We start from the raw sequence: 45,562 nt of genomic DNA on the forward strand, positions 1-45,562 counted from the left end.
TCGTCCGCTGCGGAGCGACCCCGTGACGGAGGGGTGGCGGGGTGCCTGCGGGCACCGCGCCTCCCGTCCGTAGTCTCCGGAGCAATCCTCGCGGTTGGCTTGTCTTCCGGCCGGAGGTCCGGCAGCATGTCCCCAGAAGAGCGGACAGCCGCCGACGGGGGACCTCACCAGCTCCCGCCGTGTCGGACCGGCCCACCACCGGCGTCCGCGTGCACGGATCAGGAGCAACGATGTCAGGACAGTCCAGCGCGCCCGCTTCGCGGCGCACCAGGGCCGCGGCGCTCGTCGCCGGCGGCGCCCTCGTCGTCGGCGGGGTCGGGTACACGCTCGCGTCGTGGACGGACACCGAGTGGGTGTTCGGCGGGAACGGGACCGGAGGGCCGGGGATCGGGACCTCCACCTTCGAGGTGGAGCAGAACGTCACCGCGGCGCTCGACTCCGGGTGGACGCAGGCCGAGGAGAACCCCGGCCAGGAGATGACCTTCGGCCTCGACGGCATCGCGCTCTCGCCGGGCGACGCGACGTACGCCGGTGTCCGACTCCGGACGGTGGCGGGCTCGATCGCGGGCGACGTGCGGATGGCGGCGGCGGAGACCGCGACCGGGGTGACGACCTCCGACCCCGGCGAGCTGCTCTGGCAAGCCCTGCAGGTCCGCGTCGCGACGACGGCCGACGGCGTCCCGTGCGGTGCGACGGCCTTCACCACCGGCACCGTCATCGCCGACGGGCCCCTTGCGTCGACCGGAGCCGCCGCGAGCCAGGCGCTCGCGGCGGACGCCGGTTCGGAGCAGGCGTACTGCTTCGAGGTGTCGCTCCCGACCACGCCGTCGCTGCCCGCCGGGGTCGCGCTCGACGCACTGCAGGGACGGACCGCGGCGCCGGCATGGGTGTTCGCAGCCACCTCGAGGTGACCGGGGTCGTTCCGGTGCAGGACAGCGCGGCAGTGGTCTCGACCGCCGCTGCACGCCGTCGCGGCGTGCTGCACCGCCTGCGAGCCGTCGTCGTCGCCGTGGCGGGGGTCGTCGGTGTCCTCTGCGTCGCGTGGTGGGTCGTCGCCACGACGACGGGGCTGTCGCTCGTGGTCGTGACCACCGGGTCGATGAGCCCGACGATCCCCGCCGGGGCGGTCGTCGTGTCCGAGCGGATCGCAGCGGCTGACGTGCGACCGGGGCAGGTCGTCACGGTCCCGCGACCGGGATCCGAGCTGCCGGTGACCCACCGCGTGGTCGCCGTCGATCGGGTGCCGGGTGACCCGGAGGCGAGGTCGCTGACGATGCGGGGCGACGCGAACGACACGATCGACCGTGATCCCTCGGTCGTCCGCGAGGCCCGGCTCACCGTCGCCAGCGCCCCCGGGCTCGGGCACGTGCTGCAGTGGTCCTCGACCCCCGTTGCCCGCGGGCTGGCGGTGGCGACGGTCGGCCTGCTCGTCGTGTGGTCGTTCTGGCCAGCACGACGGACCGCTCGGGACGACGACACCGGAGCGCGAGCATGAGTCGTACGGCGGGCGCTCGTGCGGGAGTCACCGCGGCCGGAGCGGTCATCTGCGCCGTCCTCGGGCTCGCCAGCGGCGGTGCGGCCGTCGCAGCGGGGTGGCACGTCGTTCCCGAGACCGGAGTACCGGGCGGTCTCGTGCTCGAGGCATCGCCGTACCCGCTGCGCGCACCCGAGCTGCAGCCCGGTCGACCGGTCCACTGGCAGGTGCGCACCAGTGTCGACCGACCAGGGCTGATCGCGACGGAGGTGCAACTCCGTCGGGACGGAGCGCTCGCCGAGCACCCGGACGGCCTCCGGGTCGCCGTGTCGGCGTGCGAGCGGCCCTGGCGAGGACTCGATGCCGTGCCGGTCTGCGACGGCGGGCAGCGGGTCCTGTCGGTCGGTCCGGGAGAGCCCGACACCCTCCGTGTGCCGGTCTCCGATCCCGACGGCGACGGTGCGACCTGGCTGCTCGTCGAGCTCGCCGTCGCCGACACCGCGGGAGCCTCGGCCGACGACGGGCTCATGGGACTCCGAGCGACCGTGGGGCTCGGGGTGACCGCGAGCGCGGACGACGCGGTCGCGGGGCCACCGGTGTCGCCGACGGCGTCGTCCACCTCGCTGGCCTCCACCGGTGCGGCCTTCGTGGCGCCGCTGTTCGTCGCGGCGGCGCTCGTGCTCGCCGGGGTGGTGGTCCGGGTGTGGCGGACAGCGGCGTCGAGCGACGGGTGCGCCCGGTGATCCCGCGCACGAGCCCCCGCCAGCGACCGCGCCACCGTGCCCGTCACCGCCCGGCGGTGCTCGGCATGCTGCGCCGTGGTCGTGGCGCCGTGCTGGTCGGGATCGTGGCGGTGGTCGGGGCGACCGCAGCGGTGACGGTCCCCGGACCCGCCCCGTCGACCGCGACGTGGCAGGACTCGGAGTGGGTGCACGGTGACGGTGCTCTGGGGACCTCGTCGTTCTCGTGCGGCGAGGACGTCGGCTACACGGCGAACTCCTCGAGCCGGTTCCTCGCCGGGAGCGTGGCGGGGCAGGACCTCGGGGCGGTCGCGGACCTGCGCGGGCTCGACGTGACGAAGACCGGCACGCAGGGCGTCTCGGTCAGCCCGGCGACCGCGCCCGAGATCATCCGCACGGAGACCACCGCCGCGTACGGCAACCCCCTCGACGTCGGCGTCCTGGGCAGTGTCGCCGGACTCGACCTGACCGGCCTCGGCACCGGACTGCCCGGAGGATCGGCCGGAGCGGTCAACCAGGTCGCGACGTCCGTCGCCACGGGCAGGTCGGTCGCCGCTTCCGGCCTGGTCAGTGACTCCGGGGGCGTGCTCGTCACCGACACCACGCCGACCGAGGCGCTGCCCGAGCCGGCGACGCTCGACCTCGGGCAGGCCCTGGCAGGGGTCGTCGACCTGCGGAACGTCTCGGACGTCGGGCTCGAGGTCGGGGCCGTGGGATCCTCGGCGCAGCTCGACGGCTGCGACCTGCTCGAGGACGAGGTGTGGGGGACCGCGGGTCCCACCGCGGCCGGTGCAGGTGCTGACGCGCCCACCGTCCGACCTGCGTTGCTCGCGGCGACGGGGACCACGACGGCTCCCGTTGCGGCTGCCGCTGCCGACGGGTCGCGGCGGGTGACGCGCGACTACGGGATCGCCGGGCTCGACCTGCGGATCGACAGTCCGCTCGTCTCGTCGCTCACGAGCTCGGTGGACAGCACGGTGCGGACGCTCGACGGCGCGGTGGCCCAGCTCGCCGGTCCGGGCGGGCTGCTCGCGAACGCCGTCAGGGCCGAGATCGGCGCGGAGTTGCTCGGCGGCACGCTCCGCGTCGGGACCGTGCGCGGCAGCGTGACCCTGCAGGGAGCCGACCTCGGGACCGCGATCGCCCCGATCACCCGGGAGCCGCTGACCGACGGCGTCGTCACGGTCGACCTCGCGTCCGGCAGCGTCCACGTCGACCTCGCACGGCTCGTCGGTGGTCGGTCCTCGGGGTTGAACGGCCTGCCCCCGAACACCGAGATCGTCCTCGACGCCGGTCTCGTGGACCAGCTCACGGCCAGGGTCACGGCGATGCTGGACGCCTGGACGCAACGCATCGCGGCGGTCCTGACCTCGACGCTCGAGGCGTTGCGCCTGCAGGTCGCGCTCGACGTCCAGCTGCTCGGCCTGCTCGGGACACCGGTCGTCGAACTGGACATCCGCACGGACAGCGGGCTCGGGACCGCCGCCGGCGGGAGCGGGACCGTGACCGTCGGGTCGAAGCTGCTCGGGCTCGACCTCGGACTGGGCGGTCTCGTCAGCCTGCTCGTCAGCGGCCTCACGGAGGACCTCCCGGGAGTCGTCCAGGGTGTGGCGAGGGGACTCCTGGCCCAGGTCACCACCGCGGGCAGCACCCTGGCAGCGGCGACGGGGCCGCTCGTGGCCGCGGTCACACCGGTGCTCCGGGCGCTCCCCGCGCTGCTGTCGGTGCAGGTCAACGTGCAGCGCGACCTCCCCGGTTCCCGTGACGGTCGGTACGCGAGGACGGGCGCGTACTCGGTGACGGCGATCCGCATCGGTGTCCTCGGACCGGGCGGAGGCACACCCCTCGCCCGGGTCGACCTGGCGTCGTCGACGGTCGGGCCGAACCTGGTCGACCTCGGTACCCCGCGGTCCTGAGGGCCTCCGCCGCCGCGCTGACACGGAGCGGGTCGTCCCCTAGGGCTGCCGTCGGCGTCTCGACTCCGCTACCGTCGCGGTACGCGGGCGACGAGTCCGTGAGCGACCGGAGGGGGCACCGTGACGACGGACGAGCGCGCGCAGGACAGCGACCGACCGCTGCGACGACCGACGGTGGTCACCGCTGCCGTGGCGATCTGGGCGGTCGTGCTGCTGGTACGGATCGCCACGCTCTCGGTGGCATCGGTGCAGCTGGCGCAGGACGAGTCCGGTGGTCCGCTCATCGCCGCGATCGGTGGGGTGCTCGGCCTCGGGATCTGCGCGCTGCTCGCCTGGGCGACCCTGCTCGTGTGGCGCGGTTCCGGCACCGCGCGGGTGTGGCTCGGGGTGCTGGGTGCCTTCGCCCTGGTGGACGTCGTGATCGCCGTGGCCGTCGGGAGCGCGGACCGGCCCACGCTCGAGCCGGTCGCCGTCGTCGCCGCGGCCGTGCTGCTCTACCTGCCGTCGGCACGCCCGTGGTTCCCTCGCTGGGAGCGACGCCCGCGTGCGCAGGAACCGAGGACCATCGGCTGGGACCCGCAGACCGGGGAGCGGATCACGGAGCCGCGCGAGGCCGCCGACCAGCGCTGAACACGCCGCGCCCGCGCGCGACACGCCGAACCGGGAACCGATCGCGTCGGTGCGGACACCACCTGACATGAACCAGATCACGGGGGACCGGGCCGACTGGGCCCTGAGCCTCGCGGGGGACGGGCAGGCCTTCGGCAGGGTCTTCGACCGGCACGCCGCGAGGCTCCGGCGACATGCCGTCGGCCTCGTCCCGGCAGCAGCACCGGCCGACGCGGACGACGTCGTCGCGATGACCTTCCTCGAGGCCTGGCGGCGCCGTGACCACGTCCGCTTCGTCGACGACTCGCTCCTGCCGTGGCTCCTCGTCACGGCGACGAACACCGCGCACAACGTCACCCGGTCGGCGCACCGGCACCGGGCGTTCCTCGGCCGGTTCCCGGCGCCCGAGCCGGCGCCCGACCCAGCGGAGCAGTTCGGCGACGGCGGTGCGGTCGCGGCCATGGGGCGGCTGTCGCTCGACGACCAGCGCGTCCTGACCCTCTGCGTGCTCGAGGGACTCAGCGAGCGCGAGGCGTCGGCGGTGCTCGGCGTCGCCCCCGGGACCGTCAAGTCCCGACTCCACCGGGCGAAGGCCCGGCTCCACAAGCGGTACACAGCCACAGCGGAACCCCTCGGAGGCGCACTGTGAACGACGACTTCTCCCCCCGCCTGACCGCCATGCGCGACGCGCTCGTCGCGGAGGTCGACCGGTCCGGCACCCCCGGCACCGCTCCCGTCCCTCGTCGCCGTCCGACCCGGGGCGCGGTGCTCGCTGTGCTCGCAGCCTTCGTGGTCGGCGGTGGGCTAACCGGCGGGCTGACCGCGGCCGCGCTGCCCGGAGCCGACCCGGACGCCGCCGTCGAGACCCAGCTGGCGACGTCCGCGCGGTACCAGGTGGAGGAGAGCAATCACGCGACGGTGCTCGGGACCCCGACCTTCCTCGTCACGCACGGCGACCGGACCATCACGTTGGACGACCGACCGCGCGGTGCCGACGCGATCACGGTGTCGTGGACGTGCCTGGACCGGGCGGACCTCCGGGTGGCGGTCGACGGGACGCGCGTGGACGTCGGCGACCCGTGCCTGCCCTCGACCGAGGACGTCATCCGCACGCCGTGGAGCATGACCCCGGCGGACGACGCCGGGAACCCGTCGGTGACGCTGTCGAGCTCCGGGTCGGCGCGGTACGCCGTCTGGGTGTCGTGGGTGCAGCGGGCGACGATCGCCGAGCCGTCCCCGCAGCAGGACGCCGAGACCGACGACGGGGTCGTCACGTTGCAGGAGTACACGACGGCGTTCAACCGGCTGCAGGCGTGCATGGCCCAGGCCGGCCACCCGATGGCCGTCGTCCCGCTCACGTACGCCGCGGACGGCCTGTGGAGCTCGACACCGGGCGGCGACGGGCCCTGGTACCGGTACGGCATCGCGTCGGAGAGCATCGAGGTCTACGACACCCAGTGCTACCCGCGCGAGTTCGAGGCCGTCGACACGATCTGGCAGGGCGAGCACCCGGAGCCCTGACCCGGCACCGCGGCGGACGGGAGGCACGGTGCCGGCTGGCACCGTGCCTCCCGTCCGTCAGCGGTGCGCGTTCCGCGACGTCGCGGCTGTCGAACGACAGCGGTCTCGTCGCAGGACGCGTGTCACGCGCCGCCGCCCGCGTGCCTCACACGCCCGCGGGCACCGCCACCCGTGTCAACCGCACCGGCACCGCCTTCGACACCGGCGTGTTGCTGCCCTTCGCCGCGCTGTCGAGCGGCACGAGCACGTTCGCCTCGGGGAAGTACGCCGCCGCACACCCGCGAGCACTCGGGTACGCGACGACCCGGTAGTCGCGCAGCACGCGCTCGACGTCGTCGTCCCACACCGTCGCGACGTCCACCCGGTCGCCGTCCTGCAGCCCGAGCTCGACCAGGTCGTCCGGGTTCACGAAGACGACGTGGCGGCCCTTCTTGATGCCGCGGTACCGGTCGTTCAGGCTGTAGATCGTCGTGTTGTACTGGTCGTGCGACCGCAGCGTCTGCAGCAGCAGGGTGCCCTCGGGGCGCTCCACGTGCTCGAGCTCGTTCACGGTGATCATCGCCTTGCCGGTCTTCGTGGCGAAGGTCCGGGAGTCGCGGGGACCGTTCGGCAGGACGAAGCCCTCCTTGCTCGCGGCGCGGCGGGAGTAGTCGTCGAAGCCGGGGACGACGTGGCTGATGTGGTCGCGGATCACGTCGTAGTCGTCCCGCATGCCCTGCCAGTCGACGGCCACGCGGTCACCGAGGGTGGCCTTCGCGAGCTCGCAGACGATCGCGACCTCGGACAGCAGCCCGGGGGCGACCGGCGGGACCTGCCCGTGGCTGCCGTGCACGGAGCACACGGTGTCCTCGACCGAGACGAACTGCGGGCCCGCGGCCTGCACGTCGATCTCGGTGCGGCCCATCGTCGGCAGGATCAGGGCTTCTTCGCCCACGACGGCGTGCGACCGGTTCAGCTTCGTCGACACCTGCACCGTCATCTCGGTGCCGCGGAACGCCGCCTCGGCGAGCTGGCTGTCGGAGATCGCGGCGACGAGGTTGCCGCCCATCCCCATCCAGAACTTGATCTCGCCGCGCTGCATCGCCGTGATGCCCTTCAGGGCGTCGACCCCGTGCTCGCGGGGCGGCTCGAAGTGGAACTCCTCCGCCAGGGCGTCGAGGAAGCTGTCCGGCATCTGCTCCCAGATGCCCATCGTCCGGTCGCCCTGCACGTTGCTGTGCCCGCGGATCGGCGAGGCGCCGGCGCCGGGTCGGCCGATGTTCCCGCGGAGGAGCAGGAGGTTGATGATCTCCTTGATCGTGTCGACGGCCTTGGTGTGCTGCGTGATGCCCATCGCCCAGGTGATGATCGTCCGCTCGGAGCGCATGTAGCGCTCGGCGAGCTCGTCGATCTCCTCGGTGGTCAGGCCGGTGGCGCGGAGGACCTCGTCGTCGTCGACCCGCAGGACGTGCTCGACGAACGCCTCGTACCCGCTGGTGTGCTCGGCGATGAAGGCGTGGTCGACGACCGTGCCGGGGGCGGCGAGCTCGGCCTGCACGACGCGCTTCGCGAGCGCCTGCAGCAGGGCCATGTCGCCGCCGAGCCGGATCTGCACGAACTGGTCGGCGATCTCGGTCCCGCGGCCGACGATGCCCCGGACCTTCTGCGGGTTCTTGTAGCGCTTCAGGCTCGACTCGGGGAGCGGGTTGACGGCGACGATCTCGGCGCCGTTCTCCTTGGCGTCCTCGAGCGCGGTGAGCATCCGGGGGTGGTTCGTGCCGGGGTTCTGGCCCATCACGATGATGAGCTCGGTCTCCTCGAAGTCGTCGTAGGCGATGGTCGACTTGCCGATGCCGACGACCTCCGCCATCGCGAGGCTCGTCGACTCGTGGCACATGTTCGAGCAGTCGGGCAGGTTGTTCGTGCCGAAGGCACGGACGAAGAGCTGGTAGACGAAGGCCGCCTCGTTCGAGGTGCGCCCGGAGGTGTAGAACGACGCCTGGTCGGGAGAGTCGAGCCCGTTCAGCTTGTCCGCGATGATCCCGAACGCCCGCTCCCAGCTGACCGGCTCGTAGTGGTCCTTCCCCGCGGGCTTCCACACGGGTTCGGTGATGCGGCCCTGCTGTCCGAGCCAGTACTCGGTCTTGTCGGCGAGGTCGTGGACCGAGTGCTCTGACCAGAACGTGCGCGGCACGAGCAGCGGGGTGGCCTCCCACACGACCGCCTTGGCGCCGTTCTCGCAGAACTCTGCGGTCTTCCGCTTGTCCGGGTCCGGCCAGGCGCAGCTCATGCAGTCGAACCCGCCCTTCTGGTTCAGGTTCAGCATGAGCTTGGCGGTGCGGGCCACGCCCAGCTGCTCGATCGCCGGGGCCATCGAGTGCAGGACGCCGGGGACGCCTGCGGCCCACTCCTTCGGTTCGCCGACCGTCATCTCGGCGTCGGTCACGTCGTCCTTCGGGGGCTGTTCGGTCACGGTGCGCTCACGGTCTCTCGAGGGGCTGGTGCTGGTTCGGTGATGCGTTCGGGGCGGCTGTAGACGACCATGCTCTGGCCGCGCAGGAAGCCGACGATCGTGATGCCGACCTCCTTCGCCAGGTCGACCGCGAGCGACGACGGCGCGGACACGGCGGCGAGCACCGGGATCCCGGCCATCGAGGCCTTCTGCGTCAGCTCGAAGCTCGCCCGGCCGGAGACCATGAGGACCGTGCCGCGCAGGGGCAGCCGTCCTTCCTTCACGGCCCACCCGACGACCTTGTCGACGGCGTTGTGCCGACCGACGTCCTCGCGGAGCACGAGCATCCGCCCGCTGGCGCCGTCGAACAGCGCTGCGGCGTGCAGGCCGCCGGTCTTCTCGAACACGTCCTGGGCCTCGCGCAGCCGGTAGGGGAACGTCGCGAGGAGCGCCGGGTCGAGCACGAGGTCGTCGTGCAGGACGCTGTGCTGCGAGGTCGTCCGCACGGCGTCGATGCTGGCCTTGCCGCACAGGCCGCACGAGCTCGTCGTGTAGAACGCGCGCTCCAGGCTCGGGTCCGGCGCGGGGACGCCGAGTGCGAGCGTCACGTCGAGCACGTTGTAGGTGTTGAGCCCCTCGTCAGTCGCGCCGGCGCAGTACCGGGCGGCGGCGAAGTCGTCACCCCGGGCGATCACGCCCTCGGACACCAGGAACCCCGCGGCGAGGTCGACGTCGTTGCCGGGCGTCCGCATGGTGATCGCGAGCGAGTTCCCGCCGACGCGGATCTCGAGCGGCTCCTCGACGGCCAGCAGGTCGTCGCGCACCGACCGGGACGTCGCGACGGTGATGCGGGTGACGCGCTTCCGCGCCGTGATCCGGCTCATGCTCCGGGTCTACCACCCGTGCCCGGCACCCGCCAGGGCGGTGCGGTTCCCGCACGCCGTCCTGTGGCGGTCCTCAGGCCTGCCGTCGGACCGTCCGGTGCGCCCGTCAGCACCACGGCAGCCGGACGGGAGGCACGTCCTCGCCCGCCACGCCGCCCCCGGCCGGGACGACCAGCAGTCCGTCCGCGTCGGCCAGGCCCCGCAGCATCGCCGAGGTCTGGTGCGACGCCGGGACGGCGCCCTCGGGCGTCGCGCGGTACGCGAGCACCAGCGCGCCCGGTCGGTCGTTGGGCACGTCGACCGCGAGCCGCACCCGTCCCACCGGCTCGAGCGGCCGTCCGAGCAGTCCGGCGACGAGCGGTCCACCGAGCAGCACGAGGCCGACCATCGCGGCCATCGGGTTGCCTGGCAGGCACAGGAACACCGTCGGGCCCCGGCGGGCCAGCAGCATCGGTCGACCCGGACGCACGTCGACCCGGTCGACGAGCAGCTCGGCCCCGATCCGGGCGAGCGCACCGCGGACGTGGTCGGTCGACGAACCGGCCGTGCCGCCCGTGCTCACGACGAGGCGCTCGCGGGCGGCGTCGAGCACGCGGGCGGTGGTGTCGGCGTCGTCCGGCACGCGGTCCGCGGCGACGGGGTCGGCACCGAAGGTCCCGAGCACCGCGGGAAGGGTGTGCGAGAAGACGTCGCGGACCTGTCCGGGTCGTGGGACCCCGGCACCGACGACCTCGTCGCCGAGCACCGCGACCCGGGCGGTCGGGACCGGCGCGACGCGCACGTCGTCGACCCCCGAGGCGGCTGCCAACGCTGCACGCGGAGGCGTGAGCACCGTGCCGCCGGTGAACAGCACCTGGTCCCGGGTGACCTCCTCGCCCGCCGGCCGGACGTGTCGTCGGGTGGACGGCGTGTGGCGGACCAACCGGCCGTCGTCGTCGACGGTGGCGTCCTCGGACCGCACCACGGCCGCCGTGCCGGGCGGGACGGGTGCCCCGGTCGTGATCGGTCGGGCGTGCCCGGTCGTCAGCGGCGCGTCGGACGGGACCGCTCCGGCGACGATCGGCGCGCCGAGCACCCACGGCCCCGGTCCCGCGACGGCCCACCCGTCCATGGCTGCGCCGTCGTGCCCGGGGACGTCGCCGCGGGCGGCGAGGTCGCCGGCGAGCGTCCGGCCGAGCGCCGACGCCAGGTCGAGCCGGACGGATCCGGCTCCCGGGTCGGCGGCGGTGTCGGCGGCGAGGCGGACGCCCTGCCGGTGTGCCTCGTGCCGGGCGTCGGACCAGGACGGCAGGACCAGCGTCACCGGGCGTCGGACCCGGTGGTGCCGTCGGTCCGGCCCGTCTGCTCGGGTCCGTCCGGGCCGTCGGTCGTGTCCGGGGTGTCCCCGTGCGCGAGCGCGAGCCGTGTCGCGGTCGCTGCGGCGTCGGCCAGGTCCGCCTCCGACCCGCCGCGGAGCCCCGCGGCGTACCCGACCAGGAAGGTGGTCAGCGGGGCAGCCGGACGGGCCACGCCGTGCGCGGCGTCACGGGCGAGGTCGAGCACGACGTCGCGGTCGAGCGCAGAGCCCTCGGGGAGGCCGAGCGCCTCGGCGAGCTCGGCGGTCCAGGCGGCGAGGACGTCGTCAGTGGTCATGCGGTCAGTCAAGCAGCCGGGCGTCCGCCGTGGCCCGCGTGGCGTCCTCCGGTTCGTCCACGTCCGCACAGAGTGCGGCGGGCAGCGGGACCTCGACGAGCCGGAGGCCGTCGGTCAGCCGTCGCACCGCCGCGCCGGTCGGGTCGCCGAGCGCCCGGACCGCGGCGCGCAGCGCGTCCGAGCGGTACAGCGCGAGCAGGTGCTGGCGACGCCCGTCCTCGTCGACCGCGACGACGCCGTCCGTGTCGTCGGGTGCCGTGCCGGCGGCGTCGAGCAGCAGCGCGGCCGCCGGCTCCGGACGCACGAGGTCGCACGCGAGCACGAGCGTCCACGGCGCGGGGTCGGCCACGGCGGCGAGTCCGGCGGCGATCGCGGCGACCGGCCCGCCGAGGGGCGGGTCCTCGCGCGTGTGCACGACCCCGGCGGGTGCACCCCGTCCCGCCCGCAGCCCGACGAGCACGGTCCGACGAGCGCCGGCGGCCGCGGCGACGGCGTGGTCGGACAGTGCGACGCCGTCGGCGACGAGGGCGGTCTTGTCGATCCCACCCATGCGCGTCGCTCGGCCGCCGGCCAGCAGGACGGCGTCGTGGTGCGGTGCGGTCGGGGAGGTCATGCCTGCACCGTAGCCGGACGGCCCGGGGTCAGGAGCAGCGCTCGAGCGCGAAGGACTGGAGTGCGTCCCACTGCGACGGTCCCTGGCCCAACGCGGGGCCCCACCGGTGCAGGACGCGGCACCCGAGCGCGGTCGTGGCCTGGCGCACCGGGTCCGCGGCGCGTCCGTCCCGTGCGACGAGGAACAGCCGTTCCCGACCGGAGTGCACCATCGACTCGATCTGCGCCGCGGAGAACACGGCTACCTGTCCGGAGAACCCGCCGTCGGTCAGGACCTCCTTGCCGGTGGCACCGATCACGTCCGACGCGACCCGCCACGAGTCGGTGAGGAACAGCGGGGCGCCGTCCCGCCCGCCACCTGCGCGCTCGGCGTCCCGCACCAGTTCGGCGTCCGCCGTGGGCAGGCCCTGCCCAGCGCCCCACGGGTCCGGTGCCGAGACGGTGAAGGGAGCGTCCTCGGTCGCCTGCCCGACGCGGCGGGGACCGCCTCGGCCCGGCGCCGACACCCGCCGCGACCGTGCAGCGTCCCACGTCGCAGCGTCCTGTCGCACCCCGACCGACGCGTCGCCCCGGTCACCGTCGCGAGCGGCGTCGAGCGCCTGCAGGGAGAAGCACGCGGGCCCGAGCACGACCGCGGCGACGAGCAGGGCCCCCGCGGTCCGGCGCCCCGCCCCGCCCGGCGCTCGTCCGGTCGCCGCCGACCCGGACCGACGGCTCCGGACAGCGAGCACGACGAGGGCGGCGGCGGTCGTGCCGACGGCGACGGTCGCGAGCAGTGCCGGCTCTGCCGAGGTGCGTGCGAGCCAGGTCCACCAGGCGCCCTGCAGGACGAGCAGCCCGGCGGGGACGAGCCGCAGTCGGCGGTCCGGCGCGTCCGCGAGCCGGGCGGCTCCCCACCAGCCGAGGGCGGCGAGGGCGGCGAGCTGCACGCCGATGCCCGCGACGTAGGCGGTGTGCGGCAGGTGCATGACGGACAGGACCACCACCGCGGTCGCCAGCCAGACGACCAGCGTGCACAGCGTGGCGGAGGGGACCCGGGCCTCCCGGACGGTGCGCCGCGGCCACCAGCGGAACGCGCCGAGCACGATCCCGGCGAGCGCAGCGGGCCACGACCACCCGACCTGCGAGGCGTAGCGGGGCGAGAACAGCTGCAGGAGCGGGTGTCCGGCTGCGTGGCTGACCGCGAGCGACCACCGGTCCGCGGCCGCGTCACTCGCGGTCCGCAGCGCACTGACGGCGCCCGGCCAGGCGCCCGGCAGGAACCGGTCGACCCCGTTGTAGCCGAAGACCATCGCGAAGACGCTGTCGTCGGTGGAGCCGTCGACGAACGGGTGGTCGGCCGTCGGGAGCAGGGCGACGACGACCGACCAGCCGAGGCTCGCGACCAGCGTCGCCGACACCAGGGCGGCGAGGTGACCGGCGGCCCGACGCCAGCGCGGACCCGGACCGGCGGTCGCGACGAGGGTGCCGACCACCAGCGCCGGCAGGACCAGCCACGCCTGCAGCATCTTGGCCTGGAACCCGATGCCGACGAACAGCCCCGCGAGCAGCAGCGGCCACCAGGTGCGGGTCAGGGCGGCGCGTTGCCACCACACGAGGGCGACGGCGAGCGCAGCGGTGAGCAGGCCGTCCTCCATCGGGTGGCCGAACATCGACACGAAGATCGGGGTCGCGGCGGTCAGCGCGGCCGCGACCAGACCGGCGCGGGCCCCGAGCCAGCGGAGCACGACCACCGACACCGCCAGCGTGGTGACGGCGCCCTCGACGACCTGCGGCAGGCCCATCGCGGCCGCGGACATGCCGAAGAGGTGCACGCTGATCGCCTGGGGGACCGCGAAGCCGGCGAGCTTGTCGAGCGTGACCGTCGCATCCGGGTCGAAGGAGCCCGAGAGGAAGGCCGGCAGGGACTCGGACATGGACCGGACGGCGCTCGCGTAGAAGGACAGGTCGCCGCCGCGGCCGAGGTTCCAGCTCGTGAGCACCGCGCCGAGCACCACCACCAGGGTGAGGGTGGTCTGCTCCCACCGGCTCTGGTGCCACCACCGGGCCGGGCGTCCCGCGGCCGCGTCGATCGTCGTCGTCATGCGGTGACTGTCCCGCCGCAGTCGATGGAGCAGCCGTGCGGAGCCGCCCGGGGGCAACGGATCCGTTCAGCCAGGCCCCCAGGGAACCGCGGTCTCCGGACGACGGTGGGGTCGGGGCTGTCGCGTCCGCCGAGCACCGGCTATGTTCGGCAGCACAACAAAACCGGACGACGCTGGCGACGCGGCCGCCGGAGGAGCAGCCCATGGTCGAGCACGGAGTCCAGCACGAGTCGGTCGCGCACCGCACCGGCGAGACGGTCCTGACGGTCGTCGACCACCACGGCGCACCGCTGCCGGACGTCGAGGTCGCCGTCGAGCAGACCCGGCACGCCTTCGGGTTCGGCAACATCGGGTTCGACTTCGTGGAGCTGGCGAACGACGAGGTCGACGGTGCCGGACGGGAGCGCCTCGAACGCCTCGCCGACCTGTACGCCGACGTCTTCACGACCGCGACGCTGCCGTTCTACTGGGGGCGCTTCGAGCCGGAGCGCGGGCGCCCGGACACCGCTCGACTCCGGCGCACCGCGGAGTGGTTCCGCGACCGGGGGATCGCGCTCAAGGGGCACCCGCTCGTCTGGCACACCGTGCAGCCGGACTGGCTCCCCGGGCTGCCCCTCGACGAGGTCGAGCAGCTGCAGCGGGAGCGCATCCGCCGTGACGTCGGCGACCTCGCCGGGCTGGTCGACACGTGGGACGCGATCAACGAGGTCGTCATCATGCCCGTGTTCGACAACGGCGACAACGCCATCACCCCGCTCGCCCGGGCGAAGGGCCGCATCCCGACGATCCGGATGGCGTTCGAGGAGGCCCGCGCCGCGAACCCGCACGCGACCCTGCTGCTCAACGACTTCGACCTGTCGAGCGCGTACGAGTGCCTGATCGAGGGCGTGCTCGAGGCCGGCGTGCAGATCGACGCCATCGGGCTGCAGACCCACATGCACCAGGGGTACTGGGGTGAGGAGACGATGCTCGCGATGGTCGACCGCTTCGCCCGGTACGGCCTGCCGCTGCACCTGACCGAGACCTCGCTCGTGTCGGGTGACCTCATGCCCGCGGACATCGTGGACCTGAACGACCACGTGGTGGACTCGTGGCCCTCGACGCCCGAGGGCGAGGCCCGACAGGCGGACGAGGTCGAGCGGCACTACCGGAGCCTGGTCGGGCACCCCGCGGTCGAGGCGGTCACCTCCTGGGGCATCACCGACGCGGGCGCCTGGCTCGGCGCGCCGATCGGGCTGGTCCGCGAGGACGGGACGCCGAAGCCGTCGTACGAGGCACTCCGTCGCCTGGTGAAGGACGAGTGGTGGACCGGGCCGACGGTGCTCCGCACGGACGAGCGCGGGCAGGTGCGGGTGCGCGGGTTCCGGGGGGAGTACCGGGCCGAGGTGCGGGGCACGTCGGCGGCGGTCACCGTCGGGCGCGAGCCGGCCGAGCAGCGGGTGGTCGCGTCCGCGACGTGACCAGCGGCGGACGGGAGGCGCGGTGCGGGTCCGTCCCGTGCCTCCCGTCCGGTGTCGCCCCCCGGTCCCGCGCCGCGCGGTGCGGTGCCGTCGGGACCGCGGACGCGGCCCTGCGTGCTCAGCCCAGGTCGAGCGTCCGGCCGAACGTCCGCGTGACGGGCGGCGCGGCGACGATCGCCGCGAGGGCCCTCGGGGCACCCTCGTCGGTCGCGCGCCAGGCGACGTAGGCGTCGTGGTCGGCGGGCGTCGTCCACCGCTCGAGCACGACGAGGTGCAGCGGGTCGGAGTCGTCGACCAGGACCTCGAGCGACTCGTTGCCGGCGAAGGTCGCCGTCTGGGCGAGGGTCTCGCGGATCGCGGAGTCGATCGTGTCCTGCGCGACGTCGTCTCGCAGCTGGACCTCGAGGAGGACCGTCTGGGTCATGTGCGTGCCTTTCGTCTGGTGCTCGTTCTCGGCACCCGTCCGTCGGGTGCCGAGTGCGCCAACGTCCGGGTGACCCGTGGTGTTCCGCGGACCGACGGAGAAGCGCAGAATGCAACGTCGGCGACTGCTCGCAGCGGTGGGGCGCTGCGGGGAACCGCCGGAGTTGCGCGTTGCGGGCCCGACGCCGACACATGTCGGAAAGAAAGCTTCCGGAGGAAGGTTTTCGGTGTTACTGTCCTGATCACCTAGCAGCACTAGGTATTCGAGAGGGCACGCCGCCCCCGATGGCTCGAGGAGGAGTCATGTCGACACCGACGTCGAAGGAAGAACCGCAGTCCGGTCTCGCCGGTACCGCGAACCCGCCGGTCACCGCGGCCGCGGGAGCCACGAGCACCGACCCCGCAGCCGCATCGCGTGCGTTCTCGGTCGAGGGCCTCACGCAGAACGTCAGCACCGTCCGGGTCGGCCCGAAGTACCTCTGGGCACTCAGCCTGGCCCAGTTCGGCCTCTTCGCCGCCCTGCTCACCCCGGTGTTCGTGGGCATGGCGATCAAGGCGACGGTGCTGAACCCGGACAGCCCCGAGACGATCGTCGGGTCGGTCCTGCCGTTCGGTGCCCTCGGCGCCCTGCTCGCCAACCCGCTGGCGGGGGCACTCTCCGACCGCACCCGCACGCGCTGGGGTCGCCGTCGGCCCTGGATGGTCGGTGGCGTCGTCGTCTTCGTCGTCGCGCTGGCCTGGCTCGCGTTCGCGCCGGACGTCCTGCAGCTCACCATCGCGTGGGTGCTCGCCCAGGTCGCCGCGAACGCCGTCCTCGCCACCCTGACCGCGAGCTTCGCGGACAACGTGCCCGAGTTCCAGCGCGGCAAGGCGTCGAGCGTCATCGCCCTCGCGCAGAACATCGCGATCCTCGCCGGCCTCTACCTCGCCGTGTACCTGGTCGGGAACCTGCCGGTCCTCTTCATCGCGCCGGGCATCCTGGCGATCGTCGTGATCCTCGTCTACGCGGTCGTGGCCCGCGACGAGCTCCCGGCCACGACCAAGCCCTTCAGCTGGGTCACCCTGATCGCGTCGTTCTGGACGAACCCGATCAAGCACCCCGACTTCGGGCTCGCCTGGTGGGGCCGCTTCCTCATCACCTTCGGCACGTTCATGTTCACGACGTACCGCGTGCTGTACATGCAGGAGCAGATCGGGATCGAGGACCTGGCCGAGGCCACCGCCACCGTCGCGTTCGGTGTGCTCCTGTACACGGTCGCCCTGCTCGTCAGCGCCGCGGTCTCGGGCTGGGTGTCCGACCGCGTCCGACGCCGCAAGGTCTTCGTCTGGGGTTCCACCGCCCTCACCGCGGTCGGCCTGGTGATCCTCGCGCACGTCGACAGCGTCGGCGGGTTCTACTTCGCGGAGATCGTGCTCGGGTTCGCCTTCGGCATCTACGCAGCGATCGACACCGCGCTCGTCGTCGACGTGCTGCCCGACCCCGAGCGTCCGGGCAAGGACCTCGGTGTCATCAACATCGCCAACGCCCTGCCGCAGTCGCTCGCCCCGGCGGTCGGCCTGTTCCTGCTGGGCCTCGGCGGCGGCCAGAACTACACGCTCATGCTCTGGGGTGCCGGCGTCGCCGTGCTCCTCGGTGCGCTCGTCATCCTCCCGATCAAGAAGGTCCGGTGACCACCGTGGCACCCCGCATCTCCCTCCAGCTCTACACGGTCGACAAGGCGCTGGCGCCCGACCTCGACGGCGGCGTCGCCCGCCTGGCCGGCATCGGGTTCGACACCGTCGAGGCGTTCGCCTTCGTCGGCCGCGCAGCCGAGCTCCGGACGGCGTTCGACGCGCACGGCATCAGCGCCCGCACCGGCCACGCCTTCCTGGTCGAGGAGTCGATCCCGCTGCCGGACGGCACGGTGATGACCGCCCCGTCGCACGCCGAGACGTTCGCCGAGGCGTCGGCGCTCGGCATCGAGATCGTCATCGACCCGTTCGTCGGTCCCGACCACTGGACGACCCGCGAGGGCGTCGAGCGGGTCGCCGCCCGGCTGAACGCCGCCGCCGAGGAAGCCGCCGTCCACGGCCTGCGCGTCGGCTACCACAACCACGACCACGAGCTCCGGCCGCGCATCGACGGGAAGCCCGCGCTCCAGGTGCTCGCCGAACTGCTCGACCCGCGCGTCGTGCTCGAGCTCGACCTGTACTGGGCGTCCGCCGCGGGCATCGACCTCGTGCCCTTCGTCGAGGAGCTCGGCGACCGCATCGTCGCCGTGCACGTCAAGGACGGCCCGATGCGCGAGGGGATCTCCACCGCGCAGGTGCCGACCGACCAGACCCCGGCCGGCCAGGGCGACGTCCGGCTGGCCGAGGCGCTCGCCGCAGCACCGGCGCTCGAGTACGCCGTCATCGAGTTCGACGGCTTCGACGGGGAGATCTTCGACGGGGTCGAGCAGTCGTACCGCTGGCTGCAGGCCGCGCTCGCCGGGTCGGACGAGACCGCCACCACGGGGGTGTCCGCATGACCCGCACCGGCCGCGTCGGCGTCGGCTTCATCGGCGCCGGGATGATCAGCGAGCAGTACCTGACGAACCTCACGACCTTCCCGGACGTCGAGGTGGTCCGGATCGGCGACATCGACACCGAGCGCGCCGCGGCGTCGGCGGCGAAGTGGGGCATCCCCGCGTCGGGCACCGGCGACGAGGTCCTCACCGACCCCGACGTCGAGATCGTCGTGAACCTCACCCTGCCCGCCACGCACGTCGAGGTCTCCACGGCGGCACTCCGCGCCGGCAAGCACGTCTGGAGCGAGAAGCCGATCGGCGTCGACCGCGAGAGCGCCGCCGGACTCGTGGCGCTCGCCGACGAGCTCGGCCTGCGTCTCGGCATCGCACCGGACACCGTCCTCGGCACCGGGTGGCAGACCGCGAAGCGCGCGATCGAGGCCGGCGCGATCGGCACCCCCCTCACCGCCGTCACGAGCTTCCAGTGGCAGGGACCGGACGTGTTCCACCCGAACGCGTCCTTCCTCTACGCGAAGGGTGCCGGCCCGCTGTTCGACATGGGCCCGTACTACTTCACGGCGCTCGTGCACCTGCTCGGCCCGGTCGCGTCCGTCGTGGCGACGGGGTCCCGGTCGCGCGAGACCCGGCAGCTGGTGGTCGGTCCGAACGCCGGGCAGGAGTTCCCGGTCGAGGTCCCGACGCACCTCTCGGTGCTCACGTCCTTCGAGCAGGGCGGGAACGCGCAGTCGCTGCTGTCGTTCGACACCCCGCTGTTCCGGCACGGCGTCTTCGAGGTGAACGGCACCGAGGGCACGATCGTGCTCCCGGACCCGAACACCTTCGGTGGCGGACACCCGATCCGCATCGCACGACCGCTCGGCACGGACGTGTCGTTCCCGATCGAGCAGGCGTGGGAGACCCTCTCCGACGAGGAACCGACGGTCGGCCGCGGCCTCGGCGTGCTCGACATGGCACGGGCGATCCGCGGGGGCGGTGCGCACATCGCGACCGGCGAGGTCGGGTACCACGTGCTCGACACCATGGTCGCGGTCGAGGAGTCCGTCGCGCGCCGCGCGTTCGTCGAGGTTGCGTCGACGGTGGCGCCGATCGCGTCGCTGCCCGAGGACTTCGACCCGCTCGCCGCGACCCTCGAGGGTGCGTCCGCCACGGTCTGAGCGGCCACACGACGGACGGGAGGCTCGGTGTCGGCCGGCACCGAGCCTCCCGTCCGTCACGTGGTGCGGGACGGCCGCAGGACGCTCGCGTAGACCGCCACCAGCTCGTCGACGCGCTGCTCGACGCGGTCGCGGGCCGCGACCAGCGCGGCGCTCGCCCGCACGAGATGCTCCGGCTCGTCGTGGAGCCGTCGGACGACCGACGCGATCCCCGCGGCGTCCGGCGTCGGCGTCGTGAAGCCACCGCCGTCGGGGACGACCTCGGCGAGGTCCGGGTCGCAGTGCACGACGGGCAGGCCGGTGGCGACGGCCTCGAGCATCACCATCGGCTGGTTGTCGAAGTCGGAGGAACTCGACACGAGCACGTGTGCACGGCGCATGGCGGCGAGGACCTCGTCGTGCGGGGTCGAGCCGTGCAGCCGGACCGGGGTGCCGGCCGCTGCCCGGGCGACCGCAGCACGCGCGACGCCGTCGCCGAGCACGTCGACCACGGTGCCGGGTGGGAAGGAGCGGGCAGCCTCGACCAGGACCTCCGGACGCTTCTCGGGCGACAGGCGCCCCACCCAGAGCACCCGGAGCGGCTCGTCTGCGGTCCTGGTCCGGACGGTCGCCGGTCCGATCGCGTCGAGGACCGCGGGCTCGATGCCGTTCGAGACGACCGACACCGGGGTCCGGACGCCCCGGTCGACGAGCTTGTGGGCGAAGTGCCGCGACGGGACCACGACGTGGTCGCTCGCCCGGGACTGCGCGAGCATGACCCGCCACATCCGCCGCGCCGTCCGGGTCCGGGTGTACGGGGTGTCGGCCGCGACACGGACGCCCCGGCGGGGGACCTGCGTCGCGTGCAGGAAGGCGAGCAGCGCGGTCGTGACGGCGGGCACGGGCAGGACGTTCCGCGTGTAGACGTCGATGCGGCCGTGCATCGTGTGCACCACCGGGATGCCGAGGTCCTGCGCGGCCCGGATCCCGCCGAGCGCCGCGAACATCTCGGAGTGGGTGTGCACGACGTCGACCCGGCGTGCGGCGAACTCGCGGCGGAGCAGGGCGCGGAGGCGACGCGGGGACCACGCGAAGGGGTAGCCGTCGGGGCGGAACACGGGGGAGACGGGCAGACCGACGACGGCCGGCACGGTGGCGGTGCCGGGTGCCTGCGCCGTGCCCGCCGAGTGCGCGGGGCCCGCCGGGTCGTCGGGACAGAAGACCGTGACGTCGTGTCCCGCTGCCGTGAGGGCCTCGGCCAGGGAGCGCACCGCCGTCTGGACGCCCCCGAGCGTCGGCAGGTAGTAGTCGGTGACCAGCGCGATCCGCACGCCCCGAGCCTAGGGCCGTCGGCTCCTGCCGGGCTCGTAGGATCTGGGGCATGGGGGGAGCAGGCACCGGGGAGCGCGCGCTGGTCACGGGGGCGAGCGGGTTCGTCGGCGGTCACGTCGTGCGGACCCTGCGCGAGCACGGCTACCGCGTCACGGCGTCCGGTCGGCGGGCGTCGGCGCTGCCCGCCGGGGACGTCCACGTCGGCGACCTCGACGACCTCGCCCGCGCGGACGTCCCCGCCGACGTCGTCGTGCACTGCGCGGCGCTCAGCTCGCCGTGGGGCCCGTGGTCGGCCTTCGAGCACGCCAACGTCACCGGGACCGCCCGGGTGCTCGAGTACGCACGTCGCGTCGGGGCGCGGCGGCTCGTGCACGTGTCGTCGCCCGGCATCTACGCCGCACCGCGCGACCGGCTCGACATCCGCGAGGACCAGGTCGACCCGAGCCGCCCGATGAACCACTACATCCGCTCGAAGCTGCACGCCGAGGCGCTCCTCCGCGCCGCGACCGGCGACCCCGACGGACCCGAGATCGTCGTCCTGCGGCCGCGCGGCATCATCGGCGCGGGCGACACCGGACTCGTCCCGAGGCTGCTCCGCGTGCACGAACGGGTCGGCGTGCCCCTCCTGCGCGGCGGACGCGGACTCGTCGACCTGACCGCCGTCGAGAACGTCGCGCACGCCGTCCGGCTCGCGGCCGAGGTGCCCGGGGCCGCCGGGCTGGCGTTCAACATCACGAACGGGGACCCGCGTCCGTTCGTCGAGCTCCTCGACCAGCTGCTCACCGGACTCGGGGTCCGGCCGCGGCACCTGCACCTGCCGGCCGGGCCGGTGTCCGCGCTGGCCACCGTGCTCGAGGCCGTGTGCACGGTGCTGCCCGGGCAGCCCGAGCCGCCCATCACCCGGTACACGGTGACGACGATCACGCACTCGCAGACCCTCGACCTGACCCGGGCCCGGCAGGTGCTCGGCTACCAGCCGGTCGTCGGGCTCGACGAGGCACTCGCGAGCTACGCGACCGCCGGCCGGCGCGTCGGTGGGCAGCCCCGTGGCTGAGCGCCCGGTCGGTACCCTGCGCGCCGCCGCCTGCGGGTGGACGACCCACGACGTGCACGGTCTGCTCCGCGGTGCACCCCGTGGCCGTCGGGTCTTCCCCGCGAACGTCTTCCACTGGTCCGGTCCGGACCGCTCCGTGCTGTTCGACACCGGGTACGCACCCCTGCCGTGGCGCACGGGTGCCGCCGGGTGGCTGTACCGACGCCTGCTCCCGCCCGTCGTCCCCCCGGGCAGCACACTCGCCGACGCGATCGACACGGACGACGTCACGCACGTCGTCCTGTCGCACCTGCACCCCGACCACGTCGGCGGGCTGGCTTCCGTGCCGCACGCGCGGGTGCTGGTCTCCGAGGGCGTGGCCCGGAGCACCGCCCGCCCGCGGGTGCTCGCCGGGCAGCTGCGGGGGCTGCTGCCCGCGGGGCTCGTCGACCGGCTGCAGGTCGTCCCGGACAGCGCCTTCGGCCCCGCCCCGACCGGGCCGCTCGCCGCGGTCGGTCTGTCGACGGCCGACCCGTTCGGCGACGGTCGCACGCGGCTCGTCCGGCTGCCCGGGCACGCCGACGGGCACCTCGGCCTCCTCGTCGAGGACCGTGTGCTGCTCGCGGGCGACGCTGCATGGAGCCGCGACCTGCTCGGACGCGAGCGCGACCTGCGCCTCCTGCCGCGTGCGGTCGCCCACGACGCCCGATCGCAGCGCGACACCGCCGAGCGCCTGCTCGCCCTCGAGCGCCCAGGTGTCAGACTGCTGTTCAGCCACGACGAGCACCGGACCGGGGTGGACCTGCTCGTCGACGACGACGAGGACCGAGGGGGACCATGAAGCACTGCGCCATCGCCGGGTGGGGGACGGCACTGCCGGACCGGACGGTCACCTACGGCAGCGGTGCCCGCACCGTCACCCGGTACCGCATCGCCGACGACGTGTCGCACCTCGACATGCTCGCCACGGCAGCGTCCCGAGCCATCGAGCACGCCGGCATCGACGCCGCCGACCTCGACCTCGTGATCGCCGCCTGCGCCGCCGGCGTGCAGCCGATCCCCTGCACGGCGGCACTCGTGACGGAGCGGGTCGCGCCCGACGCCCGAGCGGCCGCGTTCGACGTGAACTCGACGTGCACGAGCTTCATCACGGCACTCGACATCGCCTCCCGCTACCTGGAGGACGGCGACCACGACCGGGTGCTCATCGTCTCCGGGGACGTCGGGTCACGTTTCCTCGACCCGGCGCAACGGGAGTCCGCCGAGCTGTTCTCCGACGCTGCGGCCGCGGTGGTGCTGACGCGCGGCGACGGGACGCAGGGGGTGCTGTCGGCGCTGCAGCAGACCTGGCCGGAGCACGCCCACGACACCGAGCTCCGGGGCGGCCTGTCCCGGTACCCGGCGCAGCAGTACGCCGACGGCGACCCCGCTGACTACCTGTTCGACATGCACGGCCGGCGCGCCCTGACCGGGATGCTCCGGGTCCTGCCCGGGTTCTTCGCGCGGTTCTGGGAGCGCAGCGGTCTCGGGCTGGACGACGTCGACCTGGTCGTACCGCACCAGGCCAGCGGCGCGATCGGGCTCGCGATGCGCCGGCTCGGGATCCCGACGGACAAGTACGTCGACGAGGTCGCGGCGTTCGGGAACTCGGTCTCGTCGTCGGTGCCGTTCATGCTCGCGCGGTGCCTCGACGACGGTCGGCTCCGGCGCGGGGACACCGTGCTGCTCTGCGGGACGGCTGCCGGCCTGACCGCGAACGCCCTCGCGCTGCGCCTCTGACGCGCCCGCGGTCGGCGCTGCGCCGGGTTCGCCGGGGACACGACGACGCCCCCGCCGCTGCTGCGACGGAGGCGTCCGATGACCCCTGATCCCCGGGGAGGCCACCGCTGGTCCGGTGGACCGCCCAGCACCGGGCGGTCCACCGGGGTCGGTCAGCGGGTGGTGCGTCCGGCGCGCGGCAGGAGCACGCCGAGGACGATCATCGCGACGGCGAGGAAGGCGTGCAGGACGTTGTCGGCGCTGTTCAGCGGGACGAAGTTCGCAGCCCCGGCCATGCCGGCGACGAAGAGGCCGAAGACGAACAGCACGGCGTAGACGATGCCGCCGATGAGCAGGTACGAGCGCGACCCTGCGGCGGAGCGGGCGGCGAGGATGCCGACGATGCCGAACAGCAGGTGGACGATGTTGTGCAGGGCCGACACCTGGAACAGGCCGAGGAGCATGGCCATCGAGCTGTTGCCCGCGAAGGACAGCGTGCCCATGTCCATCGTGAGTCCGGGGATGAAGCCGGCGATGCCGACGATGAGGAAGACGATGCCGAAGAGCAGTGCGCCCTTCTGGACGAGGGTCGACGCGAAACCGGTACGGGGTGATGCTGCGTTGCTGGTCATGGTGCGGTCCTTCCGAATGCGTTCCACGACGGCGTCTCCGGGTCACCGCGCAGGGGCAGCGTCGTCGTCGTACAGGGGTTTCGGAGCAGGTGCGCAGCCGGATTGGTGCGCCGTCCGGGTGTCCTTCCAGCGCGGCGTCCTCCTGCGGGATGACCCCGGGTCTCCGCCCCAGGGGGGACGCGCTCGACGGTGTCCCGGAAATAGCGTGGACCACGTGATCGAGATCGAGCATCTGTCCAAGCGCTACGGCGCCAAGACCGCCGTCGACGACATCTCCTTCGTCGTCCGTCCCGGCAGCGTCACCGGCTTCCTCGGGCCGAACGGCGCCGGGAAGTCCACGACCATGCGGATGATCATGGGCCTCGACACGCCCACGTCCGGACGCGTCCGGGTGAACGGCCAGGACTACCGGTCCTTCCGCGACCCGCTCCGCCAGGTCGGCGCGCTGCTCGAGGCGAAGGCCGTCCACTCCGGGCGCAGCGCGTACAACCACCTGCTCTCGCTCGCGGCGACGCACGGCATCCCGAAGTCCCGCGTGCACCACGTGATCGAGCTCACCGGCCTCGAGTCGGTCGCGAAGAAGCGCGTCGGCGGGTTCTCCCTCGGCATGGGGCAGCGGCTCGGCATCGCGGCGGCACTGCTCGGCGACCCGAGGACCCTGATCCTGGACGAGCCGGTCAACGGCCTCGACCCGGACGGCGTCGTGTGGGTGCGCCAGCTCGCCCGGCACCTGGCGTCCGAGGGACGCACGGTCTTCCTCTCCAGTCACCTCATGAGCGAGATGGCGCAGACGGCCGACCGCGTGGTCGTGCTGGGCCGCGGCAAGGTCCTGGCCGACGCCCCGATCGCGGAGTTCGTCGCGGGCAGCGGACAGGGCGGCGGCGCACGGACCCTCGTCCGGACCCCGCACCCCGACCAGCTCTTCGATGCCGTGGGATCAGCGGCGTCGTCGATCACCCCGCGCGAGGACGGCGCCTTCGTGGTCGTCGGTCCCGACGCACAGCAGATCGGCACCATCGCCGCCCGTGCCGGCGCGGTGCTCCACGAACTCACCCCCATGGGTGCGAGCCTCGAGGAGGCGTACATGGCCCTCACGAAGGACGAGGTCGAGTACCAGGCGGAGGTCGCACGATGAGCGCCGCGACGGCCACCGCGATGCCCGACCGCGTCGGACTCGGGTTCGGTCGACTCGTCCGCAGCGAGTGGATCAAGTTCCGCAGCATCCGGTCGACGTGGTGGTGCTACGCCATCATCGTCGCGCTGACCATCGGGCTCGGTGCGCTGCTCGGGCTCTACGCGCCGATCGTCGGTCTGCCCGAGGGCGCCGAGGTGACCCAGGCGGTCGCGAACGCCCAGATCGTCAACCTCAGCATCTCGTCGGTCGGCTTCACCGTGCTGGTCGCCGCGGTCCTGGGTGTCCTCATCATCACGGGTGAGTACGGCACCGGGCAGGTCCGCTCGACCTTCACGGCCGACCCCGGGCGCACCGGTGCGATCCTCGCCAAGGCCGTCGTCCTCGCCGTGGCCACCTTCGTGGTCAGTGCAGCGGCGACGTGGATCGGGGTCGTGCTCGTCGCGCTGTTCCAGGCGGACAAGGGCGTGCACGCCGACCTGGCCGACCCCGCCGTCTTCATGCCGATCCTCGGTTCGTCGGTCTACGTCACGGGGATCGCACTGCTCGCCTTCGGCATCGGCCTCCTGGTCCGGTCGAGCGCCGGTGGCATCGCGATCGCGCTCGGCGTGCTGCTCGTCCTGCCGATCGTGCTGCAGCTCTTCGCGGGGCTGGTGGACCAGCAGTGGCTCCTCGACGTGTCCCGCTTCCTGCCCGACCAGGCCGGCAGCCAGCTCTACACCTACGAGCGGTCCGCGGGCCAGCCCGCACCCGAGGGCGTCGTGCTGAACGGTTGGGCCGGCGGCGGGGTCCTGGCAGCGTGGGTCGTCGCGATCGGTGTCCTCGCCCTGGCCGCGGTCAAGAAGCGCGACGTCTGACGACGAGCCGCGCGGCTCGCGACGCGGGGCGTGACGGAACGGAGGCTCGGTGCCGACCGGCACCGAGCCTCCCGTCCGTCCGCAGCCGGGTACCGGCGGTTCAGGCCGCCCGTGAGAACAGCCCGCGCAGGGCGCGCGTCAGTCGCCACGAGCGCCGCGGCTGCTGGACGACCTCGACCGCACGGGTCGGCATCCGGAAGGCGAGGTCGTGGAGCATGTTCCGCTTCGAGCCGTCCCAGTTCGCGAACAGGTAGGAACCGCCGATGAACGACATGCTCCGGACCGGCGTCCGCTTCCACGAATCGGCGGCGACGTAGTAGCCGGCGTGCCCGGCGCGGATGTGGTCGATGACGGTGTCGACGTCGAAGACACCGGTCGTGGTGACGACGGTGGTGATGCCCGTCCGGTCGCGGGCGACGTACTCGATGAGGTGTTCGGTCACGGCGTGCTCTGATCTGTGTCTGACTCGACCGGCCCGTGAGGTCGGTGCTCGGGAGGTGTTCGGAACCGCCCTTGCTTCCGCCTGGATGGTACGCCGACAGGCGGTGGGGTCTCCAGGCGTCGGTGCGGTCGGGGGATGAACATCCGGGCAGCGCGGCGGGCAGGGTGGTCCCATGCGCACCACACGTCACTCCCGTCCCGCCGGCCTGCTCCTGATCGTCGTCGGGGCGTCCCTCGCCCTCGCGGGGTGCACCGGCGGGGGCGGCGGTGGCCCGACCGCGACCGTCACGCGGACGGTCACGCCCTCGACCTCGGCGTCGTCCTCGTCGTCGACGACGGGCAGCGGGACCCCGGGCCCGTCGTCGACGCCGACCGCGACACCCTCCTGCGGACCGTCCGACGGGGCCGCTGCCGCCGCTGGTCCGATCGCCGACCTCCCGCTGCCCGCCGGCCTCGAGTCGGCGCGGTGGGACGCGTCGAACGCCGACACCTCGGTCTACGACGGCTGCGCCGCGCTGTCCGCGGTGACCGTCAGCGTCGTCGACGGCACCGCGAGCTCGCCGGTCGCGATCCTGCTCTTCCACGACGGGACGTACCTGGGGACGGCGACGAAGGAGCAGTACCCGTTCGTCCCGCAGGTGACGCGGGAGTCCGCGGGGGCGATCCGCGTCGAGTACCGCTACCCGCAGGGTGCGGACAGCAACGCCGACCCCTCCGGTCGAGCGACCGCGACGTACACGTGGGACGACGCTGCCGGTCGCGTTGAGATGTCCGGAGACGTCCCGCCCGCCCGGTGACGTCCCGCCGCCCTGTCACTCAGCGCGGTGCTCCGCGTCGACCGGCGGACCCGGACCCGGGCGCTGACCCGGGCCCCGACCCGGGTCGCAGCGCCCGCAGCACGTCCCGCAGGACGCCGAGCCGGGGCTGGGTCGCGCTGAACGGTCGACCGAGTGCCGAACGCGGTTCGAGGACGAACGGTCCGCCGTCCGTCAGCGTGAGCCACAGCCCGTAGTCCTCCCGTCGTCCGCGGTGGTCCTTCGTGGCCAGGTCGATCCGTGCGACGCGCGTCCAGGGGATCGTCACCACCGGGTCGGGTGACACGGGGGACCAGCCGAGCAGCCCGCTCCGGTCGACGGTGACGAGCGCGATGCGCGGGTCGGGGAGGTCCTGTCCGGCGATGGTCCCGCGCGCGGAGACCGGGAGGTGGAACGCCGGTCGACCCCGGCCGTGGCCGTGCGCGTGCCGGAGCGCACGTCGGTCCCGTCGTCCGTCCCGCCAGGCGCTGATCGGCGCGACGACGCAGCCCACGGCGCCGAGCAGCGGCAGGAGGACGGCGATCGAGCCGCGGCCGGTGAGCGACGCCTGGTCGACGAACCGGGCCTCGAAGACGAGCACGCCGACCGCGACGGCGAACAGGCCGAGCGCGCCCGCGACGAACGGCCACAGCGGCGGTACGACGCCGTCGCGCAGTCGCTGCACCCACGGCTCCGACTGATGGTCCACCACCTCAGCCTGCCCGTACCGCCTGGGCACCGAACGGTGGGATGCTGGTCCGCATGCCCCTGTCCCGCCCGGCGCTCGCCGCTGCCCTGCCCGGTGTCGCGCTCGCCGTCGTGATCGGCGTCGCCGCGACCCTGGTCGGCCGCGCGGTCCCGGTCGTCGGCGGTCCGGTGCCGGCCGTCCTGCTCGGTGCGCTGGTCGGTTGGCTCGTCCGGCGTCGACGGGCCCAGGACGACGGAGCAGCCGACCTCGGTGGGCTCCAGCCCGGCGTGAAGTTCGCGTCGAGCCGCGTCCTGCAGGCAGCGGTCGTGCTCCTCGGCGCACAGCTGTCGATCGGCGAGGTGCTGCGCATCGGCGGCGAGACCCTCCCCGTGATGCTCACCACGCTCGTGGTGTGCCTCGTCGCGGCGTGGGGGATCGGCCGGCTGCTCCGGGTGTCGAGCACGCTCCGCACACTGATCGGGGTCGGCACGGGCATCTGCGGCGCATCGGCCATCGCTGCCGTCACCCCCGTGGTCGGTGCCGCCAGTGCCGAGGTCGCCTACGCCCTGTCGACGATCTTCCTCTGCAACATCGCCGCGGTCTTCGTCTTCCCGCTCGTCGGCCACGCGCTCGGCCTGTCCCAGCACGCGTTCGGCGTCTTCGCCGGGACCGCCGTGAACGACACGTCCTCCGTCGTCGCGACCGCCACGGTCTACGGCCGTCAGGCGACGGACACCGCCGTCGTCGTCAAGCTCGTGCGGACCCTGATGATCATCCCGATCGTGATCGGGCTCGCCGGCCTGGAGGCGCGCCGCACCGCCCGCACGCAGCCCGCCGCCGTCGACGGCACGGGTCGTGCCGGGGGCGTCCGCGTGCTGCGGCTGGTCCCGTGGTTCCTGGTCGGCTTCCTCGTCGTGGTCCTGCTCCGGACCACCGGGGTCCTGCCCGCGGCGGCGGCCCCGGGGTTCTCGACGGCGGCGACGTTCCTCATCACGGTGGCGCTGGCGGCCGTCGGGGTCTCGACGGACTTCGCGGCGCTGCGCCGGGCCGGGTTCCGGCCGATGCTGCTCGGCATCGTGCTGTGGGTGCTCGTCGCGGGGACGAGCCTGGGCGTGCAGGCGGCCTTCGGTCAGCTCTGACGGGCCCGGCGGCACGGTGCCAGCCGGCACCGTGCGTCAGCCGTCGCGTCGGCGACGCCTGCGTGGCGTGACGTGCTCCCGCACAACGGAAGGCACGTCACGCCGTGCGGTTCCGTGGCGTGACGTGCTCCTGGTTGTGCGGGGCGCCCCGCGCCCGGCGTATTCGCGTTCCGGGCGGGAGGCGCGGTGCGGTCCGGGCCCGTGCCTCCCGTCCGGCGGCATCCAGCGTGACGTGACGGGCTCCCGCACAACGGGAGGCACGTCGCGCCGTGCGGTTCCGTGGCGCGACGTGCTTCCGGTTGTGCGGGGCGCCCCGCGCCCGGCGCGGCCGCGATCCCGACGGGAGGCACGGTGCCGGCCGGCACCGTGCCTCCCGTCCGTCGGCGTCCGCGTGGCGTGATCTGCTCCCGCACAGCGGAAGGCACGTCACGCCGCGCGGTTCCGTGGCGCGACGTGCTCCTGGTTGTGCGGGGCGCCCCGCGCCCGGCGCGGCCGCGTTCCGGACGGGAGGCGCGGTGCGGTCCGGTCCCGTGCCTCCCGTCCGGCGGCGTCCGCGTGGCGCGACGTGCTCCCGCACAACGGAAGGCACGTCGCGCCGTGCGGTTTCGTGGCGCGACGTGCTTCCGGTTGTGCGGGGCGCCTCGCGCCCGGCGTATTCGCGTTCCGGACGGGAGGCACGGTGCCAGCCGGCACCGTGCCTCCCGTCCGTCGTGCGGCGACGTCAGCCGCGGATCGCCTCCGTCAGCTTCACCCGTCCGCCGGTCCGCAGCAGCGCGTTCTCGTAGATGCGGGCGCCCACGGCGACGACCACGACGACCGACGCGGCGACGAGCAGCAGCGACAGGATCGGCTCCCACCACTCGGCGGTCCCGAGGAAGATCCGCATCGGCATCCCGATCGGCGCGCTGAACGGGACGTACGACATGATCCCGACGATCGTCTCGTTGTCCGCCGCCGAGACGATGAGGATGTACGGGATCATCACGAGGAGCATCACGGGCATCGTGACACTGCCGACGTCCTCCTGGCGGGACACGAGCACGGCGGACGCGGCGAACAGCGCGGCGATGAGCACGAAGCCGACGGCGAAGAAGCCGACGAACCAGAGCACGCTGGGGCCGAGCAACGTGAACAGGTTGTCCTGCCCGGTGACCGCGAGGGCCACGGCGCCGGCGATCGCGATGGCGATGATCTGCGCGAACGCCATGATGCTGCTGCCGAGCACCTTCCCGGCGAGCAGGGCACGGGCCGGGATGGCGGCCATCAGGATCTCGACCACCCGCGTCGACTTCTCCTCGACGACGCTCTGCGCGATCGACGACCCGAAGGTCACGGCGGAGGTGAAGAAGACGACGCCGAACAGGATGCCGATGGCGGACACCAGGCCCGCCGAGAGCGTGCCGGGCTGCAGGAGCTCCACCGCAGGGGTGACGCTGAGGGCACCGACGACGTCGGTCGGGGTGTCCTCGAGCCCGACGACGCTGTACCCGAGGGTGTCGTCGGACGGCACGACGGCGGCGTCCACGTCACCGCTCCGCACGAGGCGCTCGGCCTGGGCGACGGTGGTGGTCGGGGTGACGTCGAGGCCGTCGGTGGACTGCAGCGAGACGCCGTCGACCACCGCGACGGGCGTGGTGTCGTCGGCGGTCGCCTTGCCGATGATGCCCGCGATGACGACGGACACGACGACGGCGAGCACCAGGATCGCGGCGGAGACCACGAAGGCCTTGCTGCGGACGCGGGCCTGGATCTCGCGGACGGTCACGAGCCGGACGGCGTCGACGAAGTGGCTGGTCATCGGACGACCTCCCGGAAGACCTCGCTGAGACGGGGCACGCGCGGGGCGAACGAGCCCACCGTGCCGTGCTGGACGGCGCGCTGCAGGATGCGCTGCGCCGTGGGCTCGTCGGCCTCGAACACCGCGTACCCGCCGTCGAACTCGCGCACGGTCACGCCGGGTTCGTCGCGGATCCACGCGACGTCGCCGTCGACGAGCAGCTCCCACGCGGCGGGGCCGGCGCTGCGGCGCAGGTCCTCCTGGGAGCCGGCGGCACGGATCGTCCCGTCGGCGATCACGACGACGTCGTCGCACAGCCGCTCGACCACGTCGAGCTGGTGGCTCGAGAAGAGCACCGGGACACCCCTCGCCGCCTGCTCGCGGAGCACGCCGAGCACGGTGTCGACGGCCATCGGGTCGAGGCCCGAGAAGGGCTCGTCGAGCACCAGGACCTCGGGGTCGTGGACGAGCGCCGCAGCGACCTGCACGCGCTGCTGGTTGCCGAGCGAGAGCTTCTCGACGGCGTCGCTCGCGTGCTGCGTGAGGTCGAGTCGTTCGAGCAGCGCGGTGGTCCGCTGCCCCGCGGTCCGCTTGTCGACACCGTGCAGGCGTGCGAGGTAGGTGATCTGCTCGGCGACCGGCATCTTCGGGTAGAGCCCGCGTTCCTCGGGCATGTAGCCGAAGCGGCGGCGGTCGGTCGGGCCGACCTCGGTGCCGTCGATCGACACGCGCCCGGTGTCGGCCTGCAGGACGCCGAGCAGGATCCGCATGGTGGTGGTCTTGCCGGCGCCGTTGCCGCCGACGAACCCGGTCAGCCGGCCGCTGCCGACCGAGAACCCCACGTCGTCGAGCACCCGGCGGTCGCCGAAGTGCTTCGTCACGCCTTCGATGGTGAGCATCGCCCGTTCCCCTTCCGCCGGCGGTCCTCGCCGACGTCTCGACGCTACGGTCCGGGAGGCGCTGCCCACCTCCGGCGGGAGGCGGGACTTCCCGACGCCCCGGCTCCACCGCGCGGGGGAGCGGGGTCCGTCAGGCCGCGGAGGAGACGCCGTGCTCGAAGGCCCACACGACCGCCTGGATGCGGTCGCGCACGCCGGTCTTCTGCAGGACGTTCGACACGTGCGTCTTGACGGTCGCCTCGCCGACGAAGAGCGCGCGGGCGATCTCGGCGTTGCTGCAGCCGCGCGCGAGCAGTCGCAGGACCTCGGCCTCGCGTTCGGTGAGCCCCGCGGCGGCGATGGCGGCCGCACCGTCGTCGACCGGGGACGCCGTGTGGCCGGCGTGCGCTGGGCAGGTGGGCCCGTGCCCGGCGGTCGCGCGGCTGATCACCCGGCGCGTGACGTCGGGGGCGAGCAGGGCGTCCCCGGCGGCGACCGTGCGGACGGCGTCGATCAGCCGTTCGGGGGAGGCGTTCTTCAGCAGGAACCCGCTCGCCCCCGCCTCGAGCGCCTGGAACAGGGCGTCGTCGTCGTCGAACGTGGTGAGCACGAGCACCGCCGGCGGGTCCGGGAGCGCGCCGATGCGTCGTGCCGCCTCGAGCCCGTCGATGCCGGGCATCTGGACGTCGAGGCACACGACGTCGGGTCGCAGCGCGACGACCGCGTCGACCGCGGCGCCGCCGTCCGGGGCCTCGCCGACCACGCGGAAGCCCGGCTCGGACTCCAGGATGACGCGGAAGCCGGCACGCACCAGGTCCTGGTCGTCCGCGAGCACGATCGTCAGGTCGTCGGCAGCCATGCCCGTACCAGGTACCCTCCCCGGGCGCGGGGCCCGATCTCGATGCGACCGCCCACGGCGGCGACGCGCTCCCGCATGCCGACGTGGCCCAGCCCGCTGCCGCCCGGGTCGCGGACCGCGCCGGCGCCGTGTCCGTCGTCGGCGACCTCGACCTCGATGCCGTCGTCGAGGTACCGCAGGCGCAGGTCCGCGCGGGCGGTGGGGCCGGCGTGCTTGACGACGTTCGTCACGGCCTCCTGCGCGATGCGGAACGCCACGGCCCCGACGGTCGGCGGCACCGAGCGCTCGTCACCGACCACGACGAGCCCGGCGTCCCGGCCCGAGGAGCGGACGGCGTCGACCAGCTCCGGCATCCGACCGAGCCCGGCCGTGCTCGGCGCGGTGTCGGTCGCGCTCGCGCCGGGGTCGTCCTCGCGCAGGGTCCCCAGCATCCGGCGGAGTTCCTCGACCGCGGTGCGTGCGCTGTCCTCGACCACCGTGAGCGAGGCGGTCGCCTGCTCCGGGTCGCGGCCGACCACGCGTCGGGCGGCTCCGGCCTGGACACCCATCAGCGACACGTGGTGGGCCACGACGTCGTGCAGCTCGCGGGCGATCCGCACGCGCTCGAGGGTGATCGCCTGGGCCGCCGTGCGCTCCCGTTCGGCGGCGAGCTCCGCGGTGCGTTCGGCGAGGTCGTGCTTGGCCACCGCGGCTGCCCACGCGCGGTTGCCGGCGTACCAGGCGCCGCCGAAGTACAGCACGTTGATGAGGATGTTCACGAGCGAGTACGCGATGTACGGCGGGATCAGGGCGTCGTCGTCGTTCGGCAGCGCGTTCGGCACCGCCCACCCGAACGAGAGCGCGAGGAACACCCACGCGAACATCCCGCCGATGATCACCCAGCGGACCACCTCGGCGCGGATCCGGTCCGAGCACCACGCCCCGACCGTGTACAGCGCGATGAAGAGGGTGAAGTTGACGAGGATGATCTCGGGGACGTGGAGCAGCTGTGTCGCGGCGAACGCCAGCGCGGACACGACGGCGACGGTCATCGGCCAGCGGCGGCGGAACGCGATCGGCGCGCCGTTCGCGACCACCATGAGCGCCGACACCCACCACGGCGCCTGGTCGTCCTCGTAGACGCCCGCGGCGCCGTACAGCGTGGTCGTGACGGCCAACCCGACGCCGAGCACGAGCGCGAGCAGTGCGTCCTGCCGGTGCTCCCGCGGTCCGACGGGCAACCGGGCCCACCCCTCCCTCGTCCACCCCATGCGGGCAACGCTACCGGGTGGGCACCGCCGGCCGCAGGTCCCGCCGGGCGACGACGAGCGGTGTGGTGGCAGCGACCGCCACGACGGCGGCTGCCGCGGTGAAGGTCGTCGCCGTGCCCGCCGGCCCGACCAGCACGCCGGCCGCCGCTGCCCCGAGTGCCTGGCCGGCGACGAGCACCACGAAGAGCAGTGCGGTGCCCGCGGCCGCGTGGACGTGGTCGATCTCGGTCGTCCAGGCGATGAGCGCGCCCGTCGCCGCGGTGTAGCCCCACCCGAACAGCGCGCACGCCACCAGTGCGGCCCCGACGACGTGGGGCAGCAGCCCGAGCGTGAGCACCGCGACGGCGGCGAGCGTCGTCGTCAGCAGCCACAGGCGGGCAGCGGGCAGCCCGCTCGTCCACCGTGCCGTCACCGCGACCGAGGCCCCGCCGACGCCGAGCGCGATCCAGGCGACGACCGTCAGTCCGCTCGGCACGCCGGCTCCGACGAGCGCCGAGCGGCCGTAGGTCCAGACCGCCGCCGAGCCCGCACCGAGGAGGAGCGCCACCACGACCGGCACGACCTGTGCGCCGAACCACGACCGTCCCGGGAGCGCCGCGCGGAGCGCGGGGCGCCGGACCGCGGGGCGCTGGAGCGCGGAGCGCTGGGCCGCTGCCGGGGTGGAGCGCGCGTCCGGTGCTCTTCTTCCGGCCGCGAGGAACACCACCGCACCGACCAGCAGCGTGACCACGCCGGCGGCGGCCCAGGCGGTGCGCCAGTCCGGCAGCAGCACGAGCGCGAGGACCCCGGCCGCGACGAGCCCCGGGCCCGTCCCGGAGTTCACCACCGCCTGGGCCCGGTCGCGTGCGGCGCCGTCGAGCCGGCCGGCGACCAGCTGCACCATCGCCGGCGACGCCAGCCCGGCCCCGGTCGACGCCACCACGGCGGCCACCCCGAACACGACGGTCGTCGCGCTCGCCGCCGTCGTGATCGCGCCGAGGCCTGCGGTGAGCGCCGCGACCACGACGAGCTCCCGGGCGGCGCGGTCGGCGAGCAGGAACCCCACGACGGCACCGGTGCAGTACAGGACCGAGGCGCCCGAGGACACCGCACCGCCGACGTCCGCGCCGAAGCCGAGGTCGCGCTGGACGTCCGGTAGGAAGAGCCCGAACGCCAGGCGCACCAGGCCGTAGGTCGCAGCGACGAGCCCCAGCCCGCTCGCGAGCAGGACGGAGGTCGGTAACGAAAACGATCGTTTCACTTCTGTGACCCTAGGCTGGCTGCATGGCGATGCGTCCAGGGACCGAGCAACGGGTGCTCGACGCCGCCGAGGAACTGTTCTTCACCCGCGGGATCGCGGCGACCCCCGTCGACGCGGTGCTCGAACGCGCGGGGGTGTCGTCGGCGACGCTCTACCGCGGGTACCCGAGCAAGGAGGCCCTGGTCGCCGCGGCGCTCGACCGACGACACGACGACTGGGTCGCGACGTGGGACCGTGCCCTCGAGCGGGCGACCGACGACCGCGGCCGCCTGCTCGCCGTGTTCGACGCGCTCGACGAGTACCGGTCCACCCCGACGGGCTCCCGCTGGTGCGCCTTCCTCGGCGCCGCTGCCGAGTACGTCGATGCCCCGGAGGACCTGCGCGCCGTCCTCGACCGCGAGACCGACACCCTGCGACGGCGGCTGACGGAGAGGGCTCGTCCGCTCGTCGGCGACCGTGCCCCGGCGCTCGCCGAGCAGCTGCTGCTCGTCGTCTCGGGTGCGCTGGCGATGCGCCTGCGTGACCCCGCTGCGGACTCCGCCACCGCACGCGCGGTCGCGTCCGCACTCCTGCCCTGACGGCCGCGCCGCGGTGCGGTCGGGAGGCGCGGTCCGGGTGACGGACGTCCGTCACCCGGCCCGCGCCTCCCGTCCGCTCCGGTCGGCTCCGCGCCGAGCGGCCGGTCAGGGCGCGGGGACCACCAGGGCGTCGACCGCGGTCAGCACGTCCGCGACCTCGGTGCGCGTCGTGTAGTCGACGTGCACGTCAGCGGAGCGGACCACGCCGTCCGCGTCGATCACGAAGACCGACGGGAACGGGATCGCCGCGGTGTCGTCGGCGTTGCTGTCGGCGACGTCGAACCCGAGCTGCGTGTGCGCCGCCCGCGCGGCGTCGCTCGGCTCCGTGACGATGCCGAAGCGTCCGGCGAGCACGTTCTCCGGGTCGGTCAGCACCGGGAACTCCAGCTCCCCGTTCGCGATCGACTGCTCGGCGGCCTCCGGCGTCTGCGGCGAGACCGCGACGAGCTGGACGCCCCGCTCCCGCAGCGCCGGCAGGAGCTCCTGCTGGTAGGTGCGCAGCGTGATGTTGCAGTAGGGGCACCAGGCGCCGCGGTAGAAGACGACGACGGTCGGTGTGGAGCCGCGGACGGCGGCGAACGACGTCTCGTCGCCGGTCGGGGTGACGAGTCGCGCGTCCGGGGCGGTCTCGCCGACACCGACGACCCCGTCGGGCACCCCCGAGGCGCGCAGGTCGGCCTGCTCGCCGTCGAAGACCGCGGACAGCTCCGGGCCGATCTGGGTGGTGAAGCCCTGGTTGAAGTCGTCCACCTGGCGGGCGATGGTCTGGTCGGTCACGTCGGTCTCCTCGGGTCCGGGACGCCGGCGACTGGGCCGGTGCGTGGAGCGTAGGCACGTCACCTCGGCGGGGGAACGGGCGTCGTCACGGAGCGTCATCCGGGCTGCGGAGCGCGACCCGAGCGGCGGACGGGGGGCGCGCACAACCGAGAGCACGCCGCACCACGGAACGACGTGGCGCGGATTGCTCCCCGTTGTGCGGGATCGCCGCGCACGGCCAGATGCCGTCGGCCACGAGGAGCGCGCTGCGCGCGGCGCGCACCGTCGCGCAAGCGGCCCGCCCCGCGCCTCAGGCGCGACCGCGGTTGCGCCGCCGGATCTCCTTCGGGGCCCGGCCGGCCATGAACGACCGCGCGGGGTCGACCAGGAAGCCCTGGCGCAGCGCCTCGCGGCCGACGAGCATGCGGAAGCCCATCTGGTCGCGGTTGCTCAGCGTGACCTCGGCGTCGATCGTGCGACCCGCGAGCGTGATCGGCGTCAGCACGACGATGCGCTCCTGCGTGTGCCCCGTCGAGCTCCGGACGATCCGTCGGTCGTGCACGTCGCACTCGTGCGTGACGGCGTCGGCGTCGGTGTCCTGCCACGGGTGCACCGAGAAGCGGACGCGGTCGCCGGGGAGCTCCTCGAGGTCGAACGCGTGCAGTGCCGAGCTCCGCGCCCCGGTGTCGAGCTTCACCTTGATCCAGGGCAGGTCCAGCCCGGGCAGGGCAGCCCACTCACGCCATCCTGCGATCGTCGGGTTCCGGGCCATGTGCCCATCCTGTCGCATGCTTTGATTGAGCGTCGCCGTCGACGTCTCGACCCCGTGGAGCAACCCCGATGAAACTCGCCATCCTGTCGCGCGCCCCGCACGCGTACTCGACGCAGCGTCTGCGTGCCGCAGCGGTCGATCGCGGCCACGAGGTCAAGGTGCTGAACACCCTGCGGTTCGCCATCGACCTGTCCGGGGACGAGCCCGACCTGCTCTACCGGGGCAAGCTGCTCAGCGACTACGACGCCGTGCTCCCGCGGATCGGCAACTCGATCACCTACTACGGCACCGCGGTGGTGCGGCAGTTCGAGCAGATGGACGTCTACACGCCGAACACGGCGACGGGCATCACGAACTCGCGCGACAAGCTCCGGGCGAACCAGATCCTGTCCCGCCACCACATCGGCATGCCCGCGACCACGTTCGTGAACAGCCGTGCCGACGTCCGCGGGGCGATCGACAGCGTCGGTGGGGCGCCGGTCGTCATCAAGCTGCTCGAGGGCACGCAGGGCATCGGCGTGATCCTGGCACCCGAGGCGAAGGTCGCCGAGTCGATCGTCGAGACGCTGCACTCCACGAAGCAGAACGTGCTCATCCAGGCGTTCATCTCCGAGAGCCGGGGCCGGGACATCCGTGCACTGGTCGTGGGGGACCGGGTCGTCGCTGCGATGCGTCGCAGTGCCTCCGGCGACGAGTTCCGCTCGAACGTGCACCGCGGCGGCACCGTCGAGAAGGTCACCCTGAGCCCCGAGTACGAGGAGGCGGCGGTGCGCTCGGCGCAGATCATGGGGCTCCGCGTCGCGGGCGTCGACATGCTCGAGGGCAACGACGGACCGCTCGTCATGGAGGTCAACTCCTCGCCGGGGCTCGAGGGCATCGAGCGTGCGACGGGTCTCGACGTCGCCGGCGCGATCATCGACTTCATCGGCAACCAGGTCGCGTTCCCGGAGATCGACGTCCGTCAGCGCCTCAGCGTCTCGACCGGCTACGGCGTGGCCGAGCTCCTCGTGCACACGAACGCGGACCTGGTCGGCAAGACCATCAAGGAGTCCGGGCTCTGGGACCGGGACATCACGGTCCTGACCCTGCACCGCGGCGCCTCGGTGATCCCGAACCCCCGCAGCGGCGTCGAGCTGCAGGCCAGCGACCGCCTGCTCTGCTTCGGCAAGCTCGAGGAGATGCGGTCGATGATCCCGGACCGTCGGCGTCGCCGGTCGAAGGTCCGCAAGCTGCCGAAGGACGCCTGACCGGTGCCGCCCAGCGCACCCGGATCGCACATCCAGGTCGGATGCGGAAGTATGTGTCGGTGACGATCATGACGGAACGACCGGTCGACCAGTCGACGAGCAGCGAACCGGAGCGCCCCGGCAACGCCACGGCGAAGCACCAGAACGTGTCGCTGCTGTCGGTGGCGACGACCGTCGCGGACCGCGTGACGACCTCCGCGGACATCGAGGCGAAGCTCCGCGGGGCGCTGCGTCGGCTCCGTCTCCCGACCGGTCTCCTCGAGCGCGTCGCCGGTGTCACCGAGCGCCGCAACTGGGGCGAGGGGCAGACCTTCCAGGACGCCGCGATCGACGCCGGCCGTCGCGCGATGGCCGAGGCCGGCATCCGCCCGGAGGACGTCGGCCTGCTGATCAACACCTCGGTGACCCGTCCGCACCTCGAGCCGAGCGTCGCCGTCCGCCTGCACCACGGGCTCGGGCTGCCGACGTCGGCCATCAACTTCGACATCGCGAACGCGTGCCTCGGCTTCGTCAACGCGATGAGCGTCGCCGCGGGCATGATCGACTCCGGGCAGATCAAGTACGCGCTCATCGTGGACGGCGAGGACGCCGACCAGGTGCAGCTCAACACGATCGACCGCCTGAACCAGGGTGGCCGGAACCGCAAGGACTTCATGAGCGAGTTCGCGAGCCTGACCCTCGGGTCCGGCGCCGCGGCCGCCGTGCTCGGCCCGTCCGACGTCCACCCCGAGGGGCACCGCATCATCGGCGGCGTCACCCGCGCGGCGACGCAGTGGTACGACCTGTGCGTCGGCAGCGTGGACGGCATGTTCACCGACGCGAAGATGCTGTTGAAGGGCGGCATGGAGCTCGTCGTCGCCGCCTGGACCGAGGCGCGTTCGCACTTCGACTGGCAGGACATGGACCGCTACGTGCTCCACCAGGTCTCCGACGTGCACACGAACGCCTTCGTCGAGGCCATCGGCATCCCGCGCACGAAGGTCCCGACCACCTACCAGCGCTACGGCAACGTCGGCCCGGCGTCGATCCCGATCACCCTGGCCGACGAGGTCGACCGCGGCGGCATCACCCGCGGTGACCGCGTCTTCCTGGGCGGCGTCGGCTCCGGCATCAACACGGCGATGATGGAACTGCGCTGGTGAGGTCCGGCCTCCCGCGCGTCGCTGCCAGCACGGCCCCGGCGACGCTCCCGCCGCCCCTGCCCGGACTCGACCCGGCCTGGTCCCGTCTGGTCACCGTCCCCGCGTCGCCGGACGGCCGGCCGGGAGGCACGCACCACCCCGCGCGCACCTGGCACCTCCTCGACACGGCCGGTCAGCTCGAGGCGCTCGGCGTCACCCCGGTCGGCACCCTGCTCTGCGTGCACGGCAACCCCACCTGGTCCTACCTCTGGCGGTCCGTCGCGGCCCGCACGCTCAGCGTCGCCCGGGCCGGTGGCCCGGCCTGGCGCGTGATCGCCGTCGACCAGCTCGACATGGGCTTCTCGGAGCGCACCGCCGACCAGCACCGCCTGGCCGACCGCGTGCGCGACCTCGGTACCCTGACCGACGAGCTCGGACTCGCCGGACCCGTCGTCACGCTCGGGCACGACTGGGGCGGCGTCGTCTCGCTCGGCTGGGCGGTCGACCACCCCGACCTCGTCGTGGGCGTGGCGACGTGCAACACCGCCGTGCACCAGCCCGACGACGCCCCGATCCCCGCACCGCTGCGGCTGGCCCTGCGTCCCGGCGTGCTCGGTCGCGGCACCGTCCTGACGCCCGCGTTCCTCGAGACGACGCTCGCCATCGCGCACCCGACGCTCGACCGGCCGACCGCCGACGCCTACCGGGCGCCGTACCGCGGAGCAGCCCGCCGCGGGGGCATCGGCGGGTTCGTGGCGGACATCCCCGTCGACGCCGCGCACCCCAGCGCGACCGAGCTCGACCGGATCGCGGCCGGTGTCGCGGCTCTCGAGGTCCCGGCGCTCGTCATGTGGGGACCGCGTGACCCGGTGTTCCTCGAGCGGTACCTCGACGACCTGGCCGACCGGTTGCCGCACGCCGACGTGCACCGCTTCGAGGGTGCCGGTCACCTGCTGCCCGACGACGCCGACGTCGCGGGCACGGTGCTCGACTGGCTCGGCGACCGCCTGCCGGACGGGCACGCGCCCGGCGGTGGCGAGTCGAGCCTCCAGGCCGACGCCCGGACGGCCGACGCCCGGACGGCCGACGCGAGCGACGCGACCGGCGCGACCACCGAGGGCCCCGCGACCGACCGACCGCTCTGGGCAGCCCTCGACGACCTCGCGGACGACGCGAGCCCGGCGCTCGTCGAGATGGCCGCTCCCGGCGGCCCGCGGACGGTCTCGTGGCGGCTGCTCGCCCGCCGTGTCCGCGAGGTCGCCGTCGGTCTCGCCGACCTCGGCGTGCGTCCCGGCGACCGCGTCTCGTTGCTCGTCACGCCCGGGGCCGACCTGACGGCCGTCCTGTACGCCTGCGTCCGGATCGGTGCCGTGGTCGTCGTCGCGGACGCCGGCCTCGGTCTGCGCGGGCTCACCCGTGCCGTCCGCGGCGCCCGGCCGGACTGGGTGATCGGGGCGCTGCCCGGTCTCGGAGCTGCGCGCGCACTCGGGTGGCCGGGTCGACGCATCGCGACGGTCGCGCTCCCGGCCCCCGCGCGAGCGGTCCTCGGCGTGGAGCACACCCTGACCGAGGTCGCCCGACGTGGCGCCCGACGACTCGCAGCCGGAGCAGACCTGCCCGCTGCACCGTCGCCGGACGCACCCGCGGCCGTCCTGTTCACCTCGGGCTCGACCGGTCCGGCCAAGGGCGTCGTCTACACGCACGGGCAGCTCACCGCGGTGCGGGACGTCCTCGCGGCGCAGTACGGCGTCGGCGTCGGCACGGGGCTGGTCGCCGGCTTCGCGCCGTTCGCCCTGCTCGGTCCCGCCCTCGGTGCCCGGTCGGTGGCCCCGGACATGGACGTCACCCGTCCGCGCACGCTGACGGCGTCGGCGGTGGCCGACGCGGTGGCCGCCGTGGACGCGACCGTGGTGTTCCTCTCACCCGCAGCGCTGGCGAACGTCGTCGCGACGGCACCGGCGCTGGCGGCCGGCGACCGCGACGCCCTCGGTCGGGTGCGTCTGTTCCTGTCCGCGGGGGCACCGGTGCCCGCGGCGCTCCTCCGGGCGGCCACCGACCTCATGCCGAACGCAGCGGCGCACACGCCCTACGGCATGACCGAGGGCCTGCTCATGACGGACGTCGACCTGGACGGCGTCCGGTCGGCGGGTTCCGCTCCCGACGACGGCATCTGCGTCGGTCGACCGGCGGTCGGTGTGCGCGTGCGGATCGCGCCGCTCGACGCCGACGGCGCACCGACCGGAGACCTCACGGAGCAGGCCGGCGTCACGGGCGAGGTTGTCGTCGCGGCCCCGCACGTCCGCGACCACTACGACCGACTCTGGCGCACGGACCGCGTCTCGCGGCTCGGGGTCGACGACCCGCGCGGGCACCGCACCGGCGACGTGGGGCACCTCGACGCCGACGGGCGCCTGTGGATCGAGGGCCGGCTCCAGCACGTCGTGACGACCCCGCACGGTGTCGTGACACCCGTCGGACCCGAGCAGCGCGTCGAGCGCGTCGACGGCGTCGGCCGTGCCGGCATCGCGGGCACCGGACCGTCCGGCACCCAGCAGGTCGTCGCCGTGGTCGAGACCGTCCCCGCAGCCCGGCGTCCCGGCCTCGCGTCGGCCGAGCTCGCCGCCGCCGTCCGCACCGCCGCCGGGGTCCCGCTCGCCGCGGTGCTCGTCGTCCCGGTGCTGCCGACGGACGTCCGGCACAACTCGAAGGTCGACCGCGCCCGGCTGTCGCGATGGGCGACGACGGTGCTCGGCGGCGGCCGGATGACCCGCCCGTGAGGGTCCTGGTCACCGGTGCCAGCGGCTTCCTCGGCCGGGCGACCGCCGCTGCCGTCCGGGACGCCGGGCACGACGTCCGCACGTTCCAGCGTCGGCCGTCCCGGGTCGACGGTGTGGAGGACTCGCTCGGCACGATGACGGACACCGCTGCGGTCGCGCGCGCGGTCGAGGGCGTCGACGCCGTGGTGCACCTGGCGGCGAAGGTCTCGCTCGCCGGGGACCCGGCCGACTTCGCGCGGGTCAACATCGCCGGGACGAGCGCGCTGCTCGACGCCGCGCGGGCCGCCGGGGTGGGGCGCTTCGTCTTCGTGTCGTCGCCGTCCGTGGCGCACACCGGGTCGTCGCTGGCCGGCGCCGCTGCCGACCCTGCCGAGCCGATGGCCGCCCGCGGGCACTACGCGCGGACGAAGGGCGCCGCGGAGCTCCTCGCGCTGGCGGCCGACGAGCCGGGCTTCGCGGTCGTCGCCGTCCGCCCGCACCTGGTGTGGGGACCGGGCGACACGCAGCTGGTCGGACGCATCGTGGACCGGGCACGTGCCGGTCGGCTGCCGCTCCTCGACTCGGGCGCCGCGCTCATCGACACGCTCTACGTCGACAACGCGGCCTCGGCGATGGTCGCTGCGCTCGAGCACGCGGCGGACGACGCCGTGCACGGCAACGCCTACGTCGTGACGAACGGAGAGCCGCGGCCGGTGGGGGAGCTCCTGGCGGGCATCTGCACCGCGTCCGGCGTCCCTGCACCGCGGCTGCACGTGCCCGCCGCCGTCGCCCGTGCAGCCGGGTCCGTGGTCGAGGCGGTGTGGCGGGTGCGTCCGGGGGCGGACGAGCCGCCGATGACGCGGTTCCTCGCCGAGCAGCTGTCCACCGCCCACTGGTTCGACCAGCGACGGACGCGCCACGACCTCGGCTGGTCCCCGACGATCACGATCGACGAGGGCCTGGCCCGCTTGGCGGCCGCCGCCGGACACTGACCGGCCGTCGGTCGGGTGGGCGGACCGTCAGCCGGTGAAGCGCTGCCAGAGCTCGGTGACGATCGGCCACACGTCGCCCGCGCGGTCCGCCGAGGCGATGGCGATCGTCACCACGGGGTAGGCCGTGACCGCGAGGCTGACCAGGACCGCGAGCACGACGGCGAACACCGACGTGACCGTGTGCCGTCGGGTCAGCGCCCAGAGCAGCAGGGCGAGGACCACCACCAGGCCGAGCACGGTGACGAGGGCGATCCGGACGAACGGGAACGGCACGAGCCCCGCTGTGGTGGCGGTCACGCCGCCGAGGAACCCGACGAGCGGCAGGTACCCGCCGAGGGCCACGGCGAGCACCAGCACGATGCCGATGCCCGACGTGGTCCAGACGCCGCGCGGGCGAGGACGCCGGGCGGTGGTGCCCCGGCGTCCCGCCCACGCGGTCATCGCTGTGCCTCGCCGTCGCCGCTGCCGCTGCGGTGGGCGGCGGCCTGGTCGTGGCGGGCGTCGGCCTCGTCGCGGACGACGTCCGCGGCGTGCTCGATGCGGTCGGCCGCCTCGTCCAGCGCGTCGGCGACCTGCTCGTCCGCGGCGGGTGCGCTCTCCACCGACGGCTCGTCGGCGTCGGTGCTGCCCTCGCGACGTGCACCGTCCGCTGCGTCCTGCGTCGCGGTCACCGCGTCCTGCGTCGCGGTCGCTGCGGAGTCGGCGGCGTCCGAGGCCGCTGCGCCCGCGTCGGCCGCGGCGTCGGTCGCTGCCGAGGCAGCACCGGAGGCACGGTCGCGGACCTCCTGCGAGGCGTCCGCCGCGGCGTCCTTCGCCGCGCTGACGGCCCGCTTCGCCGCGTCGCCGGCGTCGGAGGACTTCTCCGCGGCACGCTCCGCCGCGTCGGATGCGGTCTCGCGCGCCGTGTCGACGGCGACGGCCGCCTTCGCCCGCGCGGTGTCCACGGCGTCGGACGCCCGCTCGCGCAGGTCCCCCGCGGTCTCCCGTGCCCGGTCGACGGCGTCGCCGGCGGCGTCGCGTGCGCGACCGGCGGCCTCGCGCGTGGCACCCGCCGCGTCCTGCGCGGCGTCCCGTGCACGCTCGGCGACCTCGGCGGCACCGCCGCGGACGTCCTCCGCGGCACCCGAGACGGCCTCCTTCGTGCGGTCCACCGCATCGCCCACGGCCTCCCGGGCCCGGTCGACGGGGGTCGGCTCGTCGTCGAAGGGTCCGTGCACGTCGAGCACGCGGACGTCGACCGTGGTGGGCTGTCCGGCGCCGAGCTGCGACACCGCGGCGGCCACCTGGCGGCGGACCTCCTCGGCGACCTCGCGGACGGGCTGCGGGTAGCTGATGACGACGGACACGGTCACGTCGAGCGTGCCGTCGTTGTCGTCGACCTGCACCCCGGGCGCTCCGGCGGTGCGGCCGAGCTGCGAGCGGACGCGGTCGGCGGCGCGGGCGACGAGCCCGCCCAGGTGGTGGACGCCCGGCACGCCGAGCGCCGTCTCCGCCGCGGTGCGGGCGGCGACCACCAGGGGCCCGGCATCCTCGGGGAGCGGGGTGGTCAGCTCGGGCGGCAGGTCGACCTCGGTGATCTGCGTCCGGGCGTTCGGATCGTGCTGCATGGCTTCCTCCTCTGTGAACAGGACGGCCGTCGCTCCCCTCGGGGAGCGACGGCCTCGGTCCGCTGTTACTTGAAGACGTCCTTGACGTCCTCGCCGGTCTGCTTGGCGCTCGCAGCGGCCTGGTCCTTCTTGCCCTCTGCGACCTTCTCGTCGTTGTTCGTCGCGTTGCCGAAGGCCTCCTTGGCCTTGCCGGTCAGGTCCTGTGCGGCGTTCTTGATCTTGTCGTCGAGTCCCATGGTGGGTTCCCTTCTCTCTCGTGGGCTGGTGCCCGGTGGTGACGGTAGGGAGGCTCGATCTGCCTCGTCCGACCGGGTTGCGGTGGTGCTGGTAGTGCGTTCGTGTCCGGCGTCGTCCGCCGGGTGGCGTCACTGGACGCGGGTGGTGCGTGCCAGTGCGGTGCGGGTGCCGCCGGTGAGGTGGACCAGGACCGGGATCTGTCGGCCGAGGGTCTGGTCGAGGGTGGTCAGGGCGTGGTCGACGGCGTCGAGGACGGT

Annotated in this window: 44 protein-coding genes; 23 read left to right on the forward strand and 21 right to left on the reverse strand. The window is 73.9% G+C overall.

Going from position 1 to position 45,562, the window contains the following annotated elements; translation table 11 throughout:
* Window positions 1-230: 230 nt before the first annotated feature.
* From M3666_RS15965 to M3666_RS15995, 7 genes are all read left to right on the forward strand, one after another.
* Complete coding sequence (locus M3666_RS15965) at window positions 231-911, forward strand: acyl-CoA dehydrogenase (protein WP_251155770.1); 681 nt, start codon at window positions 231-233, stop codon at window positions 909-911.
* Window positions 908-1,495, forward strand: a complete 588-nt coding sequence (locus M3666_RS15970; RefSeq protein WP_066656173.1) for a signal peptidase I — start codon at window positions 908-910, stop codon at window positions 1,493-1,495. Before M3666_RS15965 ends, M3666_RS15970 begins: the two co-directional genes overlap by 4 nt.
* A complete protein-coding gene (locus tag M3666_RS15975; RefSeq protein WP_066656170.1) occupies window positions 1,492-2,217 on the forward strand; it encodes a hypothetical protein in 726 nt (241 codons plus the stop codon). The genes M3666_RS15970 and M3666_RS15975 overlap by 4 nt, the downstream gene beginning before the upstream one ends.
* Window positions 2,214-4,130 (forward strand): choice-of-anchor G family protein, encoded by a 1,917-nt coding sequence (locus M3666_RS15980; protein WP_251155771.1) that lies wholly within the window; start codon window positions 2,214-2,216, stop codon window positions 4,128-4,130. The genes M3666_RS15975 and M3666_RS15980 overlap by 4 nt, the downstream gene beginning before the upstream one ends.
* Window positions 4,131-4,250: 120 nt before the next feature.
* Window positions 4,251-4,760 (forward strand): hypothetical protein, encoded by a 510-nt coding sequence (locus M3666_RS15985; RefSeq protein WP_251155772.1) that lies wholly within the window; start codon window positions 4,251-4,253, stop codon window positions 4,758-4,760.
* Window positions 4,761-4,827: 67 nt separating this feature from the next.
* Window positions 4,828-5,388, forward strand: coding sequence for an RNA polymerase sigma factor (locus M3666_RS15990; protein ID WP_066656163.1), 561 nt, complete (start codon window positions 4,828-4,830; stop codon window positions 5,386-5,388).
* On the forward strand, window positions 5,385-6,260 hold the full coding sequence (locus tag M3666_RS15995) for a hypothetical protein (RefSeq protein WP_251155773.1): 876 nt from the start codon (window positions 5,385-5,387) through the stop codon (window positions 6,258-6,260). Before M3666_RS15990 ends, M3666_RS15995 begins: the two co-directional genes overlap by 4 nt.
* 145 nt (window positions 6,261-6,405) lie before the next feature.
* On the opposite strand, the gene M3666_RS16000 is transcribed toward M3666_RS15995, so the two are convergent.
* The 6 genes from M3666_RS16000 to M3666_RS16025 form a co-directional block, all read right to left on the reverse strand.
* Complete coding sequence (locus M3666_RS16000; protein ID WP_209685966.1) at window positions 6,406-8,670, reverse strand: FdhF/YdeP family oxidoreductase; 2,265 nt, start codon at window positions 8,668-8,670, stop codon at window positions 6,406-6,408.
* 38 nt (window positions 8,671-8,708) lie between these two features.
* The gene (gene fdhD, locus M3666_RS16005) at window positions 8,709-9,575 is read right to left on the reverse strand and encodes a formate dehydrogenase accessory sulfurtransferase FdhD (protein WP_251155774.1); all 867 of its coding nucleotides are present in this window, start codon (window positions 9,573-9,575) and stop codon (window positions 8,709-8,711) included.
* 106 nt (window positions 9,576-9,681) lie between these two features.
* Window positions 9,682-10,878: a molybdopterin molybdotransferase MoeA gene (locus M3666_RS16010; protein WP_066656155.1), complete on the reverse strand. Its 1,197-nt coding sequence runs from the start codon at window positions 10,876-10,878 to the stop codon at window positions 9,682-9,684.
* Complete coding sequence (locus tag M3666_RS16015; protein ID WP_251155775.1) at window positions 10,875-11,207, reverse strand: DUF6457 domain-containing protein; 333 nt, start codon at window positions 11,205-11,207, stop codon at window positions 10,875-10,877. The genes M3666_RS16010 and M3666_RS16015 overlap by 4 nt, the downstream gene beginning before the upstream one ends.
* 4 nt (window positions 11,208-11,211) lie before the next feature.
* Window positions 11,212-11,820, reverse strand: a complete 609-nt coding sequence (locus tag M3666_RS16020; protein ID WP_251155776.1) for a molybdenum cofactor guanylyltransferase — start codon at window positions 11,818-11,820, stop codon at window positions 11,212-11,214.
* Between the two features lie 28 nt (window positions 11,821-11,848).
* A complete protein-coding gene (locus M3666_RS16025; protein ID WP_251155777.1) occupies window positions 11,849-13,903 on the reverse strand; it encodes a glycosyltransferase family 39 protein in 2,055 nt (684 codons plus the stop codon).
* A 203-nt stretch (window positions 13,904-14,106) separates the two neighbouring features.
* Between M3666_RS16025 and M3666_RS16030 the strand changes: the two genes are divergently transcribed.
* The gene (locus M3666_RS16030; protein ID WP_251155778.1) at window positions 14,107-15,363 is read left to right on the forward strand and encodes an endo-1,4-beta-xylanase; all 1,257 of its coding nucleotides are present in this window, start codon (window positions 14,107-14,109) and stop codon (window positions 15,361-15,363) included.
* Between the two features lie 118 nt (window positions 15,364-15,481).
* On the opposite strand, the gene M3666_RS16035 is transcribed toward M3666_RS16030, so the two are convergent.
* Window positions 15,482-15,787, reverse strand: a complete 306-nt coding sequence (locus M3666_RS16035; protein ID WP_066656138.1) for a putative quinol monooxygenase — start codon at window positions 15,785-15,787, stop codon at window positions 15,482-15,484.
* 302 nt (window positions 15,788-16,089) lie between these two features.
* On the opposite strand from M3666_RS16035, the gene M3666_RS16040 reads away from it, so the two are divergent.
* From M3666_RS16040 to M3666_RS16050, 3 genes are read left to right on the forward strand one after another with little or no spacing between them, the layout of a single operon-like run.
* On the forward strand, window positions 16,090-17,457 hold the full coding sequence (locus tag M3666_RS16040; protein ID WP_066656135.1) for an MFS transporter: 1,368 nt from the start codon (window positions 16,090-16,092) through the stop codon (window positions 17,455-17,457).
* Window positions 17,454-18,296, forward strand: coding sequence for a sugar phosphate isomerase/epimerase (locus M3666_RS16045; protein WP_235426371.1), 843 nt, complete (start codon window positions 17,454-17,456; stop codon window positions 18,294-18,296). The genes M3666_RS16040 and M3666_RS16045 overlap by 4 nt, the downstream gene beginning before the upstream one ends.
* Window positions 18,293-19,450: a Gfo/Idh/MocA family protein gene (locus M3666_RS16050; RefSeq protein ID WP_209685846.1), complete on the forward strand. Its 1,158-nt coding sequence runs from the start codon at window positions 18,293-18,295 to the stop codon at window positions 19,448-19,450. Before M3666_RS16045 ends, M3666_RS16050 begins: the two co-directional genes overlap by 4 nt.
* A 56-nt stretch (window positions 19,451-19,506) precedes the next feature.
* Here M3666_RS16050 and M3666_RS16055 read toward each other — a convergent pair whose 3' ends face one another.
* The gene (locus M3666_RS16055; protein WP_251155779.1) at window positions 19,507-20,760 is read right to left on the reverse strand and encodes a glycosyltransferase; all 1,254 of its coding nucleotides are present in this window, start codon (window positions 20,758-20,760) and stop codon (window positions 19,507-19,509) included.
* 50 nt (window positions 20,761-20,810) lie between these two features.
* On the opposite strand from M3666_RS16055, the gene M3666_RS16060 reads away from it, so the two are divergent.
* The 3 genes from M3666_RS16060 to M3666_RS16070 are packed head-to-tail and all read left to right on the forward strand — an operon-like array spanning window position 20,811 to window position 23,573.
* On the forward strand, window positions 20,811-21,815 hold the full coding sequence (locus M3666_RS16060) for an NAD(P)-dependent oxidoreductase (protein ID WP_251155780.1): 1,005 nt from the start codon (window positions 20,811-20,813) through the stop codon (window positions 21,813-21,815).
* Entirely contained in the window at window positions 21,808-22,635 is an 828-nt protein-coding gene (locus M3666_RS16065; RefSeq protein ID WP_158407767.1) for an MBL fold metallo-hydrolase, read from the forward strand. The genes M3666_RS16060 and M3666_RS16065 overlap by 8 nt, the downstream gene beginning before the upstream one ends.
* Complete coding sequence (locus tag M3666_RS16070; protein WP_066656122.1) at window positions 22,632-23,573, forward strand: 3-oxoacyl-[acyl-carrier-protein] synthase III C-terminal domain-containing protein; 942 nt, start codon at window positions 22,632-22,634, stop codon at window positions 23,571-23,573. Before M3666_RS16065 ends, M3666_RS16070 begins: the two co-directional genes overlap by 4 nt.
* Before the next feature lie 152 nt (window positions 23,574-23,725).
* Here the strand turns inward: M3666_RS16070 and M3666_RS16075 are convergent, their stop codons facing one another.
* On the reverse strand, window positions 23,726-24,184 hold the full coding sequence (locus M3666_RS16075; protein WP_251155781.1) for a DUF4383 domain-containing protein: 459 nt from the start codon (window positions 24,182-24,184) through the stop codon (window positions 23,726-23,728).
* A gap of 214 nt (window positions 24,185-24,398) precedes the next feature.
* Here M3666_RS16075 and M3666_RS16080 point away from each other — a divergent pair, with 214 nt between their 5' ends.
* Together M3666_RS16080 and M3666_RS16085 are read left to right on the forward strand one after the other, a co-directional pair.
* The gene (locus M3666_RS16080) at window positions 24,399-25,319 is read left to right on the forward strand and encodes an ABC transporter ATP-binding protein (protein WP_209685835.1); all 921 of its coding nucleotides are present in this window, start codon (window positions 24,399-24,401) and stop codon (window positions 25,317-25,319) included.
* Window positions 25,316-26,173, forward strand: coding sequence for an ABC transporter permease subunit (locus tag M3666_RS16085; RefSeq protein ID WP_066656118.1), 858 nt, complete (start codon window positions 25,316-25,318; stop codon window positions 26,171-26,173). Before M3666_RS16080 ends, M3666_RS16085 begins: the two co-directional genes overlap by 4 nt.
* A gap of 100 nt (window positions 26,174-26,273) precedes the next feature.
* On the opposite strand, the gene M3666_RS16090 is transcribed toward M3666_RS16085, so the two are convergent.
* Window positions 26,274-26,615 (reverse strand): hypothetical protein, encoded by a 342-nt coding sequence (locus tag M3666_RS16090; protein WP_066656115.1) that lies wholly within the window; start codon window positions 26,613-26,615, stop codon window positions 26,274-26,276.
* A 172-nt stretch (window positions 26,616-26,787) separates the two neighbouring features.
* Between M3666_RS16090 and M3666_RS16095 the strand changes: the two genes are divergently transcribed.
* A complete protein-coding gene (locus M3666_RS16095) occupies window positions 26,788-27,411 on the forward strand; it encodes an LppP/LprE family lipoprotein (RefSeq protein WP_251155782.1) in 624 nt (207 codons plus the stop codon).
* A 19-nt stretch (window positions 27,412-27,430) separates the two neighbouring features.
* On the opposite strand, the gene M3666_RS16100 is transcribed toward M3666_RS16095, so the two are convergent.
* On the reverse strand, window positions 27,431-28,117 hold the full coding sequence (locus M3666_RS16100) for a hypothetical protein (protein WP_251155783.1): 687 nt from the start codon (window positions 28,115-28,117) through the stop codon (window positions 27,431-27,433).
* 53 nt (window positions 28,118-28,170) lie between these two features.
* Between M3666_RS16100 and M3666_RS16105 the strand changes: the two genes are divergently transcribed.
* Window positions 28,171-29,235, forward strand: a complete 1,065-nt coding sequence (locus M3666_RS16105) for a YeiH family protein (protein WP_251155784.1) — start codon at window positions 28,171-28,173, stop codon at window positions 29,233-29,235.
* Between the two features lie 721 nt (window positions 29,236-29,956).
* Here the strand turns inward: M3666_RS16105 and M3666_RS16110 are convergent.
* From M3666_RS16110 to M3666_RS16130, 5 genes are all read right to left on the reverse strand, one after another.
* Window positions 29,957-31,033 carry an ABC transporter permease gene (locus M3666_RS16110; protein ID WP_209685828.1) on the reverse strand — a complete coding sequence of 359 codons (1,077 nt, stop codon included), beginning with the start codon at window positions 31,031-31,033 and terminating at the stop codon, window positions 29,957-29,959.
* Complete coding sequence (locus M3666_RS16115; protein WP_066656105.1) at window positions 31,030-31,911, reverse strand: ABC transporter ATP-binding protein; 882 nt, start codon at window positions 31,909-31,911, stop codon at window positions 31,030-31,032. Before M3666_RS16115 ends, M3666_RS16110 begins: the two co-directional genes overlap by 4 nt.
* A 130-nt stretch (window positions 31,912-32,041) precedes the next feature.
* Window positions 32,042-32,749 carry a response regulator transcription factor gene (locus M3666_RS16120; RefSeq protein WP_209685824.1) on the reverse strand — a complete coding sequence of 236 codons (708 nt, stop codon included), beginning with the start codon at window positions 32,747-32,749 and terminating at the stop codon, window positions 32,042-32,044.
* Window positions 32,731-33,999 (reverse strand): sensor histidine kinase, encoded by a 1,269-nt coding sequence (locus tag M3666_RS16125; RefSeq protein ID WP_251155785.1) that lies wholly within the window; start codon window positions 33,997-33,999, stop codon window positions 32,731-32,733. The genes M3666_RS16120 and M3666_RS16125 overlap by 19 nt, the downstream gene beginning before the upstream one ends.
* Before the next feature lie 10 nt (window positions 34,000-34,009).
* Window positions 34,010-35,239 carry an MFS transporter gene (locus tag M3666_RS16130; protein ID WP_251155786.1) on the reverse strand — a complete coding sequence of 410 codons (1,230 nt, stop codon included), beginning with the start codon at window positions 35,237-35,239 and terminating at the stop codon, window positions 34,010-34,012.
* Window positions 35,240-35,262: 23 nt separating this feature from the next.
* Here M3666_RS16130 and M3666_RS16135 point away from each other — a divergent pair, with 23 nt between their 5' ends.
* Window positions 35,263-35,817: a TetR/AcrR family transcriptional regulator gene (locus tag M3666_RS16135; RefSeq protein WP_251155787.1), complete on the forward strand. Its 555-nt coding sequence runs from the start codon at window positions 35,263-35,265 to the stop codon at window positions 35,815-35,817.
* A 105-nt stretch (window positions 35,818-35,922) separates the two neighbouring features.
* Here the strand turns inward: M3666_RS16135 and M3666_RS16140 are convergent, their stop codons facing one another.
* Complete coding sequence (locus M3666_RS16140; RefSeq protein WP_066656094.1) at window positions 35,923-36,594, reverse strand: peroxiredoxin-like family protein; 672 nt, start codon at window positions 36,592-36,594, stop codon at window positions 35,923-35,925.
* A 289-nt stretch (window positions 36,595-36,883) separates the two neighbouring features.
* On the reverse strand, window positions 36,884-37,345 hold the full coding sequence (locus M3666_RS16145) for a RimK/LysX family protein (RefSeq protein WP_066656091.1): 462 nt from the start codon (window positions 37,343-37,345) through the stop codon (window positions 36,884-36,886).
* 68 nt (window positions 37,346-37,413) lie between these two features.
* On the opposite strand from M3666_RS16145, the gene rimK reads away from it, so the two are divergent.
* From rimK to M3666_RS16165, 4 genes are all read left to right on the forward strand, one after another.
* A complete protein-coding gene (gene rimK, locus M3666_RS16150; RefSeq protein WP_058727301.1) occupies window positions 37,414-38,592 on the forward strand; it encodes a 30S ribosomal protein S6--L-glutamate ligase in 1,179 nt (392 codons plus the stop codon).
* Between the two features lie 68 nt (window positions 38,593-38,660).
* Window positions 38,661-39,734: a 3-oxoacyl-ACP synthase III gene (locus M3666_RS16155; RefSeq protein WP_066658652.1), complete on the forward strand. Its 1,074-nt coding sequence runs from the start codon at window positions 38,661-38,663 to the stop codon at window positions 39,732-39,734.
* Window positions 39,731-42,490 carry an alpha/beta fold hydrolase gene (locus M3666_RS16160; protein ID WP_251155788.1) on the forward strand — a complete coding sequence of 920 codons (2,760 nt, stop codon included), beginning with the start codon at window positions 39,731-39,733 and terminating at the stop codon, window positions 42,488-42,490. The genes M3666_RS16155 and M3666_RS16160 overlap by 4 nt, the downstream gene beginning before the upstream one ends.
* Window positions 42,487-43,461: an NAD(P)-dependent oxidoreductase gene (locus M3666_RS16165; protein ID WP_066658648.1), complete on the forward strand. Its 975-nt coding sequence runs from the start codon at window positions 42,487-42,489 to the stop codon at window positions 43,459-43,461. The genes M3666_RS16160 and M3666_RS16165 overlap by 4 nt, the downstream gene beginning before the upstream one ends.
* A gap of 27 nt (window positions 43,462-43,488) precedes the next feature.
* Here the strand turns inward: M3666_RS16165 and M3666_RS16170 are convergent, their stop codons facing one another.
* The 3 genes from M3666_RS16170 to M3666_RS16180 form a co-directional block, all read right to left on the reverse strand.
* Window positions 43,489-43,902, reverse strand: a complete 414-nt coding sequence (locus M3666_RS16170; protein WP_251155789.1) for an MFS transporter permease — start codon at window positions 43,900-43,902, stop codon at window positions 43,489-43,491.
* Window positions 43,899-45,068, reverse strand: coding sequence for an Asp23/Gls24 family envelope stress response protein (locus M3666_RS16175; protein ID WP_251155790.1), 1,170 nt, complete (start codon window positions 45,066-45,068; stop codon window positions 43,899-43,901). The genes M3666_RS16170 and M3666_RS16175 overlap by 4 nt, the downstream gene beginning before the upstream one ends.
* 65 nt (window positions 45,069-45,133) lie before the next feature.
* Window positions 45,134-45,304 (reverse strand): CsbD family protein, encoded by a 171-nt coding sequence (locus tag M3666_RS16180; protein ID WP_066656081.1) that lies wholly within the window; start codon window positions 45,302-45,304, stop codon window positions 45,134-45,136.
* Between the last annotated feature and the right edge of the window lie 258 nt (window positions 45,305-45,562).

This window comes from Curtobacterium sp. ODYSSEY 48 V2, from assembly GCF_023712625.1.
Taxonomy (GTDB): domain Bacteria; phylum Actinomycetota; class Actinomycetes; order Actinomycetales; family Microbacteriaceae; genus Curtobacterium.

Coding starts and splice junctions, on each gene's coding strand:
- M3666_RS16095 (WP_251155782.1), top strand. CDS start 26,788: ATGCGCACCACACGTCACTCCCGTCCCGCCGGCCTGCTCCTGATCGTC.
- M3666_RS16075 (WP_251155781.1), bottom strand. CDS start 24,184: ATGACCAGCAACGCAGCATCACCCCGTACCGGTTTCGCGTCGACCCTC.
- M3666_RS16050 (WP_209685846.1), top strand. CDS start 18,293: ATGACCCGCACCGGCCGCGTCGGCGTCGGCTTCATCGGCGCCGGGATG.
- M3666_RS16020 (WP_251155776.1), bottom strand. CDS start 11,820: ATGACCTCCCCGACCGCACCGCACCACGACGCCGTCCTGCTGGCCGGC.
- M3666_RS16135 (WP_251155787.1), top strand. CDS start 35,263: ATGGCGATGCGTCCAGGGACCGAGCAACGGGTGCTCGACGCCGCCGAG.
- M3666_RS16175 (WP_251155790.1), bottom strand. CDS start 45,068: ATGCAGCACGATCCGAACGCCCGGACGCAGATCACCGAGGTCGACCTG.
- M3666_RS16015 (WP_251155775.1), bottom strand. CDS start 11,207: ATGACCACTGACGACGTCCTCGCCGCCTGGACCGCCGAGCTCGCCGAG.
- M3666_RS15965 (WP_251155770.1), top strand. CDS start 231: ATGTCAGGACAGTCCAGCGCGCCCGCTTCGCGGCGCACCAGGGCCGCG.
- M3666_RS15975 (WP_066656170.1), top strand. CDS start 1,492: ATGAGTCGTACGGCGGGCGCTCGTGCGGGAGTCACCGCGGCCGGAGCG.
- M3666_RS16085 (WP_066656118.1), top strand. CDS start 25,316: ATGAGCGCCGCGACGGCCACCGCGATGCCCGACCGCGTCGGACTCGGG.
- M3666_RS16120 (WP_209685824.1), bottom strand. CDS start 32,749: ATGGCTGCCGACGACCTGACGATCGTGCTCGCGGACGACCAGGACCTG.
- M3666_RS15990 (WP_066656163.1), top strand. CDS start 4,828: ATGAACCAGATCACGGGGGACCGGGCCGACTGGGCCCTGAGCCTCGCG.
- M3666_RS16070 (WP_066656122.1), top strand. CDS start 22,632: ATGAAGCACTGCGCCATCGCCGGGTGGGGGACGGCACTGCCGGACCGG.
- M3666_RS16040 (WP_066656135.1), top strand. CDS start 16,090: ATGTCGACACCGACGTCGAAGGAAGAACCGCAGTCCGGTCTCGCCGGT.
- M3666_RS16125 (WP_251155785.1), bottom strand. CDS start 33,999: ATGGGGTGGACGAGGGAGGGGTGGGCCCGGTTGCCCGTCGGACCGCGG.
- M3666_RS16145 (WP_066656091.1), bottom strand. CDS start 37,345: ATGGCCCGGAACCCGACGATCGCAGGATGGCGTGAGTGGGCTGCCCTG.
- M3666_RS16155 (WP_066658652.1), top strand. CDS start 38,661: ATGACGGAACGACCGGTCGACCAGTCGACGAGCAGCGAACCGGAGCGC.
- M3666_RS16180 (WP_066656081.1), bottom strand. CDS start 45,304: ATGGGACTCGACGACAAGATCAAGAACGCCGCACAGGACCTGACCGGC.
- M3666_RS16060 (WP_251155780.1), top strand. CDS start 20,811: ATGGGGGGAGCAGGCACCGGGGAGCGCGCGCTGGTCACGGGGGCGAGC.
- rimK (WP_058727301.1), top strand. CDS start 37,414: ATGAAACTCGCCATCCTGTCGCGCGCCCCGCACGCGTACTCGACGCAG.
- M3666_RS16105 (WP_251155784.1), top strand. CDS start 28,171: ATGCCCCTGTCCCGCCCGGCGCTCGCCGCTGCCCTGCCCGGTGTCGCG.
- M3666_RS16025 (WP_251155777.1), bottom strand. CDS start 13,903: ATGACGACGACGATCGACGCGGCCGCGGGACGCCCGGCCCGGTGGTGG.
- M3666_RS16030 (WP_251155778.1), top strand. CDS start 14,107: ATGGTCGAGCACGGAGTCCAGCACGAGTCGGTCGCGCACCGCACCGGC.
- M3666_RS16110 (WP_209685828.1), bottom strand. CDS start 31,033: ATGACCAGCCACTTCGTCGACGCCGTCCGGCTCGTGACCGTCCGCGAG.
- fdhD (WP_251155774.1), bottom strand. CDS start 9,575: ATGAGCCGGATCACGGCGCGGAAGCGCGTCACCCGCATCACCGTCGCG.
- M3666_RS16115 (WP_066656105.1), bottom strand. CDS start 31,911: ATGCTCACCATCGAAGGCGTGACGAAGCACTTCGGCGACCGCCGGGTG.
- M3666_RS16035 (WP_066656138.1), bottom strand. CDS start 15,787: ATGACCCAGACGGTCCTCCTCGAGGTCCAGCTGCGAGACGACGTCGCG.
- M3666_RS16170 (WP_251155789.1), bottom strand. CDS start 43,902: ATGACCGCGTGGGCGGGACGCCGGGGCACCACCGCCCGGCGTCCTCGC.
- M3666_RS16000 (WP_209685966.1), bottom strand. CDS start 8,670: ATGACGGTCGGCGAACCGAAGGAGTGGGCCGCAGGCGTCCCCGGCGTC.